Source organism: Alsobacter sp. R-9 (assembly GCF_054612375.1).
Window position 1 is genome coordinate 97,720 of record NZ_JBTSWJ010000005.1, and the last position, 56,137, is coordinate 153,856.

Genomic DNA, 56,137 nt, shown 5'->3' on the forward strand with positions numbered 1-56,137 from the left:
CTGTCGCAGCGATAGGTGCGGCCGGGGATGATGACGCGGATCGGCGGCTTCTGGCCGAGCATCGTGCGGATCTGCACCGGGCTCGTGTGGGTGCGCAGCACCTTCCGGTCGCCGTTCGCGTCCGGGTTGAAGAAGAACGTGTCGTGCATCTCGCGGGCGGGGTGGCCGACCGGGAAGTTCAGCGCCGTGAAGTTGTAGAAGTCGGTCTCGATGTCCGGCCCCTCGGCCACCGAGAACCCCATGTCGGCGAAGATGGCGGTCAGCTCGTCGACCACCTGGGAGATCGGGTGGATGCGCCCGCGCGCCGCCGGGCTCTCGGCCAGCGGCAGCGTGACGTCGACCGTCTCGGCCTTCAGCCGGGCCTCCAGCGCCGCGGCCTTCAGCGCGCCGCGCCGCTCGGCGATGGCGGCGGTGACGCGGTCGCGCAGGCCGTTGATCAGCGGCCCCTTCTCCTTGCGCTCCTCCGGCGTCATGCCGCCGAGCGTCTTCAGCAGGTCCGAGACGGACCCCTTCTTGCCGAGCGCGGCGACGCGCACGGCCTCGAGCGCCGCCTCGTCGCCGGCGGCGGCGATGGCGTCCGAGAGGGAGGATTCAAGCGAGGCGAGATCCGACATGACAAAACCCGTCTGGCGTCCGGGACGGGGCCCCGGAACGGACGGGGGCTTTTGCCATGCGAGGCAGGGTCTGTCGAGGGTGTCGGCGGGATTCCCCGGCGTTCCGGAGGATGCAGGAGGGGGCAGCGGTCCGCGCCCAAGCGGATGGGTGAGGGAAGCCCTTGCCGGCCCCTCCCCTCATCCGCCTCCGCTTCGCTCCGGCACCTTCTCCCCTAAGACGGGGAGAAGGGAAGGACGGCGCCGCTCCCTTCGCCCCCTCGGGAGAGAAGGTGGCGCGAAGCGCCGGATGAGGGGGTGCCGGGGAAGGGGCTCCGGGGCGCGGGGGCTGACGGCCGCTCCTGCATCCCGCTGGGCGCGGGCGGGCCCCTCATCCGCCCCTTCGGGGCACCTTCTCCCCGCCAGCGGGGAGAAGGGAAGGACGGCGCCGCTCGATCCTCGGGATCCCCTTCCCGGTCCGCTGCGCGGACCGCCGGGGATGACGGTGGAGGAGAGGCGGGCAGGCGGGGACGCGCCCTCTGGCACAAACGAAAAGCCCCGCGCGGAGCGCGGGGCTTGGGACTGCGTCGCGGACGGGCTCAGGCGGCTGCGGGCAGCGCGGCCTTGGCCTTCTCGACGAGGGCGGCGAAGGCCGCCGGCTCCTTGATCGCGATGTCGGAGAGGACCTTGCGGTCGACCTCGACGCCGGCCTTGTTGAGGCCGTCGATGAAGCGCGAATAGACGAGGCCGTGCTCGCGCACCGCCGCGTTGAGGCGCTGGATCCAGAGCGCGCGGATGGTGCGCTTCTTGTTCTTGCGGTCGCGCGTGGCGTACTGCATGGCACGATCGACGGCCGCCTTCGCGGCGCGGATCGTGTTCTTCCTGCGGCCGTAGAATCCCTTGGCGGCCTTCAGGGTCTTCTTGTGCTTGGCGTGGGCGGTGACGCCCCTTTTGACGCGGGCCATTGGCTGATCTCCTCGTGCTGGTCTTCGATCCCCGGGCGATCAGCCGTTGGGGAGGAAATACTTCTTCACGTTCGCAGCATCGCCCTCGAAGAGGACGTTGGTGCCGCGGTTGTTGCGGATCTGCTTGTTGGTCCGCTTGATCATGCCGTGGCGCTTGCCGGCCTGCGCGTACAGCACCTTTCCGGTGCCGGTCACCTTGAACCGCTTCTTGGCGGCCGATTTGGTCTTGATCTTGGGCATTTTGCTCGTCTCTCCGACGCGGGCGGCCGAAACCGCCCCGGGGTTGTCTTGTGCAGCCTCGCGGCCGTTCGTCTCGTCATGAGCGAAAAGAACCGCCACGGCAGCCCTGACAGCCGGGCGGTTCGAAGGCGCGGCTTATAGCAGAAGCGCCGCGGATGGCAAGGCACCTGGGCCTGCCGGCCTAGCCGCCGGGCGGGTCCGGCGCCTCGCGCGCGTATTCGATGGTCTCGAAACGCATCGAGCGCGCATCGACCATCAGCAGGCGGCCCACCAACCCCTCGCCGAAGCCGACGATCTCGCGGATCACCTCCATCGCCATCATGGCGCCGAGCACGCCGGCGAGCGCGCCGAGCACGCCGGCCTCGGCGCATGCCGGGATGCTGCCGGGCGCCGGAGGCTCCGGAAACAGGCAGCGGTAGGTGGGGTTGAAGCGACCGTCGGGGCCGCGCTCCCAGCCGCGGATCGTCGTCAGCGAACCGTCGAACGGCCCGAGCGCCGCGGTGACGAGAGGGCGCCGCACCGAAAGGCAGGCGTCGGCGACGGCGTAGCGGGTGGCGAAGTTGTCGCTGCCGTCCGCCACGATGTCGTAGTCCGCGACGAGGCCGGCGGCGTTGCCGGCGTCGAGCCGCAGGGCGCGCCGCTCCACGGCGACGTGCGGGTTGAGGCGGGCGATGGCATCGGCGGCGCTGTCGACCTTGGGGCGGCCGACGTCCGGCGTGCCGTGCAGGACCTGCCGCTGCAGGTTGGAGAGCGACACGGTATCGTCGTCGACGATCCCGAGCGTGCCGATCCCTGCGGCCGCGAGGTACTGGAGCAGCGGCGCGCCGAGGCCGCCCGCGCCGACGCACAGCACCCGGGCGCGGCGCAGCCTCTGCTGGCCGGGCCCTCCCACCTCGCGCAGCACGAGGTGTCGCGCATAGCGCTCGAGCTCCTCCGGGGCGAGGCTCATGGCTGGCGGCTCGCGAACGGCGACGTCATGGCCGTCAGCGCTTCCCGAGCGCCCAGTCGAGCGCCTCCTCGAGGCGGTCGTTGCCCCAGAAGAGCTCGCCGTCCGGCGTTACCAGTGTCGGCGCGCCGAAGAGGCCCAGCGCGGTGGCCACCTCGTTCTGCCGGCGCAGGGCGTGCTTGACGAGGTCGGTGGAGGCGGCCGCTAGCGCCGGCTCCAGTTCGACGTCCACCTCGCGCAGGGTCGCTGCCACCACGTCCGGGTCGGCGATGTCGACGCCCGCGCAGAAGGCCTGCCGGTAGATGGCGCGGGAGAACGCGGGCCGTGCCTCATCCGGCAGCGCCAGCGCGACGCGGGCGGCGTGGAGGCCGTTCAGCGGAAACTGCGCCGGCCGCACGAAGGGCAGGCCGAGGCGCTGCGTCCACCGCTCCATGTCGCGCCACATGTAGCGGCCCTTGGCCTCGTGCACGAGGAAGGGCGTGGTGGCGTAACCCTGGGCGCGGAAGATCGGGCCGAGCAGGAACGGACGCCAGCGCACCGCGACGCCGCGGGCCTGGGCGAGCGGCTCGATCCGCTCCGCCGCGAGGAACGAATAGGTCGAGGCGAACTCGTACCAGAAGTCGACGGTGTCGGGGCCGGGCGTGTCCTGCATGGCGGCGACCGTAGACCATGCCCCGGTTCCACGGAAGCGGAGCATGGTCTCGTTTTGTCGTTGTCGCTACCGTCAGCGCCGCACGCTTCCGGTGGTGTCCGTCCCGGCGCGCTTTTTCTTCACGGTGCGGGTCTTCGGGACCGCCAGCGGCGGGGCGCCCTCCCCGCTGCGGATCTCGCCCGAGCGGGGATTGCCGGCGCCGCCGCCGGACTGTTCGGCCGGCTGCGCGACGCTGCCGTCGCCGCCGCGCGGGAGGCGGATGCCCGACGTGCCGGCACCCCGCGCGGGCGCACCCTCGCGGCTGCGGATTTCACCGGACTGCGGGTTGCCCGCGCCGCCACCGGAGTGCTCGGCCGGCTCGCGCACGGTCTGGGACCAGCCCGGTGCCGGGGCGGCCAGCGAGGCCGCCGCGAGCACGAGGGCACCAGTCAGGAGGGGGAACTTCCACATGGCGGTCTCCGCTGATCGTCAGGCTTCGTGCCTGCAACGTCGCGGGGACGCGGAAGTTCATCAGGGCGTGGCGCCGTCCTCGATGGCCTCGGCCACGGGCTTGTGCGTGAGCGGCGGGTTACCCGCCAAGGGCGAGCCCAGAACACCCAGGCCAGCGGTGACGCCCGTCGCCACGGACAGCACGATCAGAAAGAAAGCAGCGGCGGCGACGGTCTCGCGCGCATGCTTAACGATTGTCTTCAGAATGGATTCACGGGACATTGCTTTGATCCGGTACGCATCATCACCGGGGCGGGAGATTCTTTCCCGCCGCTCGGTACCGCCTTTACGTGGGGATTGCGCGAGCGGATGCAGCGCCTTCTCACGAAAACATGAAGATGCCGCTCAGATTTTCGTGAACATTCGACCGATCGGGCGGCGTGGCCGGCACGGCTCAGGCCTCGGTCGCACCATCTTCCGCGTCGTGGTACGCTTGGCGTCCACGCTGTCGCGGAGGACACCCGATGACGGAGCCGATCATCCGGTTCGACGACGGTGCCGCCTACGAGCGGATGATGGGCGCCTGGAGCCGCCTCGTCGGCGAACAGTTCCTCGCCTGGCTCGAAGTGCCGAAGGGAGCCCGATGGATCGACGTCGGGTGCGGCAACGGAGCCTTCACCGAACTGATCGCGCAGCGGACCGCGCCGGCCTCCATCGAGGGAATCGATCCCTCCGAGGGGCAGATCGCTTTCGCCCGCGGCCGCGAGGCCACGCGGCCCGCCCGCTTCCGGCAGGGCAATGCGATGGCGCTGCCCTTCGGCGACGGCGAAGCGGACGTCGCGGCGATGGCGCTGGTCCTCTTCTTCGTCCCCGAGCCGGAGAAAGGCGTGGCGGAGATGGTGCGCGTCACGCGCCCGGGCGGGACCGTCGCCGCCTATGTCTGGGACATGGACGGGGGCGGGTTCCCCCTCTTTCCCGTCCAGAACGAGATGAGCGCCATGGGCGTGCCGACGGCCACGACGCCGCGGCCCGAGGTGGCGTCGCCCCCGGCACTGCAGCGGCTCTGGACGGACGCGGGCCTGCAGGACGTCGAGACGTGCACCATCACCGTGCACCGCGGCTTCGAGAGTTTCGACGACTACTGGCAGGCCTGCCTCGCCGGGCACCTCGGCATCGCCGCGCGCGGCATGCCCGAGGCCGACGTCGCGGAGCTGCGCCGGCGGGTCGCGGCGCGGTTTCCCGACGACGGCCCGGGCCCGATCACGCGCGACGCGCTCGCCTATGCCGTCAAGGGGCGCAAGGGCCCCTGACGAGGGCGTGCCTCTCGACGAACGGCTGTGTTTTCAGGCGAAGGAGAAAGTTGGTGGAGCTAAGCGGGATCGAACCGCTGACCTCTTGAATGCCATTCAAGCGCTCTCCCAGCTGAGCTATAGCCCCACACTCTGGCCGGGTCTGGGAACCCGGCGTGTGCCGCAGGCAGGTCTCCCCGTCGGCGGTGCCGCTCTATAGCCGCGTCGTTCCGCGGCTTCAAGAGCAAATGTCGAGGATCACGCCTCCTCGTCGTCCTCGATGTCGCCGTCGATGAGGTCGGAGACGTCGTCGTCGCCCTCCTCCTCCTCCTCCAGGAACGTGTCGTCCTCGGCGATGTCGTCCTCGATCTCGACGCCGTCGATCGGGATGTCCTTCTCCGCCTCCTCGGCCTCCACCTCGTCGAGGGAGACGAGCTCGGGGCCGGCGGCCGTGTCGGCCTCGGTGTCTTCCTCCTCGGCGCGGGCCGCCTCGGCGGCGCGACGGCTGGCGGCGGCCCCGACCGCCACCGCGGCGAGCGCGAACGCCGCGCCGCACTTGGGGCAGGTGATGGGGCTCTTGTTCAGGTCGTAGAATTTGGCGCCGCAGCTCTGGCATTGGCGCTTGGTGCCGAGTTCCGGTTTGGCCACGTGTCCGAGCCTCGTTGTGGGTCAAAACTGAAAGGCGGGGTTATTCATCCCGCGAGCCCCTGTCAAATGCCATTTGCCGGGACCGGCACCCACAGGGCCCGGCGCGGCGGATGACGCGACGGCGGGGCCGTGCTAGAGCGGCAGGCGATCCGGGCCAGCCGGATCGCCTGCCGCTCCATCTTTCCCATTTGTCGCATTTTCTTCACGCGAACCGGTGCCCACTTCGCTCGAAAATGCTCCAGGTGCGGCGGCGCCGTGACGCCACAGCGGGCCGGGACGCACCATGATCATCGCCATCGACGGCCCGGCCGCCTCCGGCAAGGGCACCATCGCCCGGCGCCTCGCCGCCCACTACGGCCTGCCGCACCTCGACACCGGCCTGCTCTACCGGGCGGTGGCGCGGGCGCTCCTCGACTTCGACCACCCGCTCACCGACGAGAAGGCGGCCGTGCGCGCCGCGCAGGCACTCGACCGCGCGCACCTCGACGAGGGGCGGCTGCGCGGCCGGGAGATGGGCGAGGCGGCGAGCGTCGTGGCGGCGATCCCCGCCGTGCGCGCGGCGCTGGTCGACTGGCAGCGCGCCTTCGCGCGGCGGCCGGAGGGCGCGGTGCTCGACGGCCGCGACATCGGCACGGTGATCTGCCCCGACGCGACGGTGAAGATCTTCGTCACGGCGACGCCCGAGGAACGCGCCCGCCGCCGCTTCCGCGAACTGGCCGGCCGCGGCGAGGCAGTGACCTACGACGACGTGCTCGCCGACATCCGCAAGCGCGACGCCCGCGATTCGGGCCGCTCGACGGCGCCGCTGGTCGCCGCGGCGGACGCGCGCTTGCTCGATACGACCACTTTGGATATAGAGCAGGCCTTCCGGGCGGCCGTCGCGATCATCGACGGGGCGGCGCGGACGACGGCCTGAGGCCCGTCCCCCGCACATCGAGCCAACGCCCCCGGCGAACTACGCAGACCCGAACCACGCTCCCGACCGTCGGCCCGCGCCGGCCCGCCGCAAGGCGGTGGCCCCTGAATCCATTCGACAGGGGCACCGTCGGAACGGAGCGCATCGCAACACGAACCGCCGGCGCCGGGCCCGAGAGGCCCCCCAGGAGATCCAATGTCTGCAGCTATCAGAACCCCCTCGCGCGAAGATTTCGCGGCGATGCTCGACGAGTCCTTCGGCAAGACCGAGGCGCTCGAGGGCTCCGTCGTCAAGGGTCGCGTCGTCGCCATCGAGAAGGACATGGCGGTCATCGACATCGGCCTGAAGACCGAGGGTCGCGTCGCGATCCGCGAGTTCTCCGGCCCCGGCCGTGAAGGCTCGATCAGCGTCGGCGACGAGGTCGAGGTCTATCTCGACCGCATCGAGAACGCGCTCGGCGAGGCCGTGATCTCGCGCGACAAGGCGCGCCGCGAGGAGAGCTGGGTGAAGCTCGAGGTCGCGTACGAGAAGAACGAGAAGGTGACGGGCGTCATCTTCAACCAGGTGAAGGGCGGCTACACCGTCGACCTCGACGGCGCCGTGGCCTTCCTGCCGCGCTCGCAGGTGGACATCCGCCCGATCCGCGACATCGGCCCGCTGATGGGCCAGCCGCAGCCGTTCCAGATCCTCAAGATGGACCGCCGCCGCGGCAACATCGTCGTCTCCCGCCGCACGGTGCTGGAGGAGACGCGCGCCGAGGCCCGTTCGGAGCTCGTGGCCAACCTCGAGGAAGGCCAGACCGTCGACGGCGTCGTGAAGAACATCACCGAGTACGGCGCCTTCGTCGACCTCGGCGGCATCGACGGCCTGCTGCACGTCACCGACATGGCGTGGCGCCGCGTCAACCATCCGTCCGAGGTGGTGACCATCGGCCAGCAGCTGAAGGTCAAGATCATCAAGATCAACCACGAGACCCACCGCATCTCGCTCGGCATCAAGCAGCTGCTCGCCGATCCGTGGGAGGGCATCGAGGCCAAGTATCCGGTCAACGCCCGCTTCTCGGGCCGCGTGACCAACATCACCGACTACGGCGCCTTCGTGGAGCTGGAGCCGGGGATCGAGGGCCTCATCCACGTCTCCGAGATGTCGTGGACGAAGAAGAACGTCCATCCCGGCAAGATCGTCTCCACCTCCCAGGAGGTCGAGGTGCAGATCCTCGAGGTGGATCCCGTCAAGCGGCGCATCTCGCTGGGCCTCAAGCAGACCCTGCAGAACCCGTGGGAGGCCTTCGCCGAGAAGTTCCCGACCGGGACCGTCGTCGAGGGCGAGGTCAAGAACAAGACCGAGTTCGGCCTGTTCATCGGCCTCGAGGGCGACGTAGACGGCATGGTGCACCTGTCGGACCTGGACTGGAACCGTCCGGGCGAGCAGGTCATCGAGGAGTTCAAGAAGGGCGACATCGTGAAGGCGGTCGTTCTCGACGTCGACGTCGAGAAGGAGCGCATCTCGCTGGGCATCAAGCAGCTCGGCGGCGATCCCTTCGCCGATGCGGCCGCCTCGGGCGACCTCAAGAAGAACGCCGTGGTGACCTGCGAGGTCGTCGAGGTGAAGGACGGCGGCATCGAGGTGAAGATCGTCGGCACCGACCTGACGACCTTCATCAAGCGCTCCGAGCTCGCCCGCGACCGCGGCGACCAGCGCCCCGAGCGCTTCGCCGCCGGCGAGAAGCTCGACGCCCGCGTCATCATGTTCGACCGCAAGTCGCGCAAGGTGCAGGTGTCGATCAAGGCGCTCGAGATGGCCGAGGAGAAGGAAGCCATCGCCCAGTACGGCTCGGCCGACGCCGGCGCCTCGCTCGGCGACATCCTGGGCGCCGCCCTCAAGCGCGCCAACAAGGCCGCCAAGGAAGGCAAGGGCGAGTAATCGCCCCCTGACGCCGGCCCACGCCGGCGTCTCCCGTACTTCCGAAACCCCCGCGGGCGACCGCGGGGGTTTTTCTTTTGGCTGCGGCGACGGAGGGAACGGCAGCCGCGACCCGCTGCGCAGGCTCCTCACCATGAGGAGTTTCAGCAGCTTGCTGGCGGGCCGAGCGGCACCCGTGGCGCCTCAGACGGCGCCCGCTGCCTGAGACGGCGCCACCCATAGCCCCTCATCCGCCCGCTGCGCGGGCACCTTCTCCCCGCCAGCGGGGCGAAATTGGCGCGCACGCGCCGGGCTTGCCCGGCTCGTGCCTGGAAGAATGCAGGAGCGGGCAACAGCCCGCGCCCGCAGCGCCGGATGGGGGGCATTGGGCGCAGGACCGGGGGAGCTGGGACGCAGGAAGGGGCGATGACGGGCGCAGGCAGGCCGGGGCGCCGGGAAGGTGGAAAGACAGGTCCCCGGAACCGTCGCCGGAGGTCCCTTTTGGCCCATCGAAGGCGTGCCGGCCCCATCGACGCGCAGAAACGTGACTTGCCGGACGGCGGGCGCGGCGTTTGGCTCGGCTTGACGTTGCCGGCCGGACGCCGATCTTCGGAGCGATCCGGCCGTGCCCGTGGAGACGACCATGCCGACCTTCCGCCCCGCCCCCATCCGTCCCTCCGAGATCACGCCGAAGGAGGTCTGGCTGAACCGGCGCGACGTCGTGCGCGGCGCGATGGCCGCCGCCGCGGCGGCCGGGGTGCCGTGGGCTGCGCAGGCGGCGGGCGAACCGGCGCTGCAGAAGCTCGATGCGCCGCGCAACCCGGCCTTCGCGGTGAAGGACGAGCTGACGCCGAAGAAGCTCGTCACCACCTACAACAACTTCTACGAGTTCGGGACCGGCAAGAGCGATCCGGCCGAGAACGCCGGCGCGCTGCGGGTGCGGCCCTGGACGGTGGAGATTGCCGGAGCGGTCGAGAAGCCGATGACGCTGGGGATCGAGGAGATCCTGAAGTTCCCGCTTGAGGAGCGCGTCTACCGCTTCCGTTGCGTCGAGGCGTGGTCGATGGTGGTGCCGTGGGTCGGCTTCGAGTTCAACAAGCTCGCCGCCCGCGTCAATCCGACGAGCAAGGCGAAGTTCGTCAAGTTCATCACGGCCGAGCAGAAGGACACGATGACGGGGCTGCGCTTCCCCTACATCGACTTCCCCTATGTCGAGGGCCTGCGCATCGACGAGGCGATGCACCCGCTGACGCTGATGACGGTGGGGCTCTACGGCGAGACGCTGCCCAACCAGAACGGCGCGCCGATCCGCCTCATCGCGCCGTGGAAGTACGGCTTCAAGAGCGGCAAGTCGATCGTGCGGATCGAGTTCGTCGAGCAGGAGCCCAAGACGACCTGGATGCTGGCCGGCCCCTCGGAGTACGGCTTCTATTCCAACGTCAACCCGGCGGTGGACCATCCGCGCTGGAGCCAGAAGCGCGAGCGGGTACTCCCCGGCCTCTTCGCCAGCCGGCAGACCGAGCCGTTCAACGGCTATGCCGAGCAGGTCGCCTCGCTCTATGCCGGGATGGACCTGAAGACCTACTTCTGACATGGCGAACGCGGGAGCCGCCGCCCCGGCGCGCCGCGCCGCCGCGCCGGCGTGGCGCGACCCCGTGCGCGTGGCGAAGCCGTTCGTCTTCGCCGCGGCGTGCTGGCCGATGGCGCGGCTCGCCTGGGCCATCGCCTACGACCCGGTGTCGCTCGGCGCCAACCCGGCCGAGCGGATCCTGCACGAGACGGGCGACTGGTGCCTGCAGTTCCTGCTGATCACGCTGGCCGTGACGCCGCTGCGGCGGATCACGGGCTGGAACGGGGCGATCAAGTTCCGCCGGATGCTGGGGCTCTTCGCCTTCGCCTACGGCGTGCTGCACCTCGCCGCCTACGTCGCCTTCGACCAGTACTTCGACGCCGCCGCGATCCTGAAGGACATCGTCAAGCGGCCCTTCATCACGGTGGGCTTCGCCGCGCTGGTGCTGATGACGCCGCTCGCCGTCACCTCGACGCGGGGCTGGGTGCTGCGGCTCGGCGGCGACCGCTGGAGCCGGTTGCACAAGGCCGTCTACGCGGTGACCATCCTGGGCGTCGTCCACTACTGGTGGCTGGTGAAGCGCGACATCACGTGGCCGGTGATCTATGCCCTCGTCCTCGCTGTCCTGCTCGGCTGGCGGCTCGCCCGCCGCGCCCGTCCCCGCCCCGCGCGGCAGCGCGCGTGACGTGCGAAATCGCACATCGGCACCCGTGACGATGAGGCATCGTCCCCGCGTCGGACCTCGGATCAACCGGGCCGCGGGAGGCAGTCATGATCGGCAGGACATTGGCGGATGGGCCGCTGCACTGGCGTGCGGTCCTCGTGGCAGGCGTGATCGCAGGTGGCACCGTGACCGGCATCGTGCTGGCGGCCGTTGCCGTGACCGCCGCGCGCTGGGTCTTCGCCTCGCAGCCGCTCGTCACCGTTCTCTGACGCCCGGGGTCCTGACGCAGACCCGCCGTTCCCCCGGAGGAGCGGCATGAGCCCCCCTCTCCTCGACATCCGCGTCCTCGGCCGGGCATCGGCCCTGCGCGCCGCCGCCTGTCTCGCCCTCACCGTCCTCGTCGCCGTCGCGGCGGTCCCGGCGCCCGCCGCCGCCCAGCGGAAGGGCGCGGCGCCGTCGCTGTCCGCCGCTGGCGCGGCCGAGGTGAACCGGCTGCGGGCGAGCGCGGGCCTGCGGCCCGTCGCCGCCGACCCGGCCCTGGCCAGGGCCGCGCAGGCGCAGGTCGAGGCGATGCGGCGCAGCGGGACCATGTCGCACGAGATCGGCGGCAGCTTCTCGTCCCGCATCGCGCAGGCCGGCATCAGGACGACGCAGGCCGCGGAGAACATCGCCATGGGCCAGCGCAGCCTCGCCGAGGTGATGGCCTCATGGACGGCGTCCTCGGGCCACCGCACCAACATGCTGATGGCGTCCGCGACCCGCATCGGCCTCGCCCGGGCCGACGGCCCCGGCGGGCCGTGGTGGGCGATGGTGCTGGCGGCGCCGGAGCCGCCGCCGCGGGCGGCGGGCCAGGGGCCGTTCGGCGGCGGGTCGGGCGTGATCCTGTTCGGGCTTCCGATCCCTGTGTCCCCGTAGGTGCGTCGGCGCCGGACAAGCCGGCGTCGCTCCTGCGCGGGGCGCGGCATCGTGGCGCGAAGACTGTCATGTGACGCTTGTGACAGTTGCGAGGCTGTCACTAAACTGACGACAAAACCGACCAGAGATCAGCGCGCAAACGCGTTGCGACACCCGGGTCCCGCCTCCTGCGGCGACCCAGACGGAGGGAGAGACCGAATGACCGAGATGTCCAGCATCAGCCGCCGCCGGCTGCTCAAGGCGGGCGCCGCCGCGGGCGCCGTGGCCGTCGCCTCGCCGTGGATCATGCGCTCGTCCATGGCCTCGTCTGGCACGCTCAACTTCATGGGGTGGTCCGGCTACGACGACCTGCCGAAGGTGTTCGCCGCCTTCGAGAAGAAGACCGGCGTGAAGGTGAACTTCACCGGCTTCGGCAACCAGGACGAGATGCTCGCTGCCGCGAAGGCCGGCGGCGCCTCCAACGGCCAGTTCGACATCGTCGAGCCGACGGCCGACCGCGTGCTGAACTGGGTGGAGAACGACTACCTGCAGCCGTGGGACGACAAGAAGGTGAACCTCGACGGCGTCGAGCCCGCCTTCCTGCAGGGCGGCGCGGCCGCGCAGGCGGTGATCAACGGCAAGCGCTACGGCCTGACCTCCGTGTGGGGCTCGGAGTCGCTGACGTTCAACACCAAGGAGGCGCCGCTCACCTACGGCAGCGCCAGCCTGATGGACCTCTTCGACGACAAGTACGCCGGCAAGCTGACGCTGCGCGGCCACTCCGGCCTCGTCGCCGCCGGCCGTGCGCTGGAGGCGGCGGGCAAGCTGCCGCACAAGTTCAACGACAGCTTCGTCGACGAGGCGAAGATGACGGCGAACTACGACGAGATCCTCAAGTTCGTGCTGTCCAAGCGCAAGAACGTGGCCCAGTTCTGGTCGAACGAGAACGAGGCGCAGGGCGCTTTCCGCACCAATGGCTGCGTCATCGGCATGTGCTGGGACACCTCGGCGTCGGCGCTGATGAAGGAGGGCTTCCCGATCGGCTACCTCGCGCCGAAGGAAGGCACCGTCTGCTGGCTGCAGAACTTCTCGCTGTTCAAGGGCGCCAAGAACATCGAGCAGGCCAATGCCTGGGTGTCGTGGATCAACTCGCCGGAGGGCGGCGCGGCCTACGGCAACGCCTTCGGCGCGTTCTCGACCTCGAAGGGCGCAGGCGCCGGCATGGACGCCAGCCAGCGCAAGCTGCTCGAGACGGCCTTCCCGGGCGACGCGCTGTCGAAGATCTGGTGGTGGCCGGTGCAGCCGTCCTGGTTCATCACCAAGCGCACCGAGTACGCCAAGAAGTTCATGTCCGCCTGACGGACGCGCCGGCCCGGATCCCCCGGGCCGGACACGGGTCTTCCGGCCGGCGCCTCCCGCGCCGGCCGTTCGCTTCGGTGGCGCCGCGCGCGCCGTTCCTCGCTCCAGACCGCGGGATGCCATGAGCCAGGACGTCGAGTTGTCCGGCGTGACGATGCGCTTCGGCACGGTGACGGCCGTCCGCGACGTCAACCTCGTCGTCAAGGCCGGCGAGTTCTTCAGCTTCCTCGGCCCCTCCGGCTGCGGCAAGACGACCATCCTGCGCATCCTCTCCGGCTTCACCGAGCCGACCGAGGGGACCGTGAGGATCGGCGGGCGCGACATGAAGGGCATCGGCCCGAACCGCCGGCCGACCGCCCTGATCTTCCAGAACCTCGCCCTCTTCCCGCTGATGAGCGTGTGGGAGAACATCGCCTTCGGGCTTGAGGTGCGCGGCGTGCCCAAGGCGCAGCGGCGCAAGCGCGCGCTCGAACTGCTCGACCTCATTGCCCTGCCCGACGCCGCGGACAAGCGCGTCGACGAGCTTTCCGGCGGCATGAAGCAGCGCGTCGCGATCGCCCGGGCGCTCGCCGTCGAGCCCCAGGTGATGCTGCTCGACGAGCCGCTGTCGGCGCTCGACCTCAAGCTGCGCCAGCACATGCGGGCGGAGCTGCGCGCCATCCAGAAGAAGACGGGCGTCACCTTCATCTACATCACCCACGACCAGGGCGAGGCCTTCACGATGTCGGACCGCGTCGCGGTGATGTCGCGCGGCGTGCTCGAGCAGGTGGGCCCGCCGCGGGAGATCTACGACGACCCGGCGACGCCCTTCGTCGCGACCTTCGTCGGCGAGAGCAATGCCTTCCCCGGCACCGTGGCCTCGCTCGCCGACGGGCTGGCGGCCGTGGAGACGGCCTCCGGGCGGATGATCGGCCGGGCCGGACGCGGGCTCGCCGCGGGGGGCACGGGGGTGCTCTTCGTGCGGCCCGAGCGGATGCACGCGGGCGCGGGCGCGGGCGCGACGGCCGCGAACCGGCTCGAGGGCCGCGTCACGACGGTCGAGTTCGAGGGCAGCTTCGCCAACGTCATGCTGCGCGACGCGCAGGGCCAGCGCATCCTGCTGCAGCAGGCCAACGACGGCTCCGCACCGGTGCCGCAGGAGGGGCAGGCGCTGAGCGTCGCCTTCGACCCGCCGGGGGCGGTGGTGCTGCCCGACGGGCCGCGGGCACGGAGCTGAGCCATGGCCGAGGTCTTCCGACGCTACGGCACACCGCTCGGCCTCCTGATCGTGCTGCTGACCGCCGTGTGGGTCATCGGCATGGTCGTTCTGCCGTACTTCGTCATGGTGGAGTACTCGTTCCACCCCAACCTCCCGGCGACGGAGATCGGCGGCCCGAAGGACCAGTACACGCTGCAGAACTACGCCTCGCTGTTTCGCGGAATCGACATCCTGTCGTGGGAGTTCCCCGACGACTTCCGCGTCTTCCTGCGGACGATCTGGGGCTCGGCGCTGGTCACGACGATCTGCCTCCTCGTCTGCTACCCGGTCGCCTACTACCTCGCGACGGTGGCGCCGCCGGAGCGCACGGCCTTCCTGCTGCTGCTCCTGGTGGTGCCGTTCTGGATCAACGAGATCCTGCGCACCTTCTCCTGGTACATCGTGCTCGCCTTCAACGGACCGCTGAACGCGGTGCTGCTGGCGCTCGGCATCCTCGACAAGCCCGTGCGGTGGCTGTCGGGCTCGGCGGGCGTGCTGATCGGCATGACCTACGCCTTCCTGCTGTTCATGATGTTCCCGCTCTACAACGCGCTGCAGACGCTCGACCGGAACCAGGTCGAGGCGGCGCGGGATCTGGGCGCGCCGTCCTGGCGGATCCACTGGCGGGTGATCGTGCCGCACGCCAAGCCGGGCATCGCGGTGGGCTGCATCATGGTCTTCGTGCTGGCGGCGTCGTCCTACATCGTGCCGGCGCTGCTCGGATCGCCCGGGACGCGGTGGTTCACGGAGACCATCTACCAGTGGTTCTTCGAGGGCCAGGACTGGCCGCGCGGCTCGGCCTACGCCTTCGTGCTGCTGGGCCTGTGCGTCGCCTTCATCCTCGCCATGATGCGGATCTTCCGCGTCGGTCTCACCGACATCGCGAAGTGAGCCGGCGATGGGGAACTCGCCACGCGCGTCGGACAGGCTGCTGCAGGGCTACCTGCTGCTGTTCCTCGCCTACCTGTTCCTGCCGCTCGCGATCATGGTGGCGGCGACGTTCAACACGAGCCGCTTTCCGACCATCACCCCGTGGCTGGGTACAACCACGCGTTGGTTCGACGTCCTGTGGAACGACAGCCAGATGTGGCTGGCGCTGCGCAACAGCCTGATCGTCGGCGCGGCGGTCATCGCCGTCTCGGTGCCCACCGGCGTCGGCGCAGCGATGCTGCTCAACAGCCTGCACAAGCGCGCCCGGACGATCCTCTACGCGGTGATGGTGTCGCCGCTGCTCACCCCCGGCGTCATCATCGGCATCTCCACCCTGATCTTCTGGGAACGCCTTGGAATCAAGGGCGGACTTCACCTCGCCGTGATCGGGCAGTCGAGCTTCATCACCGCCTACGTGATGCTCATGGTGCTGGCGCGGCTGCAGCGCTTCGACCCTTCGCTGGAGGAGGCCGCGCTCGACCTGGGTGCCAGCCACGCCCAGGCCTTCCGACGTGTGTTGTTTCCGCATCTCCGCCCGGCAATCGTCGCCGCGGGGGTGCTCGCGTTCTTCCAGTCCTTTGAAAATTACAACACCACGTTGTTTACTCGGGGGACGGATACGACGCTGACGATCTTCATTGCGTCGAAGGTCCGGACAGGACTGACGCCGGCGGTCAATGCGCTGGGTGTGATCCTGATCACTGTGACCGTGGCCGGTGCGATCGGCTACGAAGTCTTGCGGCGGCGGGAGGCCGCGCGCGCCAGGGAGGCCACCCGGCGCGCACAGGAGGACGCGGTTCGCGACCTCCGGACGGTCTGAGGAGAAGCCGGTGTTTGGCCGGCCGAGGTCCTTGAGGCCGGACCGCACGACGCAGACGCGTCGATGGCCCGGCCGAGCTCGTGATGTGCGATTGCGCACATCGGCACGCGTGGCCCTGCCCCAGAATGGGTGCAATGAAGAGACGGGCGAAGTCCCGGCCGCTTGGAGGCGGATTTCATGAGCGACGATGCGCGAATTGCTGTCGATACCGTGACGATCGCGGCGCTGATGCACACGGTCCATGCGCTGCACGGGGAATTGCTCCGGTGTCCCGAGACGCGCGCGCGTCTCGCGGCGATCGAGGCGGACACGCTCCGCTCGGTGAAGCAGATCGATGCCGGAGACTTCGACTACGCGGTCCAGGCCGAAGGGATCGGCGAGGCCCTCCGGCTCGTCAGGACCATGTTCCGCTACTCACACGCGACCGAGCAGCAGCAGAAGCTGGCGCAGTCGAGCGGGGTCACCGAAGGGACCCGCGCGGGCAGCGAGCTCCTGGGGCCCTGAGCGCCGCGGCTGCGCCCACGCGGCACCGGACCGGCCTTGCCGGTCCGTTCAATCCGACCGTTCCGATCAAGACCGCAGACACCACATCGTCACGCGGCGTCCCCGGCGCCGTGAAGACCCTTCGCCAGGCCCGTCGTCCGGACTCCCCGTGTCGGGGACATCCGGCTTGCCCCGTCGCCGCGTGAGCGCATAGGCGACGACGGCGCCGGGCATGATCGGGCCCGCCCGCGGTCGTCGTGACCCTGGGCGCCACGTCCCCGTTCTCCGTCGTCGCATCCGCCTCCACCCGCATTGGTCCGCGGCCCGGTCACCATGGCGACTGTGCGCCGGCAACAGCGTGACGCAAATCGCCCCTGCCGTCCTTGCACGGGCTGCGGCGATGTTGACTTACGCCCGCTTTCTGCGAATTTCCTCCGTTGCCGAAGCAAAGCCTGCCGCCGGCCGTGATGCCATGCGGGCACGGCCGCCGGGGGGACACCAGAGGAGAGTCGACCATTCGCAGACCCATGAGAGCCGCGCCGGTCCCCCAGAAGGACGGACCTCGCGCCAACCGGGACATTCGCGGCGTTCGCGAAGTCCAGCTGATCGATGAATCCGGCGCAAACCGCGGGGTGATGGCGTTCTTCGACGCCCTGAAGGCCGCCGAGGAGGCGGGGCTCGATCTCGTCGAGATCGCACCCAACGCGACGCCGCCCGTCTGCAAGATCCTCGACTACGGCAAGTTCAAGTTCAACGAGCAGAAGAAGGCCGCCGAGGCCCGCAAGAAGCAGAAGACGGTCGAGGTCAAGGAGATCAAGCTCCGACCCGGCATCGACGACCACGATTACGAGGTCAAGATGAAGGCCGTGCGCCGCTTCTTCGAGGAAGGCGACAAGGTCAAGATCACGCTGCGCTTCCGCGGCCGCGAGATGGCGCACCAGGACCTTGGCGTGAAGCTGCTCGAGAAGGTCAAGACCGAGATGGCCGACGTCTCCAAGGTGGAGTCCGAGCCGATGCTCGAAGGCCGCCAGATGATCATGGTGATGGCGCCGCGCTGAGCGCCGCGCCATGCCCCGCCCGGGCTCCCTCCCGCGCCGTCAGCGGCCCGGAATGCCCTTGGCCATGAACACCTCGACGTCCACCCGGCGCGGGAGCGGCGCGACCGCGCCGTAGCCCTGCGTCGAGAGCGCGGCCGCAGCGTTGGCGAAGGCTGCGGCCGCGAAGGCGTCGCCGCCATTGCGCAACCACTCCGCGAGGAAGGCGCCGTCGAAGGCATCGCCGGCGCCCGTGGCGTCGATCGCCTCCACGACCCTTGCCGGAATCATGCGCGTGGCCTCGGCAGTCGCGACCATGGTGCCGTCCTTGCCGAGCGTCAGCGCCACGATCCGGCAGCCGAGGCCGAGATAGAACGCGCAGATCGCGTCGGGCGCCTGCAAGCTCGTGAGTTGGCGGGCATCGTCGAGCCCCGGCAGGCAGATGTCGCTTTGCGCGACCGCCGCATGGATCACGGCCCGGGCCCGGTCCAGCGGCCAGAGCCTCAACCGCAGGTTTGTGTCGTAGCTGACGGTCGTCCCGGACGCCCTCGCGTGGGCGATGGCATGGAAGACGGCGTCGCAGGCCGTGGTCGAGATCGCCTGGCTGATGCCGGAGACGTGCAGCACGCGCGAGGCCGCGACGAGGCCCAGCGGGACGTCGGCCGGCGTCATCCGGCTCGCGGCCGAACCGGCCCGGTAGTAGCTGAAGGCGTGGCCTTCAGGCCCGTGCGTGATGAAGTAGATGCCCGTGGAGGCGTCGCCGCGGCGCTGGACACCGCTCACATCCACGCCCTCACGGCCCCACAGGTCGAGGAAGTCCCGCCCGAAGGCATCGTCGCCCACGGCGGTGACATAGGCCGTGCGGGCGCCCTGCCGGGCCGCCGCGATGGTCGCGTTGGAGGTGTCGCCGCCGTGGCCCGGCAGATAGAGCCACTCGCCGCCGCGCTGGACGTGGTTGAACTCCATGAGCGGCTCGCCGAGCCCGGTGATGTCGATCGTCTTCATGTCCTGCCGTGGCGTCCTGGCGCTTCCCCGCCCGACCAGCGACCGGGCGCGCCGACCATGGACGACCCCGCAGCCGCGGGCAAGCCGACCGGAACGGCCCACTTGAAGGGCGCCGGGGGCACGGCCATATTCCGGGTGTGGTTTCCTTCGGGAAACGGTTCCGCGAGGAACTCGGGGATGCTGCTTCGGCGGGCCCTGCACGAAGTGCCTCGGAACAGGGCTTCATCATGTCGCGCGTGCCATCGCTGTCTTCGCCGTTCCTCCTCGGCTTCGACGAGGTCGAACGGGCCCTCACCAGGGTCGCGAAGGCGGCTTCGGAAGGGTATCCGCCCTACAACATCGAGCGGGTTCCGCGTACGGCCAACGAGCCCGAGACGCTGCGGATCACCCTGGCGGTCGCCGGTTTCACCCGCGACCAGCTCGAGATCACCCTCGAGGAAAACCAGCTCGTGATCCGCGGGCGCCAGGTCGACGACCGGGAACGAGAGTTCCTGCATCGCGGCATCGCGGCGCGGCAGTTCCAGAGGGCTTTCCTGCTTGCGGACGGTCTCGAAGTCCGCGGCGCCGACCTGGCGAACGGCCTCCTGTCGATCGACCTGGTGCGGCCCGAGGCCGAGCGGATCATCCGCAAGATCGACATCCTGGCGCGGGAGTGACTGGCCCGCGTCTTGCCTCTCCCCCATCAGTCCGCTCCGCTCAAAGGAGGGTGCGATGAACGACGAGACCAAGACCGTTTCCACCGACGCCCGGTCGACCATCGATCCGGCCATCTCGCCGCAGGCGCTCGCGGCCATCGGCGGCGGAAAGATCGCGTATGTGCGCCCGATCCGCTCCGACGAGTTGAACCGCCTGTTCCCGCAGGCGCCGACGCTGCAGCCGGGCCTCGACCTGTTCGCCCTGCTGGGCGCCGACGGCACGCCCATCGTCGTGACCGACGACCGCAACACGGCGATCGCCAACGCCTGGGAAAACGACCTCGTGCCCGTCAGCGTGCACTGAAGGCAGCCGCCGAAGGCAGGGGACCGCTCAGGCGATCCCCTCCACCGCGGCGACCAAGCGCTCGATGTCCTCCGGCCGGGACAGCCGGTGATCACCGTCCCGGATCAGCGTCGTGACTACCGGGTCACCCGGAATGTGCTCCACCACCTGCATGGCATGACGCCACGGCACGTCGGGGTCCTCCATGCCCTGCAGCACGTGCACCGGGCAGCCGGTGACAATCGGCGGCCCGTCCAGCAGCAGGTGGCGACGCCCGTCCTCGATGAGGCCGCGCGTGATGGCGTAGGGCTCGTCGGCATAGGGCGTGGGGCGGTACCACACGCCGTCGTCCACGATCGTCCGGCGGATCTCCTCTGGAAAGGCCTGCCACATCAGCGCCTCGGTGAAATCCGCCGCCGGGGCGATCAGCACCAGCCCGCCGATCGGGCGGCCGGCCTTCGCGGCGGCCACGGCCGCGAGCAGCGCGATCCAGCCTCCCATGGACGAGCCGACGAGGACCGGAGCCACGCCGCCCTCGCGGGCAATCACGGCTTGCGCCTCCTCCAGCCAGCGCGAGATGGTGCCGTCCTCGAAGCGGCCGCCGGAGCGGCCGTGCCCGGAGTAGTCGAAGCGGACGACGCGGCGCCCGGTCCGCTCGCCCCAGGCGTCGAGGGCCATGGCCTTCGTGGAGTCCATGTCGGACCGGAAACCGCCCAGCCACACGACGGCCGGACCTGCCCCGTCGCGGACGCGCAGCGCGATGTCGCGTGCTTCCGCGCCGTTCCCGATCGCGAAAAATTGCAGATCGTCGTCTTGCACCGTAAACCTCGACCGATTCGCCGCGTCGCCCGAGTCGCTCCGGTCCCGTGCGCGGCCCGCGCCTTGATACACGTGCCCGGAGCCTGATGCGACCGCTGCAGTCCTCACCCTTCTCTCCGGGCGCGTCGCCCCTCGCCGGGCGCACGATCCTGCAGGTCGTGCCGACGCTCGACGCCGGCGGCGTGGAGAGGACGACGGTCGACATCGCCGCCGCGCTCGCCGCGGTCGGCGCGAGGCCCATGGTGGCCACGCAGGGCGGTCGGCTCGTCGGCGAGCTGCAGGCCAAGGGCGGACTGTTCCTGCCGTTCCCGGCGGCCACCAAGAACCCTCTCTCGATGCTCGCCAACGCGCGGCGCCTGCAGGCGATCTGCCGCGACGAGGGGGTCGACATCGTCCATGCCCGCTCCCGGGCGCCGGCGTGGAGCGCGCTGCTGGCAGCCCGCCGGCTGCGGCTGCCCTTCGTCACGACCTATGCGGGAGCCTATGGCGGGCGCTCCGCCGCCAAGGTGCTCTACAATTCCGTCATGGCGCGCGGCGACGTCGTCATCGCCAACTCGCACTACACCGCCGACCTGATCACCCGGATGCATCCCTTCGCGCGCGAACACGTGCGGGTCATCCACCGGGGCACCGACCTGAAGGCCTTCTCGCCGGCCGCGGTGGCGCCCGAGCGCGTCGAGCGGCTGCGCACCACCTGGGGCGTTGACCCGGACCGGCGGATCATCCTGCTCGCCGCCCGCCTCACGGGCTGGAAAGGCCAGACGGTGCTGGTGGAGGCGACCCGGAAGCTCCTCGACGGCGGGGTGCGGGACGTGACCGTGATCCTCGCGGGCGACCCGCAGGGCCGCGACGGGTTCGTGAAGGACCTCGACGCGCTGATCGCCCGGCACGCGCTGCAGGACGTGGTCAAGCGGGTCGGCCACTGCTCCGACATGCCGGCCGCTTTCCTCGCGGCCGCGCTGGTGACGGTGCCGTCCACCGAGCCGGAGGCGTTCGGGCGCTCGGCCGTGGAGGCGCAGGCCATGGGCGCGCCCGTGATCGTCTCCGACCACGGCGCTGTGCCCGAGACCGTGCTCGCTCCACCGCAGGTGCATGCGTCCGCCCGCACGGGCTGGCGGGTGCCGCCGGGCGACGCCGGCGCGCTAGCCGAGGCCATGGCCGCCGCTCTGGCCATGGGGGCCAGCGCCCGCGACGCCCTCGCCCAGCGGGCGCGGGCCCATGTGGAGGCGCATTTCTCGCTCGAAGGCATGATCGCCGACACGCTCGACGTGTACGCGGCCCTGCTCGGCGCACGGGACAACGCCTAGGCGGCCGTTCCGCTTGCGCCGCCCGGCGCCTCTCCTGTAGGGAACGCGCAGCAGAAAGACCGGGCCGCGGGCGGCCCCTCACCCATGAAGTGACCTCACATGGCCGACAAGCGCGTGAAGAAGGTCGTGCTCGCCTATTCGGGCGGCCTCGACACCTCCATCATCCTCAAGTGGCTGCAGACCACCTATGGCTGCGAGGTCGTGACCTTCACGGCGGACCTCGGCCAGGGCGAGGAGCTAGGCCCGGCGCGCGACAAGGCGCTGCTGCTCGGCATCAAGCCCGAGAACATCTTCATCGAGGACGTGCGCGAGGAGTTCGTGCGCGACTACGTGTTCCCGATGTTCCGCGCCAACGCACAGTACGAAGGGCTCTACCTGCTCGGAACGTCCATCGCCCGGCCGCTGATCGCCAAGAAGCAGATCGAGATCGCCGAGAAGGTCGGCGCTGACGCCGTCTCGCACGGCGCGACCGGCAAGGGCAACGACCAGGTGCGCTTCGAGCTCGGCTACTACGCGCTGAAGCCGGACATCACCATCATCGCGCCGTGGCGCGAGTGGGACCTGACCTCGCGCACCCGGCTGATAGAGTTCGCCGAGCAGCACCAGATCCCGATCGCCAAGGACAAGCGCGGCGAGGCGCCGTTCTCGGTGGACGCCAACCTCCTGCACGCCTCCTCGGAGGGCAAGGTGCTGGAGGACCCGTCCCTCGAGGTGCCGGACTACGTGTACTCGCGCACCATCGACCCCGAGGCGGCGCCGGACAAGCCGACGGTCATCACCGTCGACTTCGAGAAGGGCGACCCCGTCGCGATCGACGGCGTGAAGATGTCCCCGGCGACGCTGCTGGCGAAGTTGAACGAACTCGGCCGGGCCAACGGAATCGGCCGCCTCGACCTCGTCGAGAACCGGTTCGTCGGCATGAAGAGCCGCGGCATGTACGAGACGCCCGGCGGCACGATCCTGCTGCAGGCGCACCGCGGCATCGAGTCGATCACGCTCGACCGCGGCGCGGCGCACCTCAAGGACGAGCTCATGCCGAAGTACGCCGAGCTCATCTACAATGGCTTCTGGTTCTCGCCCGAGCGCGAGATGCTGCAGGCGCTGATCGACAAGTCGCAGGAGGCCGTCACCGGCCGGGTGACGCTGAAGCTCTACAAGGGCTCGGCGTGGGTGATCGGGCGCGAGAGCCCCTATTCGCTCTACGACCAGGAGCTGGTCACCTTCGAGGAAGGCGCCGTCGCCTACGACCACCGCGACGCCGCCGGCTTCATTCGCCTGAACGCGCTGCGGCTGCGCACGCTGGGCGCGCGCAAGCGCAAGTACGGGGCCTGAGGCTCCCGCCGCGGGCGGTCACGCTTGCGTGCTCCCCAACCCTGGCGGTTGCCGCCGGGGCCAATGCGCCCGACAATCCAACGAGCGGCACTCGGGGCCGCGCTGGAGGGCTGATCGCGTGCGCTGGCGCCTGTGGGCCATCGCCGTCGCCGCCGCGGCGGGCATCGCCGCGCTGACCGGCGCGGCATGGTATGCGGCGACGCGCCCGACGGTCCTTCGGGTCGCCGTCGCGGACCGCGGCGACGACGTGCGGCTGCTGTCGGCCGCGGCCCAGCTGCTGCGGCGCGACAAGGCCCCCATCCGGCTGAAGCTGGTCCCGGCCGCCGATCCGGCCGCCGCGGCCGAGGCCCTCGACTCCCGCCAGGCCGATCTCGCCGTGGTGCGCAGCGACGTCGCCGTCCCCGCCGCGGGCGAGACGGTCGCGATCCTGCAGCGCGGGGTGGCCCTGATCATCACCCCGGACACCGGGCTTGCCGATGTCGGCGGGCTTGCCGGCCGCAAGGTGGCGATCGTCGGGTCGTTCGCGGCGGACGAGAAGCTCCTCGACGCCATCCTCGCGCATTACGAGGTCCCCTCCCCGCGGGTCCGGCGGGAGACGGTACCCCCTGCCCAGCTTTCCGAGGCGCTCGCCCATCGCGGCTTCGACGCCGTCTTCATCGTCGGCGCTCCCACCGGGGCGGCCATCGCGGACGCCGTCCGGTCCGTCGCCGCCGCCGGCGGCCGGCCCGTGTTCCTGCCCGTCTCGGAGGCGGAGGCGATGGCGCTGCGCCGGCCTGACCTCGAGAGCACGGAGGTGGTGCGCGGCGCTTTCGGCGGCACGCCGCCGCGGCCGGCCGAACCGCTGACGACGCTGGCGGTGACGTGGCGTCTGATGGCCCACGCGACGCTCGACAGCGCAGCCGTGGCCGAACTGACGCGCCGGCTCTTCACCATGCGGGCGGACCTTGCCCGGAGCGTGCCGGCAGCCGATCGGCTGGAGGCGCCCGACCTCGACAAGGACGCGCCGCTGCCGGTGCACCCCGGCGCCGCCGACTACTTCCAGGACGAGGAACAGACGTTCATGGAGCGCTACGGCGACTGGATCTACGTCGCCGCGATGCTGCTCGGCTTCGGGGCGTCGGCCATCGCCGCCGTGGCGGCCCGCATGCGCTCGCGCACGCACCGGCACGCCCACCGCATCGAGCACCTGCTCGCACTGGTGAGCCGCGCGCGCGGCGCCGCTTCGCCGGAAGACCTCGCCGCCATCGAGGCAGAGGCGGACGCCGTCGTGGCCGAAACGCTGACCGCCGCCGCCGACCCGCCGGACGCCGCGCGGCTGGCGGCGCTGTCCTTCGCCCTCGACCAGGTGCGCCATGCCGTGGCGGACCGCCGCCGGCAGATCCATCCGGGCGAGCCGCCGGCCGACCTCGCCTGGCGGGTGGCCAAGTGAGCCGTCCGCGGGGGATGCGGCGATGATCTGGCGGCCGACGCGACGCGCGCTGCTCGCAGGCACGGGCGCCCTCGTCGCCGCGCCGGCGATCAGCCGTGCCGCGGACCGCCCGCAGGCGCCGCTCGGCGTGCAGTCGGGCGACACCTCCGCCGGCAGCGGCATGGCCTGGATCCGGTCGGATCGGCCGGCGCGCGCGATCGTCGAGGCGTCGACGACCGAGTCGTTCCGGGATGTCGCCGTCCGGGAAACGCTGGAGCTGCTGCCGGCGACGGACCTCACGGGCAAGCTCCGGCTGGACGGGTTGCCGGCGGGGCAGGAGGTGTTCTACCGCTTCACGCTCTTCGACCTGTACGAGCCCGCGCTGAAGGGCGCCACCGTTTCGGGCCGGTTCCGCACCGCGCCGTCCGATCCCGGTCGATCCGTCTCGTTCGTCTGGTCGGGCGACACGGCGGGGCAGGGATGGGGGATCGACCCGGCGCGCGGCGGCATGCGCACCTACGCGACGATGCTCGGCCACCGGCCGGACTTCTTCATCCACAGCGGCGACACGATCTACGCCGACAACCCGCTGGAGCCCGAGGTGCGGCTGGCGGACGGCAGCCTCTGGAAGAACCTGCTCGTGCCGGAGAAGCTCCGGGTGGCGCAGACGCTCGACGAGTTCCGGGGCAACTGGCGCTACAACCTGCTGGACGACAACCTGCGGTTGTTCAATGCCGAGGTGCCCACCTTCGCGCAGTGGGACGATCACGACGTCACCGACAACTGGTGGCCGGACCAGCCGCTCGATCGGCCCGTGCACGCAAAGCGCGGCTACACCGAGCGGTTCATGACCCCGCTGGCCGCCAACGCGCGCCGCGCCTTCCACGAGTACATGCCGGTGCGGCCGAACCTCGAGGCGCCGGGGCGCATCTACCGGAAGATATCGTGGGGGCCGCACTGCGACGTCTTCATGCTGGACATGCGCAGCGAGCGCGGGCCCAACGGCGACAACCGGCAGGACCGGGCGGGGCCCGACGCGGCCATCCTGGGCGCGGCGCAACTCGCCTGGCTGCAGCGGGAGCTCGCGGCCTCGACGGCGACGTGGAAGTTCATCGCGGCCGACCAGCCCCTCGGGCTGATCGTCTTCGACGACTTCGTCACCCGCACCGGCAGCGAAGCGGTGGGGCAGGGCGCGGGGCCGCCGCTGGGGCGGGAGCTGGAGATCGCCGCGCTGCTGCGCTTCATCCGCGACCGCCACATCCGCAACACGGTGTGGCTGACGGCCGACGTCCACTACACCGCCGCCCACCGCTACGACCCCGGCCGGGCCGTGTTCCAGGAGTTCGAGCCGTTCTGGGAGTTCGTCTCGGGCCCGATTCACGCCGGCACCTTCGGACCGAACGCCCTCGACCCCACCTTCGGCCCCGAGGCCGTCTTCGTGAAGGCGCCGCCGCCCGGGCAGTTCAACCTGCCGCCCTCGGCCGGCCTCCAGTTCTTCGGCCACTGCGCCATCGACGGCGGCACGGGCCGCCTCACGGTGACGCTGCGCGATGTCGCCGACATGGCGTTGTGGGCGGTCACGCTCGACCCGCAGCGGTAGTCCGCAATCGCCTCCTCAACCATCCGGGCAAATCCGCCATTGCCCTGACACGTTCTGTGGCTATATTGCGCCGCAACAGAAGAGACGACGTCCGCCCGGCGCTTGCTCCAAGCCGCCGGGTTTCCCGTGTTTGAACCCGAATTCTGACTCCGGCGGCCCCATGACCCTGCGCAACATCGCCATCATCGCCCACGTCGACCATGGCAAGACCACGCTGGTGGACAAGCTGCTGGCCCAGTCCGGCACGTTCCGCGAGAACCAGCGCGTCGCCGAACGGGCGATGGACTCCAACGACCTCGAGCGCGAGCGCGGCATTACCATCCTCGCCAAGTGCACCTCGGTGCAGTGGAAGGACGCGCGCATCAACATCGTCGACACGCCCGGCCACGCCGACTTCGGCGGCGAGGTGGAGCGCATCCTCAACATGGTCGACGGCGTCATCGTGCTGGTCGACGCCGCCGAGGGGCCGATGCCGCAGACGAAGTTCGTCGTCGGCAAGGCGCTGAAGCTCGGCCTGCGCCCGATCGTGGCGATCAACAAGATCGACAAGCCAGAGGCCCGGCCGACCGAGGTGATCAACGAGGTGTTCGACCTGTTCGCCGCGCTCGACGCGACCGACGAGCAGCTCGACTTCCCGATCCTCTACGGCTCGGCCAAGCAGGGCTGGATGGCCGAGAGCCCCGAGGGGCCGAAGGAGAACCTCGCGCCGCTGTTCGACCTCGTGCTCAAGCACGTGGCGCCGCCGGCCGTCGAGGAGGGCCCGTTCCGCCTGCTCGGCACCATCCTCGAGGCGAACCCCTATCTCGGGCGCATCGTCACCGGGCGCATCACGTCCGGCACGGTGAAGCCGAACCAGGCGTTCAAGGTGCTCGACGCGAAGGGCAACCTCGTCGAGCAGGGCCGGATCTCCAAGGTGCTGGGCTTCCGCGGACTGGAGCGCGTTCCGGTCGAGGAGGCGTCGGCCGGCGACATCGTCGCCATCGCCGGCATGGTGAAGGGCACGGTGGCCGACACGTTCTGCGACCCGCTGGTCGACGCGCCGCTCACGGCCCATCCGATCGACCCGCCGACCGTGACCATGCAGTTCCGCGTCAACGACTCGCCGCTCGCCGGCACCGAGGGCGACAAGGTGACGAGCCGCGTCATCCGTGACCGCCTGCTCAAGGAGGCGGAGGGCAACATCGCGCTGCGCATCACCGAGTCGGCCGAGAAGGACTCCTTCGAGGTGGCCGGGCGCGGCGAGCTGCAGCTCGCCATCCTGATCGAGACGATGCGCCGCGAAGGTTTCGAGCTCGCCGTGTCGCGGCCGAAGGTGGTGTTCTCGAAGGACGAGGCCACCGGCCAGCTGCTGGAGCCCATCGAGGAGGTCACCATCGACGTCGACGAGGAGCACTCGGGCGTCGTCGTGCAGAAGATGTCCGAGCGACGCGCCGACATAATCGAGATGCGCCCCTCCGGCGGCAACCGCCTGCGCCTCGTGTTCCACGCGCCGACGCGCGGGCTGATCGGCTATCTCGGCGAGCTGCTGACGGACACGCGCGGCACCGCGATCATGAACCGGCTGTTCCACGCCTACGCGCCCTGGAAGGGCGAGGTGGCGGGCCGGCGCAACGGCGTGCTGATCTCGAACGACCAGGGCGAGGCCGTGGCCTACGCCATGTGGAACCTCGAGGATCGCGGCCCGATGATGATCGAGCCCGGCTGGAAGGTCTACCAGGGCATGATCGTGGGCGAGCACACCCGCGACAACGACCTCGAGGTCAACGTCCTCAAGGGCAAGAAGCTCACCAACATCCGCGCCGCCGGCAAGGACGAGGCGGTGCGCCTCACCCCGCCGATCCGGATGACGCTGGAGAAGGCGCTCGCCTACATCCAGGACGACGAGCTCGTTGAGGTGACGCCGAAGGCGATCCGCCTGCGCAAGGTCTTCCTCGACCCCAACGACCGCAAGCGCGCCGAGCGCGCCCGCGAGGCGGCCGCCCTGGCGGGCTGAACCGCTCCGGAGCGGCCCTGGCCGCCGCTCCTGTCGATCCCGTGAAAAGGCCGGCGACGCCCCGGAGCGCGCCGGCCTTCTTCGTATCCGGTCAGGCCGGCAGGCCGGCCTTCACCTTGCCCGGCGTCAGCGGCAGGTCGCGGAAGCGTGCGCCACACGCGTCGAAGACGGCGTTGGCAAGCGCCGCCCCCGCGGGACCCTGCGAGGCCTCGCCGGTACCCAGGAAGGGCGCCCCCGGACGGTTGATCTGCACGACCTCGATGTGCGGCACCTCCTCGAAGGTGAGGATGGGATAGGCCTCCCAGTCGCTGCTCTTCACGCCCTCGCCGTCGAAGCGCACCGCCTCCTTCAGCGTCCAGGACAGGGACTGGATGAGCCCGCCCTCGATCTGGTTGGCGATGCCGTCGGGGCTGACGATCTCGCCGGAGTCGTTGGCCGCGACGGCGCGAATCACGCGGATCTCGCCCGTCTCGCGATCGACCTTCACCTCCATGGCGATGGCGGTGTAGGCGGCGAGGTTCTTGTAGCGGGCGAAGGCGAAGCCCTTGCCGTGGCCCTCCTTCTTCTGGAACGTCGACCAGCCGAAGGCCTCCGCCGCCTTCGCCACCACGTCGCGCGCGCGCTGGTCCTTGAGGAAGCGCAGCCGGTATTCGACCGGATCGGCCTTCGCCCGCGCGGCGAGCTCGTCCATGAAGCTCTCGATGGCGAAGATGTTGGCGTAGGCGCCGAGCCCGCGCGTCGACGACGAGCGCACCGGCATCTCGGCGACGAAGTGCGTCGTCACCTTGTGGCCGGGGAACTCGTAGAGCGCGATGGCATTGCGGTCCGCCGCATAGTTGGGCGGGCCGCCGTTGACCGGCGCCGGCTGGGCGAAGGGCTTCTCCAGGTACTGGGCCGCGAGGAGATTGCCCGGCTGCCCGCTGGGCCGCACGCCGTGCGAGCTCGACCAGAGCTCGAAGGTCCAGTCCAGCACGTTGCCGTCCGCGTCGACGTCCGCCTTCGCCTTCATCACCATGGCCGAGCCGTAGGGCTCGAACCGGTGCTCGTCGCGTCGCGACCACTGCAGGCGCACGGGCGTGCCCGGCATGGCACGGGCCAGCAGGGCGACGTCGGCGGCGACGTCGTCGGCGCCGTTGTGCCCGTAGCAGCCAGAGCCCTGCATGTGCTGGCAGCGCACCTTGTCGACCGGGAGCCCGAGCATCTTGGCGATGGCCTCGCCCGTCTCGAAGACCGACTGGCTGTGCGTCTGGATGACGACGCTGCCGCCGTCCGCCGCGAAGGTCGCCACGGCGCAGGACGGGCCGATGGAGCCATGCATCTGGTAGGGCCGGCGGTAGGTCTGCTCGACCGTCGCGGCCGCGGTCTTCCCGTCGGCGCGCTTCTGGTCCTTGATGAGGATGTCCTTGGCCGGGGCCTTCTGCAGCCAGTCGTAGATCGTCTCGTTGTTGGGGCCGCCGGACTGCACCTCCCACTTCGCACCCTGGCTGAGCGCGGAGGCCGCGGCGATGGCCTGCTCCTCGCGCTTCGCGATGACGCCAAGGAAGCTGCCGTCGCGCACGACCTTGATGACGCCGGGCATCTTCTCCGTGGCGGCGGTGTCGAGCGACACCAGCTTGGCGCGTGCGGTCGGCGGGCGCACGACCCTGGCGTGCACCATGCCCGGCGGCCGGTGGTCCTGCACGTAGATCGGCGCGCCGGTGACCTTGGCCGGGATGTCGATGCGGCCGACGGACGTGCCGATGTAGCGGCGCTGCGCTGCCGGCTTCATGGGCGCCGTGCCCTTGGCCTCGACCTCGAGCTCCTTGCCCGTGACGAGGTCCCAGTAGGTCGTGCTCTTGCCGCCCGGCGCCGTGACGACGCCGTCGGCCACGGTCAGGGCGGCTGCGTCGGCGCCGAGCTTCTGCGCGGCGAGGCCGAGCAGCAGGGCGCGGGCCTCGGCCGACACCTGCCGCACGGCCGTGCCGCAGTTGGGTATGGAGAAGGACCCCGCCGTCGTGCCCTCGTTGGGCACCAGCGCCGTGTCGCCGGAGACGATGGCGATCCGCTTGATGTCGACGTCGAGCTCGTCGGCGCAGAGCTGCGTGACCGCGGTGAGGATGCCCTGCCCGAGCTCGACCTTACCGACGAGCAGCGTGACGGACTTGTCGGCGTTGATCCGCAGCCAGGAGCTGATGCGCGGGAACTGCTTGAGGTCGCCCTGCAGGACGGGCGCGGTGGCCTGCGCGAAGGCGTCGGGGCCAAGGAGGCTGAAGCCGAGGGCCAGGAAGCCGCCGGCCTTGAGCACGTCGCGGCGGGATGCGTGCATCGGAGCGTTCATGGCTCAGGCCTCCTTCGAGGCGCGCAGAACGGCGCGCACGATGCGGTTGTGGGCCCCGCAGCGGCACAGGTTCTCGTTGAGGGCGCTGCGGACCTTCGCCTCGGTGGGCTTGGGGTCGAAGTTGAGCAGGGCCTGCGCCTTCATGATCATCCCCGACACGCAGTAGCCGCACTGGGCCGCCTGCTCGTCGATGAAGGCCTGCTGCAGCTTGCTGGGCTTCTCGAGGGTGCCGAGCCCCTCGACCGTGACGACCTCGCGGTCGCCCACCTCGCTCAGCTTCGTGACGCAGGAGCGGGTGGCGGAGCCGCCCACCAGCACCGTGCAGGCGCCGCACTGGTCCATGCCGCAGCCGAACTTCGGGCCGTTGAGCCCGATGTCGTTGCGCAGGACGTAGAGGAGCCACGTGTCGTCAGGGGCCTCCACCTCGTGGACGCGCCCGTTCACCTTGAGCCTTGCCATGTCGTTCCTCGCCCTTGCGTCTCTGGGGACGCTCGTTGTCGTTGGGCGGGCCGGAGACCGGCGACCGGATCAGGCCGGCTCGCTCGTGCCCACGGTAAGCGCAACCGGCCGGATGCCGCAACGCGGCGGGCGTTGCGGGACGCGCAACCCCTCGTGAGCCCGCACGCATGGCGCGGGCCCCCGCGCCGATTCGTGGCAGCCGTCGTCAGAACTTGCCGAAGCGGAGATAGGCCTCCTGCGGGTCGACGCCCGAGAGGATCGCGGTGCGGACCTTGTTCTCCGTGGCGATGGCGGTCTCGGCCTTCTCCACAACCTCCGCGGCGATGGCCTTCGGCACACGCACGAGACCATCGCGATCGCCGAGGAGGTAGTCGCCGGGAGCGACGATGACATCGCCGATGCGGATGTCGACGTCGACGGCCCGCGGCAGCCAGTAGCCGACGATGTCGCGCGGGGTATGGCCCCGCGACCAGGTCTGGAAGCCCATGGCGATGAGGAAGTTGACGTCGCGGACATAGCCGTCGGCGACGCAGCCCAGCACGCCCTTGTTCTTCAGCGTCTCGGCGGAAAGCTCGCCCATGTGGGCGACGACGCGGTCGTTGGGCTGCGACACCCAGATCGTGCCCGGCCTGGCCTTGCTCAGCAGGCCCGTCCACTGCAGCAGCGTCTCATGGGCGTCGGCGCGCGGATCGACGCGTCCGTCGATGGTGAAGGCGGGGCCGGCGAGGCTCTCCTCGGGGAAGAGGGGACGCAACTCGGCCGGGAAAGTGAAATCGCGCAACCCCATCGCGCGCATCACGTCGTGCACCACGCCCGTGTAGCAGGCCTTCAGGCGGCGGGTGATCTCGTCCGTCATGGGGTCTCCTCGGTCTGGTCGCGGCCTGTCCCGGCCCTATCTGAGCTTGGCACCAACTGGGGCGAAAAAGCAAAATGCCCCTGCTAAATCGAATAAAGCGGGCGCAAAGTCTCATCGGCAAGCCCACCTGGGCCGATTGCGCGCCGATTGGGCTGGACCGCGTGGAGGCATCCGCGTAGAGTGCGCCCGCCGAGACAAGGGCGAGACCGCGCGGACGGGCGACCAGCCTCACCGCGGGCCAGAAGACCACGGCACGAAGCGGTCACGCCAGACACGGATCGCAAGGGAGGAACCGCATGAAGAGACTGCTTGTCGGCGCCATTTCCGCCGTCGCCCTGATGGCGGCGAGCCAGGCCATGGCCCAGGAGAAACTCAACGTCCTGTGGGTCAAGGGCTTCTACAAGGCCGAGGACGACGCCCTCTTCGAGGCCATCAAGAAGTTCGAGGCCAAGACCGGCGTCAAGGTCGAGCTGTCTCAGTTCGCCATCCAGGACATGATCCCGAAGACCGTCGCCGCGCTCGACGCGGGGCAGGTGCCGGACGTCGCCTACGCGGACACCTATGACTTCCAGGTGACCGGCCGCTGGGCCTTCGACGGGCGTCTCGAGGACATCTCGGACATCATCAACCCGATCAAGGACCGCTTCGCGCCCAACACGATCGAGACCACGTACCTGTGGAACGACAAGGACAAGAAGAAGGCCTACTACGCCTACCCGATCAAGCAGCAGACGATGCACATCCAGTACTGGAAGGACATGCTGGAGGCGTCGGGCTTCAAGGAAAGCGACATCCCGAAGGACTGGAAGGGCTACTGGTCCTTCTGGTGCGAGAAGGTGCAGCCGGCCAACCGCCGCGCCACCGGTTCGCGCAACTTCGGCATCGGCCAGCCGATGGGCGTCGACGCCACTGACAGCTTCTACTCGTTCCTGACCTTCATGGACGCGTACAACGTCAAGCTCGTCGACGATAACGGCAAGCTGCTCGTCGACGATCCCAAGGTGAAGCAGGGTCTCGTCAGCGCCCTGACGGACTACACCGAGGTCTACACCAAGGGTTGCGTGCCGCCCTCCGCCACCAGCTGGAAGGATCCGGACAACAACGTCGCCTTCCACAACAAGACCACCGTCATGACCCACAACGCGACGATCTCGATCGCCGCCAAGTGGCTCGACGACTCCAACAACTCCGCCCTGACCGCAGAGCAGCGGGCCCAGGCGAAGAAGAACTACGAGGAGCTGATCGCGACGGCCGGCTTCCCGAACAAGCCGGACGGCACGACGTTCACCTACCGCGCTGCGGTCAAGACGGGCGTGATCTTCAACAACGCCCCGAACAAGAAGCGCGCCAAGGAGTTCGTGGCCTTCCTCCTCGAGGAGGAAAACCTGCGTCCCTACGTCGAGGGCTCGCTCGGCCGCTGGTTCCCGGTGACGAAGGCCGGCATGGAGAGCCCGTTCTGGCAGGCCGACCCGCATCGCCGGGCCGTCTACAACCAGTTCAAGGCCGGTACCGTGACCTTCGAGATCACCAAGAACTGGAAGTTCACGAACCTCAACAACGAGAACGTCTGGGCCAAGGCCATGAACCGCGTGGTCAACGAGAAGGTCCCGGTCGACAAGGCGGTCGACGAAATGATCGCCCGCATCAAGGAAGTCGCCGGCTCCTGAGCCGCGCGTTCCCCCGCTCGCGGCGGCCGCCTTCACGGGCGGCCGCCCTTTTCGACAGGAAGACGCCATGTCGAGCGTGACCCTCACGAGCCCGCCAGGCACGGCCGTCGGCCTGCAGGGCCAGCGCCGCCTCGTCGATTCGTGGCAGTTCTGGGGCGCCCTGATGGTGATCCCCTACCTGCTGGTGTTCTTCCTGCTCGTCGTCTACCCGGTCATCTACGCCTTCTGGCTGGCGCGGCACCCTGACGACTACGTCAAGCTCGTCGAGGACCCGATCTTCCGGCGGTCCGTCGTCAACACGCTGGTCTTCCTGTTCGTCGCCATCAACCTGAAGATGGCCGTGGCGCTGTTCCTGTCGGGTTTCTTCCTGGTCCAGCGCTGGTGGATCAAGGTCCTGACGGTCCTCTTCATCCTCCCGTGGGCCGTGCCCTCGATCCCGACGATCCTCTCGGTGCGGTTCATGCTGAACCCCGAGTGGGGCGTCATCAACCAGACGATCTTCAGGCTGACCTTCCAGGATGGTCCGAACTGGCTGAACGACCCGCAGCTCGGGCTGTTCTTCGCCATCCTGGTCCACATCTGGAAGTCGCTGCCGTTCTGGACCCTGATCCTTCTGTCCGGACGGCTCGCCATCTCCGCCGATCTCTACGAGGCCGCCTCCGTCGACGGCGCGTCGGGCTGGCAGAAGTTCCGCTTCGTCACCTGGCCCTCGGTGCGGCAGCTCTACCTGACCTGCGCGATCCTCTCGACGATCTGGTCGCTGGGCGACTTCAACAGCGTCTACCTGCTGACGGGCGGCGGTCCGGCCGACCTGACCCACGTGCTGGCGACGCTGGGCATCCGCTACCTGCGGCTCGCCGAGGTCAACATGTCCATGGCGACGATCGTGGCGGCGCTGCCGCTGATCCTGCCGCTGGTCTACTTCATGATGAAGAGGCTCTCGAAATGAGCGTCGCGGGCTCCCAGGCGGGCTTTTCCTGGCGCGCCGTCTCCACCGAGGCGAAGCTCCTCCTGATCGGCATCCCGTTGCTGATCTGGACGCTGCTGCCGATCTACCACCTCTGCCTGTTCGCGTTCTCGGACAAGCAGTCCGCGTTCTCGGGCAACCTGTTCCCGACGAACCCGACGCTGCGCAACTTCGAGATCGTGTTCGGCCAGAAGCACTACTTCCTGACGCATTTCTGGCGGCAGCTGTGGAACTCGGTCTTCATCGCGGGGATGACCGGGCTCCTGACCCTGTTCGTGGCGACCTTCGCGGCCTTCGCGATCAGCCGCCTGAAGGTGAAGGGCGGGCGGACGGTGCTCAACATGGCGCTGTTCACCTACTTCATCCCGGCGGCGTTCCTCGCGGTGCCGATGTACCGGACCATGGCGATCTACGACCTTCTGGGGTCGCAGTGGGCGCTGATCCTGGCCATGGTCGCCATCGCCTCGCCCTACGCGATCTGGGTGCTGAAGCAGGCCTCGGACAAGCTGCCGCTCGAGCTGGACGAGGCCGCCATCATGGACGGCGCCAGCGCTCCGCAGTTGTTTCGCCTCGTCTACCTGCCGCTCATGGGGCCGTCGCTCGTCGCGGTGGGCATCTACGCGATCCTGCTCGCCTGGAACGAGTATCTCTATGCGTTCCTGCTGCTGTCGCGCGACACGTCGCTGACCCTGCCGGTGGCGCTCGGCAACTTCATGGCGGCGGACGACTCGCCGTGGGAGCTGCTGATGACAACGGGGCTCATCTACGCCCTGCCGCCGGCGGCCGTGTACTACGTGTTCCGCCGCTACATGGTCTCCGGCCTCACCGCCGGCGCCGTGAAGAGCTGACGCGATGGCCCGCCGTCCGCTCGTGCTGGTGACCGGCGGAAGCCGCGGCATCGGCGCCGCGACCGCCGTGATGGCGGCCATGCGGGGATACGACGTCGCCGTGAACTACCGCGGCGACCGCGCCGCGGCCGAACGTGTCGTCGCCGCCTGCCGGCAGGCCGGGGCCCGCGCCGACCTCTTCCAGGGCGACATGGCCGTCGAGGCCGACGTCTCGCGCGTCTTTGCTGAGGTGGATGCGGCGCTCGGGCGCATCGACCACCTCGTCAACAATGCCGGGATCACAGGGCGCGCCAGCCGCCTCGACGAGGCGCCGGCGGACGAGATCCGCCGCACGATCGACCTCAACGTGACGGGAGCCATCCTCGCCGCCCGCGAGGCGATCCGCCGCCTCTCCCCGCGCCACGGCGGGTCGGGCGGCAGCATCGTCAACCTCTCTTCGGCGGCGGTGTGGCTGGGCGCGCCGAACGACTTCGTCTGGTACGCCGCCTCGAAGGGCGCCATCGACAGCCTGACGATCGGCCTGTCGAAGGAGCTCGGCCCGGAGGGCATCCGCGTCAACGCGGTGGCGCCGGGCCTCATCGAGACGGACATCCATGAGACGGCCGGGCTCGGTGGCCGGATCGGGCGGCTCGCGCACATGGTGCCCCTGCAGCGCGGCGGCACCGCCGACGAGGTGGCGGAGATCATCCTGTTCCTGATGTCGGACGCCGCCCGCTACGTTACCGGCGCAACCTACCGCGTCACCGGCGGACGCTGACGCTCAGCCTTCCAGCTCCTCGCGCAGCATCTCGAGCCGCAGCCACTCCTCCTCGGCCGCGGCAAGGTCGGCCTGCGCCTTCGCGGCGGCGGCCGTAAGGGCGGAAAAGCGCGCGGGATCCCTGGTGTAGAGCTGCGGATCGGCGAGCGCCGCGTCGATGCGGGCGATCTCGGCCGCGAGCTTCTCCATCGTCGCCGGCAGCGTCTCGAGCGCGTGCTTCTCCTTGAAGGAGAGCTTGCGCTTCGCCGCCGGCGCGGCGGGCTGCGGAGCGACGGCTGGTCCGGAAGCGGGTTTCTCGCGCGCCGCCGTCGCCGCGGGCGCGGCCTTCGCCGTCACGCCCTCGCCGCGCTGGGCGACCATGTCGCTGTAGCCGCCGGCATATTCCTGCCAGCGGCCCTTGCCCTCCGAGACGATGACCGAGGTGACGACGCGGTCGAGGAAGTCGCGGTCGTGGCTGACGAGGATCACTGTTCCCGGATAGTCCGCCAGCGTCTCCTGCAGCAGGTCGAGCGTCTCGAGGTCGAGGTCGTTGGTCGGCTCGTCGAGGACGAGCAGGTTGGAGGGCTGCGCCAGCGCCTTGGCCAGCACGAGACGCCCACGCTCACCGCCCGACAGCACGCCCACCGGCGTGCGCGCCTGCTCCGGCTGGAACAGGAAGTCCTTCATGTAGCTCATCACGTGCTTGCGCTGGCCGGCGACCTCGATCGTGTCGCCCCGCCCGCCGGTGAGCGTCTCGGCGAGGCCGACGTCCGGATCGAGGCTGTCGCGGCTCTGGTCGAGCGTCACCATCTGGAGGTTGGCGCCATGGCGCACCATCCCCGAATCGGGTGCCAGCTGGCTGGTGAGGAGCTTGACGAGTGTCGTCTTGCCCGCGCCGTTGGGGCCGACGAGCCCGACCCGGTCGCCGCGCAGGATGCGGATGGAGAAGTCGTCCACCACCGGCGTGTCGCCGTAGCGCTTGGCGATCCGCTCCGCCTCGACGACGAGCTTGCCGGAGACGTCGCCCTCGCTGACCGAGAGCCGGACACTGCCCTGCGCGCGGCGGCGGCCGGCCCGCTCCTGCCGCAGCGAGGCGAGCTCGGCCATGCGGCGCACGTTGCGCTTGCGGCGCGCGGTGACGCCGTAGCGCACCCAGTGTTCCTCGGCGACGATCTTCCGGTCGAGCTTGTGCGCCTCCAGCTCCTCCTGGGCGAGGACCTCGTCCCGCCACGCCTCGAACTGGGCGAAGCCCTGCTCCATCCGCCGCGTCCGGCCGCGGTCCAGCCAGACCGTGGCGCGCGACAGGGTCTCGAGGAAGCGCCGGTCGTGGCTGATCAGGACGAGCGCGGAGCGCAGGCCCCTGATCTCGTTCTCCAGCCATTCGATGGCGGGGAGGTCGAGGTGATTGGTCGGCTCGTCGAGCAGCAGGATGTCGGGCTCGGGGGCGAGCACGCGGGCCAGCGCCGCCCGCCGCGCCTCGCCGCCGGACAGCCGGGCCGGATTCTCGTCGCCGGTCAGGCCGAGCTCCTCCAGCAGGTAGCGGGCCCGGTAGGGATCGTCGCCCGGGCCGAGGCCGGCCTCGACATAGGCGAGCGTGGTGCTGGCTGCCCCGATGTCCGGCTCCTGCGGCAGGTAGCGCACGGTGGCGCCGGGCTGCAGGAAGCGGGTGCCGGCATCGGGCTCCACGAGCCCGGCGGCGATCCGCAGCAGCGTCGACTTGCCCGAGCCGTTGCGCCCGACGAGGCAGAGGCGCTCGCCGGGCGAGACGGACAGGTCCGCGCCCGTGATGAGCGGCGTGCCGCCGAAGGTGAGACGGACGTCCTGCAGGAGGAGAAGAGGAGGCGCGGCCATGGTGCGTCCGTGTCGCAGATCGACGCGCGGCGGGCAAGCCGCTCAGGGCGACGGGCGCTGCGGCAGGGCGAGCAAGGGCAGGAGCGCGAGGTTGGCGATGCCGAGCACGCCGAAGAGGGCGCCGGTGCCCCAGGCGTCCATGGCGAGCGAGGTTGCGAAAGGCCCGACGCTGGCGCCGAGCCCCCAGACGACGAGGAGGCTGCTCGACCACGTGACGCGCTGCTCGGGCCGGGCCACGTCATTCATCAGCGCGGCCGACAGAGAATAGAGGACGAAGGCGATGCCGCCCCAGGCACCAATCAGCGGCACGGCGAGGAGGGACGGCAGCGACGCCGCAGCGGGCGCGGCCAGCGACAGCGCGGCGACGGCCGCAGCGACGGAGGCCATGACAGGCTTGCGTCCCACGCGGTCGGAGAGGACGCCGAGCGGGATCTGGAAGGCGAGGCCGGTGAGCTGGATGGCGACGAGCATGGTCGCGATGCTGCCGACGGACAATCCGCGGTCGAGTCCCCACAGGGGCAGCAGCCCGACCGAGGTGACGGTCGTCGCGCCGTGCAGGGCGGCAGCGATGGCCGCGACGGGGACGCGAAGCGGCACGTCCGCGAGGCTCCCGAGGCGGCGGGCGCCCAGCGGTGGCGGGGGCTGGCCGACGGTCGAGGCCACGAGCGGCCCGGTGAGATAGGCGATCGCCGCGGCCGCGAAGAGCACCAGCCCCGCGGGGTCGCCGAAGGCGAGGGAGAGCTGGCCCGCCGCGAAGACCGTGCGGCTCATCGTCAGGTAGGCGGAGAAGGCGGCGCCGCGGTGCCGCGCGGGGGCCCGATCCGCCAGCCACGCCTCGGTGACGGTGAGGTAGCAGCCGGAGGCGAAGCCTGCGACGGCGCGCAGGCCGCCCCACGCCAGGCCCACCGGCGTCGCCCAAAGCGCGAGGGCCACCGCGGCAGAGACGAGGGCGGCGACGCCCAGCAGGGGACGGGCGCCCAGGCGGGCGACGAACAGCGGCGCCGCAAGGCACCCGGCCAGGAAGCCTACGGAATAGGCGCTGGAGACGAAGCCGGCCAGTGAGGCCGTCTCGGTCGCGCCGAGGCGGAACGGCACGACGGCGCCGAGGATGCCGGTTCCCAGCTGGAAGATCGCGATGGTGCCGATGACGCGCGCGACATCCGGCAGGGCGCGGGCAGTCGGCGGCCCCGGATCGCCGGAGGCGCTTGCGGAGGGCGGGGCCCTGTCCATGGGTCAGAGGGTGGCGGGGAGGGCGTCGGGCTCGAGGTGGCAGGCAATGGAGTGCCCGGGCGCAGTGGACCGAACGGGCGGAGGCGTCGTGTCGCACAACCCCTCGATGCGACGGGGACAGCGCGAGGCGAAGGGACAGCCGGGAATCTCGGCCAGCGGGCTCGGCATGGCACCGGACAGGATGATCGCCGGCTCCGGCGCGTCGGGGTCCGGCCGCGGCACGGCGGCCAGCAGCGCGGCGGTGTAGGGATGCCACGGCGGCGCGAACACCGCGTCGGCGGGGCCGTACTCGACGATGCGGCCGAGGTACATCACTGCGACCGTGTCGGCCATGTGGCGCACGAGCGCGAGGTCGTGAGAGATCAGCAGCAGGGCGATCCCGGACGAGGCCTGCAGGTCCGCCAGCAGGTTGACGATCGCCGCCTGCACCGAGACGTCGAGCGCCGACACCGGCTCGTCCGCGAGAACGAGCTCGGGATCCCCTGCGAAGGCGCGGGCCAGCGCGACGCGCTGCCGCTGGCCGCCGGACAGCTGGTGCGGCATCCGCTTCAGCATCTCGGCCGGGAGGCGGACCTTCTCCAGCAGCCGCGCCGCCTCCGTCTTCGCCTGCGCCTTGGTGAGACCGCGCAGCAGGCGCAGCGGGCGCATGACCGCGTGCTCGACGGAGTGGCTGGGATTCAGCGTCGAATCCGGGTTCTGGAAGACCATCTGGATGCGGCGCTTGAGGTCCTGCGGCCGGTCGTCGATGTCGGTTCCGCCGAGGTCGAAGGTACCGAGACGCGCCTCGCCGGAGGTGGCGCCTGTGAGCCCGGACAGCACCTTGGCCAGCGTGGACTTGCCGCTGCCGGACTCGCCGACGACCGCGAGGGTGCGCTGGCGACGCGCCTCCAGCGACACGTCGGTCAGGGCACGCACCTCGCCGCGGACCCCGCCGGACAATCCGCCGCCGACCGCGTAGCGCTTGCTCAGGTCCGTGACGCTCAGGATGACGGGCTCGTCCTCCTCCGCGCCGCGCCGGGCCGCCGGCGCAGCGGCCGGCTGGTGCCGCGCGGCCCGCACGACGTCCAGCCGTGTGCAGCGGGCGAGATGGTCACCGGAGGAAGCCGGCACGAGCCCGACGGGCGACGCCTCGCAGAGGGCCGGCACGGCAAAGGCGCAGCGCGGGGCGAAGGCGCAGCCGATGCGGCCGCGATCGGCCGCCTGCAGCGTGCCGGCGATGGGCCGCAGCGGCGCATGGTTCCGCCCGGCCTCGATGCGCGGCAGGGCCGCCAGTAACCCGTTCGTGTAGGGATGCGCAGGCTCGCGGAAGACGGAGCGGATCGAGCCGGTCTCCACCAGCCGCCCGGCATAGAGCACGCCGATCCGGTCGCAAATGCGCGCCACGGTGCCGAGGTTGTGGCTGATGAAGAGGATGGCCGTGCCGAAGCGGCGGCGCAGGTCGCGCACGAGGTCGAGGATGGCGGCCTCGATGGTCACGTCGAGGCCGGTCGTCGGCTCGTCCATGATCAGCAGCGCCGGCTCGGCCATCAGCGCCATGGCGATCACGACGCGCTGCTGCTGTCCGCCCGACAACTCGTGCGGGTAGCGCGTCATCATGCGCTCGGGATCCGGGAGGCGTACCTCGCCCAGCATCCGGATGGCACGGTCGCGGGCCCTCTCCGGGTCCGTCTCCCCGTGCAGCAGCGGTACCTCGACGAGCTGCCGTCCGATGGTGACGACGGGGTTCAGGCTCGACATCGGGTCCTGGTAGACCATCGCGACGCGATTGCCGCGGATCTGACGCAGGCCGGCGTCGTCGAGGGTCGCGAGGTCCTTGCCGTCGAACAGCACCCGCCCCTTGGAGACGCGCATGCCTCGCGGCAGGTAGCGCAGGGCTGCGAGCGCGAGCGTGGACTTGCCGCAGCCGGATTCGCCCACGAGCCCCAGCGCCTCTCCCGGTGCGATCGAGAACGACACGTCGTCGACGATCCGCGTCGTGCCCTTGCGGTTGGTGTACTCGATGGAGACGGACTCGAGACGCAGCACGTCAGTCATCGAGCGCGGCCTCCCGCAGGCCGGTGGCCAGGAAGTTGAAGCCGACCACGAGCGACGACACCGCCGCGGCCGGGATCAGCGTCATGTGCGGGTAGACGAAGATGAGCCCATAGCTCTCCTTGATCATCCCGCCCCAGTCCGGGTCGGGCGGCGGCAGGCCAATCCCCAGGAAGCCGAGCACGCCGATGGCGATGGTCGTGTAGCCGAGGCGCAGGAAGAAATCGACGATCAGCGGTCCCCGCGCGTTGGGCAGGATCTCCACCAGCATGATGTGCAGCGTGCTCTCGCCCCGCATCCGGGCGGCCGCCACGTAGTCGCGGTTCTTCACGTCGAGCGTCACGGCCCGCACGATGCGGGCGATGATCGGCGCCTTGGTGATCGTGATCACGAGGATGATGTTCAGCGCGCTGGCGCCGAACTTCGCGAGGATGATCAGGTAGAGGATGATCTGCGGGAACGCGAGGAGCACGTCGCCCACCCGCATCACCACCGTGTCGACGATGCCGCCGCGGTAGCCCGCCACGAGACCGAGCAGGGTGCCGACGATCGCGGCGCCGAGCACCGCGATCGGCGCGACGAGCAGCACCGTCCGCGCGCCCCACATGATCCGGGAGAGCATGTCGCGGCCGAGTTGGTCCGTGCCCAGCCAGTGCGTGGCCGAGGGATACGGGTTCACCAGCGCCATCGGGTCCATCTGGTTCGGCGGGTACGGCGCGAGGACCGGCGCCAGCACCGCCATGAGGGCCCAGAAGACGATGATCCCGCCGCCGAGCGTGGCGATGGGCGAGATGGTGAGGCCGTTCCAGAGCAGCCGCGCGACGGACGCCGACGGATCGGCGGCGCGCTCGCTGGCGGATGCGGTGACGGGTCCGGCCGTCTGCCCGGTCTCGCTCACAGCCGGATCCTCGGGTCGAGGGCGCGGTAGCCGAGGTCGCCGACGATCTGCGTCATCATGGTGACGAACACCGCGACGAGCGTGCCAGCCTCGATGACAGCGATATCCTTGGCCAGCGCCGCCTCCAGCATCATCCGGCCGAAGCCGGGATAAGCGAAGACCATCTCGACGACGACGAGTCCTGCCACGAGGTAGTTGATCTGCAGCAGGATCACCGTGAAGGGGGCGATGAGCGCGTTGCGCAGCGCGTGCTTCACCACCACCGAGCGAAAGTCCATGCCCTTGAGGATCGCCGTGCGGATGAAGGGCTGGCGCATCACCTCCACCATGGAGGTGCGGATCATGGCGATCAGGTATCCGGAGTCGTACAGCACGACGACGAGCGCCGGCAGCACGAGCTGCGTCCAGATGGGCCAGCCGTCGCCCGAGCGCAGCGGCGAGGCGCCCGGCAGCCATCCGAGGCCGACGACGAAGATCGCCAGCAGAAACACGCCCATCGCGAACTCCGGGATGGAGGCGCAGACGGACGAGAAGACGGAGATCGAGCGGTCGATCCAGCTGCGTTCCCGCATGCCGGCCAGCACGCCGAGCAGCACCGAGAACGGCACGATGACGACGAAGCAGACGGCGGCGAGAAGCAGCGTGTTGCCGAGCCGGTCCCACAGCACTTCGGCGACGGGCCGCTTGTAGATGAGCGACTGGCCGAAGTCGCCGCGCAGGGCGTTGCCCATCCACTCGAAGTAGCGGACCAGCACCGGGCGATCGAGCCCCATCTGCTGCGTCACGCGCTCGACCTGGTCCTGCGTGGCGTAGGGGCCCAGCAGCTTGCGCACGACGTCGCCGGGCGCGAACTCGTTCAGGGCGAAAACGAGGAAGGACACGGCGAACAGCGTGATCGCCATGTTGAGCAGCTGTTTCGCCCAGTAACGCGCCATGCACGCTCCATGTCCGCCCCGCCCGGACTGCCGTCATTCCTCGCGGCGACGGCCGCGCGGAATTGCCTTTGCCACCGCAACGACGAAAGGGCGGCGGGCCGGGCCCGCCGCCCCCGGGATCAGGCGTCCACCCAGAGCCGGCTGGCCTCGATGTAGACCGACGGATGCAGCTGGTAGCCCTTCACCTTCTTGTCCGTGAAGGTGAAGAGGGCGCGCCAGAGCGGGACGACCGCCGGGCCCTCGTCCAGCATGATGCGCTCGATCTTCGCCATCACGGCGCGACGCTTCTCGACGTCGAGATAGCCCTCGGCCTCGGTGATGAGCGCGTCAAACTGGGCGTTGGACCAGTTCGACTCGTTCCACGACGCGCCGGTGCGGTAGGCGAGGCCAAGCACCATGGTGCCGAGCGGACGGTGCGCCCAGGTGGTGAAGCCGAAGGGCACCTTCGTCCAGTTGTCCCAGTACTGGTTGGACGGCATCACGTTGATCTTGGTGCGGATGCCGGCGCCCTTCCACTGCTCGACCAGGGTCTGCACGGCCAGAAGTTCCCAGTCCGGAGTCGGCCGGCAGGCGATCTCGACGTCGATGCCGTTGGGGTAGCCAGCCTCGGCGAGCAGCGCCTTCGCCTTGGCCGGATCGTGCTTCATGCTGATCTCGGGCGCGTACTCCGGATGCACCGGCGCCACGTTGTGGTGGTCGCCGGGCTTGCCGAGACCGCGATGGGCCGCCTTCAGCACCGCCTCGGTGTCCGTCGCGTAGCGCAGGGCCTGGCGAACGCGCTTGTCGTCGAAGGGCTTGACCGGATGAACGCGGGCCACCGCCGTGTAGGCCGTGTCCACCGTGAGCATCTGCGCGTGCGGGATCTTCTCCATCGCCGGCAGCGTGCTGATCGAGCCCTGGTACTGCATGTCGATCTGCTTGGCGGCCATCGCGGCGACATAGGCGGCGGCATCCTCGCCGAGGTCGACGATCTCGAAGCGTTCCACCCAAGGGCCGCCGCCCCAGTAGGCGTCCTTGCGCGGCACGAAGACGGCGCGCCGTCCCACGTCGAGCTCGACGAGTTCGAACGCTCCGGTGCCGTTCGAGCCGACGCCGAACTTTCCGCCCTCCTCCGGATCCATGATCAGGAAGGGATAGTGGAAGAGCGCCTCGGGAATGGCGAGGTTTGGCGCCTGGCCGTTGATGCGGAAGGTGAAGTCGTTGACCTTCTCGATCGCGCTGGCGTCCCAGAGCTTGGTCGACTTCTTGGCGGCGCCCTTGTCGTCCTTCTGGCCAGTGTCGTACTCGGTCAGCATGAAGCCCTTGAGCAGGCCGACCACGGACGAGCCGGTGTTGGGGTCGAGCACCCGCTTGAAGTTCCAGATGGCGTCATCGGCCGTGAACTGGCGGCCCTTGCGCCACTTCACGTCCTGCCGGAGCGTGAAGGTCCAGGTCTTCAGGTCCGGGCTCGCATCCCATTTCGCGACGAGGTTCGGCCGCGTGATGTTGTCGGCGCCCGTGTAGGTCAGGTAGTCCATCACCTGGCGGCCGGCGTTGGCCGCCTCGATCCAGGAATAGGTGTGGGGGCTGGAGAGGTCCTGCACGCGCATGCCGAGGCGGACCACGCCGCCCTTCTTCGGCGTGCCCTGCGCCAGCGCGGGCGCCGGCAGGCCGACCATGCCATAGGCGCTGGCGGCGGAGACGCCGAGCAGCGTCGCGATGCGCAGGAAGTCGCGCCTGTCGAGCTTTCCTTCGGCGAACTCGCGGCCCGCATGCTGGATGACTGGATGTTCCCGATCGACCATGAAACCCCTCCCGGTTCCTGTTGTGACAGGGCCGCGCCCGGTCGTGGCGGGCCCATCTTCCGGCAGCCTAGCACCCTGTCACGGCTCGACAAGCCGTTCCGCGCGCACCTTGTCCGGGGCCGTTCGCCGCGTCCCGAACCGGCGACTGGGCGTCGCTTTTCCGATATTGAACGGCCGTCAGGACCCCTGCAGGCGGGCAGGAGCCGGCCACGGAAGGTCCATGTCCTCCGGCGGGACGGCGGCGACGAGTGCCTGCGTGTAGGGGTGGCGCGGCGCGCCGAGCACCTGCGCGACCGGCCCTTCCTCCACCACCTCGCCGCTGCGCATCACGAGGACCCGGCTGCAGAGGTAGCGCACGACCGCGAGGTCGTGGGAGATGAACAGGAGCCCGATGCCGAGGTCGTCGCGCAGATCGAAGAGCAGGTTGAGGATCTGCGCCTGCACCGAGACGTCGAGGCCCGAGACGATCTCGTCGGCCACCAGCAGGCGCGGCGTCACGCACAGCGCGCGGGCGATGTTGACGCGCTGCTTCTGCCCGCCGGAAAGCTGCGAGGGGAAACGATCGAGAAGGTCGGCGGGCAGGCCCGTCTCGCGCATGAGTTCGCGGGCGCGCTTCAGCCTCTCGTCAGGAGTCGAGGCGTGGTGCGGGGCCTCCATCGCCTGCGTTACCAGCCGTTCCACCGGCCGGCGCGGATTCAGCGCCGACTGCGGGTCCTGGAAGACCATCTGCAGCGCGCCGAGGCGGACGCTTCGCGCCGCCGCGTCGTTTGCCGTCACGTCGCGGCCGTCGACCGTGACACGGCCGTTGGTCGTCGCCTCGAGCCCCATCACGAGCCGGGCCAGCGTGCTCTTCCCCGACCCCGACTCGCCGACGATGCCGACGAACTCGCCCGCCCCAACGGAGAGCGTGACGTTCTTCACCGCGTCGAGACCGGGACGGCGCCGGCCGAGCCAGTCGCGCTTTCCCGCGTAGTGCTTCCACACGTCCTCGACGCGCAGGACCGGTCGGTCGCCGGTGACCGGCGGGACCACGATCGGGGCGCCGAACTCCCGCGCCTCGACCGGCGCGAGGCAGCCGCTCGTGCAGCGGACCCGGTGACGCGGTCCCACCTCCATCAATGCCGGGACGGCGGCGGCGCAGGCGCCGTCGCGCACCGGGCAGCGGGGGGCGAAGCGGCAGCCCGGCAGGTCGCGAAAGCTGCCGATGCCGGGCATCTGGTCGGGCAGGGTGACGAGCCGCCGGTCCGTCCCCGAGAGCGGCGGGTTCGAGGCCTGCAATGCCCGCGTGTAGGGATGGCGGGGACGCTCGGACACCTCCCGGGCGGGTCCCTGCTCGACGATGTCGCCCGCGTACAGCACGAGGATGTCGTCGCAGACCCGGCTCGCGAGCCTCAGGTCGTGTGTGATGAACAGCAGCGCCGTGCGATGGTCGCGCTGCATCGCGCGCATGATCTGCACTATGTGCGCCTGCGTGCTGACGTCGAGCGCCGTGGTCGGCTCGTCAGCGACGATGAGGGCGGGCTCACTCGCGAAGGCCATGGCGATGAGGACGCGCTGGCACATCCCGCCCGAGAGCTGGAACGGATAGAGGTCGAGCAGGGCCTCGGGGTCGCGCAGGCGCACGTCGGCGAGTGCCTTCGATGCCCGCGCCCGGCGCTCGGCCCGCGGGACGCCGATGCGCTCGAGGTGCTCGCCGAACTGCTGCCCGATGGTGAGGACGGGGTTCAGCGCCGTCAGCGGCTCCTGGGGGATGAAGGCGATGCGGTCGCCCAGCAGGCCGCGCAGCCCGGAATCCGGAAGGGTGACGAGGTCGGCCCCCGCGAAGCGCAGGCTTCCGCCCGTCACGGCGAAGCCCTTGGGCAGCGTGCGGCCGATGACACGGCCGATCATGCTCTTTCCGGCGCCCGATTCCCCCACGAGTCCCAGCACCTCGCCCGGCGCGACCGTGAAGCTCAGGTCGCGGAGGACCTGGATGCCGCCGAAGGAAACGGTCAGGCCACGGGCGTCCAGCGCGGGCTCCGTCATGCCTCCCCCCGCGACGTGACGAGGCGCGCGTCGAGCGCCCGGCGCAATCCGTCGCCGAGCAGGTTGAAGGCGAGCACCGTGACGAAGATCGCCGCGACCGGCACCACCACGCCCCACGGGGCCTGGTTCATCGTGGTGCGCGCGTCGGCGATCATGACGCCCCAGGCGGCGACGTCCGGCTCCACCGACAGGCCGACGAAGGACATGATCGCCTCGACGATGACGGCGATGCCCATCTCGAGGCTGAACAGGGTGATGATTAGCGGCAGGACGGCCGGAAGCACCTCTTTGAGGATGGTCTGCACGTGCGTGAAGCCCGCCAGCCGCGCCGCCGCCACGTAGTCGCGCCGCCGCACCACAAGCACCTCCGAGCGGATGACGCGGCAGAAGCGGGTCCAGTCGATGAGAACGATCGCGAGAATGACCTTGTTCACGCCGGCGCCCATGCCGACGAGCAGGATCAGCGCAAGGATGACCGGCGGGAACGCCATCCAGACGTCGACGAGGCGACCGATGGCCCAGTCGATCCAGCCGCCGAAGTAACCCGCCACCAGGGCGAGCACGGTGCCGAGCAGCATCGCGCCGGATGCGGCGACGACGGCGACGTAGAGAGCCACGCGCCCGCCGTAGAGCACGCGCGAGAGGATGCAGCGGCCGAGCGTGTCGGTGCCGAGGGGGAAGGCCCGGTCGCCTCCGACGGCCCACATCGGAGGGAGGAGCACGTTGAGGAGGTCCTGCTCCTGCGGGTCGTGCGGGGCGAAGAGCGGAGCGCCGAGCGCGAGCACCGCCACGACGAGCGCCAGCACGGCGCCGGCCAGCACCCGGGGGTCGCGCCCGCAGCGGCGCAGCGCGGCGCGGGTGCGCGGGCTCATGCCACCCTCAGCTTCGGGTTGGCGGCGAGATAGACCACGTCGACGATGGCGTTGATGCCGAGCACCAGCACGCAGTAGACGAGGCCGACCACCTGGATGACGGGGAGGTCGTGGTTGCGCACGGCATCGACCATGAGATTGCCGAGGCCGGGATAGGCGAAGATCATCTCGACGAGCACGGTGCCGCCGAACATGAAGCCGCCCTGCACGCCTATGAGGCTGATCGTCGGCAGCGCCGCGTTCTTCAGGGCGTGGCGGACGAGGATGGTCCGCTCCGGGATGCCGCGCAGGCGCGCCTGCGTGACGTAGTCCTCCTGGATGACGTCGAGCAGAGAGGACCGCAGCACCCGCATGACGAGCGGGGCGACGCCGATGGCCAGCGCGAACGCCGGTAGCACCATGTGGCGCATGGCGCTGGCGAACACGGCGAAGTTGCCCGTGAGCAGACTGTCCACCAGCAGGAACCCGGTGACCGACGGTGGCAGCGCGAGGTCCGGGCTGAGGCGCCCGATGAACGGCAGGACCGGGATCGCCACGCCGAACAGGAGGATGAGCAGGATCGCCCAGAGGAACTCGGGGATCGCCATGAGCCCTGTCGTGCCGAGGTCGAGCACCTGCTCGCCCGCGCGGCCTCGCCACGCGAACATCGCGAGCCCCCCGACGATGCCGAGCGCCACGCCGAGGAGCAGGCCCAGCGCCACGAGCTCGATGGTCGCCGGCAGCGCCTTGGCGACGAGTTCACCCACGGGCCGGCGGAAGAAGATGGAGGAGCCGAAGTCGCCGGTCAGCAGCCGGCCGAGCCAGATCGCGTACTGCTCGGGAATGGAGCGGTCGAGACCGAAGGCGGCCCGCAGCTTCTCGAAGTCCGCGGCCGTGGCGCCGGGCGGCAGCGACATCGCGATGGGATCGGCGGGCAGCAGACGCAGGATGCCGAACACGAGCGCGGAGACGCACAGCAGGATCGGGATCGCGAGCAGCGTGCGCCGGAACAGGAGTTGGAGGGCGATGCGGCTCATGGGCGGGAGGTTCGCAACATATCATCCGGGTGGCGGGACAGGCGTCCTCCGTCGGCGCGGATCACCCGTTCTCGGTCGCGGGTGACGTGGCGGTGTCGCGCGGACGCGGCACCGCCGGGAGCGGGGGCGGCCGGACCGGAGCCCGGCCGCTGGTGCGTCAGCCCTTGAACGACCAGCCCTGCGGGAGGGTGAGGCCGTTGGCGAACTTGGTCGTGTTCAGCGTATTGACGTGAACGATCGTCTTCACGGTCTGGTACAGCGGGATCGTGTAGCCCTTCTCCGCCGCGTAGCGGTGGGCGTCCTTGTAGCCCTGGATGCGCTTCTTCTCGTCCATCTCGACGAGGAGAGGCTGGATCTTCGGGGCTAGGTCCTCGGTCTTGAAGGCCGAGAAGATCGACTTCGGGTCGAGCAGGTAGCCGCCGTACATCTCGGGGTCGCCGGCAGCATTGCCCCACGAGAAGTAGGTCGCCTCCGGCAGCGTCCCGGCGCGCAGGCGCTCCTGGTAGGTGGAGAGCTCGACGGTCTCCAGCTCCGCGTCGATGCCGACCTTCTTCCACATCTGGACAATGGCGCGGGCCGCGTCGAAGTCGTTCGGGAAGGCGCCGTTCGGCGTCGCGAACTTGATCTTGATCGGGTTCTGCGGCCCGTAGCCGACCTCCTTGAGCAGGGCAACGGCCTTCTCCTCGGAGAAGGGGAAGACGTAGCCCTCGGGATAGCCGGGCGTGCCGTTGGCGGCCGGGACGGAGATCGGCTTCGCCGCGCCGCCGAACAGCGCGCGCGAGATCGCCTCCTTGTTGATCGCGTGGTGCGCGGCGAGGCGGACGCGGTCGTCGGCGAAGCCCCCGTTCTTCGTGATCTGCAGGAGGGTGATGTCGGAGATGGCGTCGATGCTGGTCGTCAGGCCCGGCACCGTGGCGAGACGCTGGGCCTCGCGGATCGGCACGTCGATGGCGCAGTCGACGCGCCGCGACTCGATGGCGGCCACGCGCGCGGTCGGGTCGCGGACGAGCTCGATGGTGATGCGGCCGATGGCCGGCTTACCGTCCCAGTACTTGTCGTTCGCCTCCAGCACGGCGCGGGCGCCCTGCTGGTACTCGACGAGCTTGTAAGGGCCGGATCCGACCGGGGCCTTCTGGAAGCCGTCGAGGCCGACGCGCTCGACATAGGCCTTCGGCACGACGTAGCTCGTCAGGAAGTACATCCACGCGATCGCCGAAGGCATCGGGTCGGTGAAGTGGACGATGGCGCGGGTCGGCGAGACGACCTCGACGTCCTTGATCTTGCGCCAGATGAAGCTCGTGTCGAGCTTGCGGCCGCCCTCGGGAACCGGCGCGCGCGGGCGGTCGAAGAAGGAGTAGCGGAAGTCGGCCGCCGTCATGGGGGAGCCGTCGTGGAACACGACGTCGGAGCGGAAGTCGAGGCCGAGCGAAAGGCTCTTGTCGTCGACGTAGCCCCACTTGGTGATCAGCGCCGGACGCACGCTGATGTCCGGGTTCTGGGTGAGGGGCTGGTCGAAGACGCACTTGTAGAGCGACTGGACGGCGGCCAGCGACCGGGCGTTGGGATCCCACGTCGGCACGTCGGCCGGGAAGGCGATGGTGAGCTGGCCCTTCGCGGCGCCCTGCGCGAGGACGGACGCGGGAACGCCCATGGTGGCGAGGGCGCCGGCCCCGGCTCCCAGCTTCAGGATCGTGCGGCGGTCGAATGCGGTGGTCATGGCTCCCTCCTGCCAGTCTCGGTTGATTGTTTCAGGCCAGTCCCAGTCGGCCGACCGTCTCGGCCAGCTTGCCGCCGCTCTCGTCGGCGAGAGCCGCGCCCCTCAGTTCCGCCAAGGCACGGGCCGGCTGCGGCTGCGCCGCCACGGACCCGAGCAAAGTCACGATGCGCTCGTAGTTGGCCTTCCCCCGGGCGTGGGTGTCGCCGTAGCCCTTCACGAGGTTGCGGCACTCCGCGAACTCGACCGCCAGCGCGTAGTCGCGCGCCGCAATCTCTTCCAGATGCCCGAGCCACGCGTCGAGGTGCCGCTGCTCCGCCTCGTAGCGCAGCGACTTTCGCCGCCACGGCTTGAGGCTCGCAACCGCGTAGAGCTGCAGGAAGCCGCGGATGCTCGTCGTCTTCACGATGCGACCCGACGCGGTCATGCGCTCGATGAGGCGGCGCAGGGGACCCGGCCTCAGCATCATGCGGCCGAGCGAGGCGGGCACCGTCTCCGCGATCTCCTGGAGGCGCGGATGGAGGAACTCGGCGATCTCGAGGATCTGCCCGTCCTTGAGTTGCACCTCCTTGGCGACGCGCTCGAAGCGCGAGGCGCGGATCTTCAGCTCGGCGACACGGATCGTATCCTCGTAGGCCATCCCGAGCGCGAGGTGGCGGGCGGTCTCGGAAAGCAGCGTCCATTGCCCGCCGTCGCGGCCGCCGTCGGCCGTGGCCACGGGTGCGAGCCGCGACAGATAGAGCCGGGCATAGGCCTCGTCCTGGTAGTCCACGAGCCGCGCCACGCCCTGACGGATGATCTCCATCGCCGCGGCCGGGAACGTCTTCTCCGCCTCGGCGACGAGCGCAGGCACGCCGGGAGGCACGGGCGGTTCGGCCCGCCGGCGGGGCGGCTCCTTGACGGGAGCGGGCTCGCGGCCCTGGGAGACGTCGAAGCCCAGCGCGAAGGCCTTCTTCGAGGCCGCGACGCCGACGCCGCCGCGTTCGATGGTCGCCTCGAAAGAGTCGCGGTCGAAGGGCAGCGCGCCGGACCCGGCCAGCGCGCCGAACATGACGGCGCTGATCACGCTGCCCGCCCGGTCCGCGAGCGCGGCCATGTCGAAGGCGACGTAGCGCTGCGCCGCCGTGCGGCACGCGTCGCGAAGCGCGGTCTCGTCGACGCGGCCGTCGCCGAGCGCGAGCTTCTCCGTCATGGCGAAGACGCGATGGGTCGAGGCGATGAGGGTCGTCCGGTCGGGCGTGACGATGCCGCGCTGCACGGCTCGGCCCGCCTCCATGAGCTCGGAGGCGATGACGATGTCGACGTCGCCGGGGACCGGCATCATGGCCAGCACCGGCTGGCGGCCGGCCGCCTCGGCCGCCGCCCGCGGGAACATCTCCAGGTAGTAGATCGTCGCGCCGGTGCGCTGTGCGACGCCGGGCACGGAGGTGGTCTGGGCGATGTAGCCGCCGTGCTCGGCGAGGTTGACGATCCAGTCCGCGAGCACGCCGCCGCCCTCCCCGCCCATGGCGAGGATGGCGATGCGGATGGCGCGCGGCGTGTCGGCGTGGGTCATGCTCGTCTCAGGCGTAGACGTGGGAGCGCCGGGCGAGGCGGCGCTGGAAGAAGCCGATCACCGCGCTGCGGATGCGGTGCCAGCGAAGGTCCTTCTTCGTCGGGTTGTTGACGATGGAGGCGCGGTAGAAGGACGGGCACAGAACCGCGGCGTGGCTCACCTCGCCGCACAGGCCGCAGCCGACGCAGGAGTTGATCACCTGCGTGACAGGATCCTTGCGCAGCGGGTCCGGGTTCGGCGCGATCGTCAACGACGGGCAGCCCGAAAGGCGGATGCAGGAGTGGTCGCCCGTGCAGGTGTCGGCGTCGACGCCGAAGCGCTCGCGCACCACGCGCTTGCCGTCCCTGATGGCCTGGTTCACCTGCGGGCGGACGCGGCGCTGCTTGTTCAGCATGCACTCCGACTGGGCCACGATGACCTTCGGCCCCTTCTCCTCCGTCGTCAGCGCCTCCTTGAGCGTGTCCTTCATCGTCTTGAGGTCGTAGGTGTGCGTGATCGTGCGCGCCCACTCGACGCCGACGCCCCTCACCGCTTTCTCGATCGCGTTCTGGGTCGAGCGCGTCTGGTTCGGGTGGTGCGAGGAGAGGATGTCCTGCCCGCCCGTGGCGGCCGAGTAGCCGTTGTCGACGATGAGGATGACGTTGTCGCTCTTGTTGAAGACGGCATTGCCGACCGACGAGGCGAGGCCGTTGTGCCAGAAGCCGCCGTCGCCCATCACCGAGATGACGCGCTTGTCGGACACCGTGTTGAACGCGGCCGCGCCGGCCCCGCCGAGCCCGTAGCCCATCGTCGTCGCGCCGATGTTGAAGGGCGGCAGGATCGAGAACAGGTGGCAGCCGATGTCGCAGCTGACATGGTGCGGGCCGAGCTCGCGCTCCACCAGCTTCAGCGCCGTGAAGATGGGTCGCTCCGGGCAGCCGGTGCAGAAGGACGGCGGGCGCCCGTGCACCTTGCCGTCGAGGGCGGCGATGGCCGCCTTCCGGCGGTTGTCGCCCTCCGGCGGCGGACCCGACGCCGCGGTCGAGGCGGGCTCGTAGAGGGCCACGAACCTGCCGAAGCCCTCGCGCATCACCGCGCCGGTGTATTCGCCGGCCATCGGCAGGATGTCCTTGCCGTGCACCTTCGTCTGGATGTCGGCGCGCCGCAGGATCGTGTTGACCGCCTGCTCGATGAACTCGGGCTGCCCCTCCTCGACGATGAGGATCGCCTTCTTGCCCGTGCAGAACCGGATGAACTCCGCGTCGACGAGCGGATAGCAGACGTTGAGCACGTAGAGCGGCACGCGGGAGTTGCCGAAGGCGTCGGCGAGGCCGTTGAGCTCCAGGGCCCGCATGGCGGTGTTGTACATGCCGCCCTGCATGACGATGCCGATGGAGGACAGGTCCCCGTCGGTCATGTCGTTCAGCTTGTGGTCCTGGATGAACTTCACCGCGGCCGGCCAGCGCTTCTCGATCTTCTCCTTCTCGTGGAGGTAGCTCGCCGGCGGCAGCACGATGCGGTTCACGTCGCGCGTCGGGTTCTCCATCGCGTCGCGCAGCGTGAAGGAGGGGCGGACGTTGTCCTTCGTCCTGAAGCGGCCGTAGACGTGGCAGGCGCGGATGCGCACCTGCAGCATCACCGGCGTGTTGGAGACCTCGGAGAGCTGGAAACCCTTCTCGACGAGGTCGACGATGGTGGGCAGGTTTGGCTTCGGGTCGAGGAGCCAGATCTGCGACTTCATCGCGAAGGCGTGGCTGCGCTCCTGCATGATGGAGGAGCCCTCGCCGTAGTCCTCGCCGACGATGACCATCGCCCCGCCGCGCACGCCGCCCGAGGCGAGGTTGGCGAGCGCGTCCGACGCGACGTTCGTGCCGACGGTCGACTTGAACGTCACCGCGCCCCGCAGCGGGTAGTTGACCGAGGCCGCGAGCATGGCCGCCGCCGTCGCCTCGCTGGCGCTCGACTCGAAGTGCACCCCGAGGCTCTCGAGGATGTCGTTGGCGTCCGAGAGCACGTCCATCAGGTGCGAGATGGGCGCGCCCTGATAGCCGCCGACATAGGATACGCCGGACTGCAGCAGGGCCTTGGTGATGGCGAGGATTCCCTCGCCGGCGAACTCGTCGCCGTCGCCGAGCCGGAGGCTCTTCACCTCTTCCTTGAAGGAGCGTTCGGCCATGGTGGGGGCTCCATGTCTCTCGTTACGGGCGTCAGCCGCGGCGTCGCGAGCGGAGGGCGCGGCGGCAAGGCCGCGCCCGGTCCCGGTCAGTCGTCCTCGTGCACCAGCGCGATGACGCGCAGCGGGCTGCCCGAGCCGTGCTCGATCTTCAGCGGCGCCGCGACGATGATCGCGCCGGTCGGCGGCAGCTTGTCGAGGTTGCAGAGGCTGGCGAGGCCGAACTTGTTCGACCCGTGCATCAGCGCGTGGGCCGGGAAGGCCGGCTCGAACGAGAAGGCCTGGCCGGCGTCCGTGCCGACCGCCTCGACGCCCCAGCCGTTGACGTCGCGCTCCACCAGCAGCCGCACCGCGTCGGCGTTGGGGCCCGGCACGTGCGGGCCATCGGCCTGCATGTTGAGGAACTTCGCCGGGTCGGTGCGCTTCGACCAGTCCGTGCGCATGAGGACCCAGGCGCCCTTCGGGATCGTGCCGTGCTTCTTCTCCCAGGCGAGGATGTGCTTGGGCGTGAGCAGGAACTTCTCGTCCTTCTTCGCCTCCTTCGAGCAGTCGATCACCACCGCGGGGGCGACGAAGCGCTGCACGGGGACGGTGTCGGTCGCGCCGTCCTTGTAGTCCTTGCCGGTGATCCAGTGGATCGGCGCGTCGAAGTGCGTGCCGGTGTGCTCGCCGAGCGCGATGTTGTTCCAGTACCAGGCGGGGCCCTTGTCGTCGTAGCGGGAGATCTCCTCGATCTCGAACGGCTTCGTCGGCGCGAAGGGCGGCGGCAGCTGGATCACCGGCGTCGACGGACGCAGGGTCTGCGTCAGGTCGATGACCTTGATCTTCTGCTTGGCGATCGCCTTCGCCAGTTTCGTCAGCAGGTCGCTCATGGGTGCCCTCTCCCTCCCAAACCTTGCAGGTTCCGCGCCATCGGGCGCGCGTTCTTCATGGCGTCACAGGACGCGCCCGGGATTGAGGATCCCGGCCGGGTCGAGCGCGTTCTTGATCGTCGCCATCAGCGCCAGCTCGGGCGGCGTGCGCGTCAGCCCGAGATAGGGCTTCTTGGCGCGGCCGATGCCGTGCTCGGCCGAGACGGAGCCGCCGAGCGAGGAGGTGAGGTCATAGACGACCTTCTCGATGGCGAGCTTGATCTGCGGCGAATAGACGGGCGGCATGGCGTTGATGTGCAGGTTGGAGTCGGCCACGTGGCCGAACACCACCCAGATGATCCCGTCGACGATCCTCGGCATGTCGCGGCGCAGCGCCGCCACCGCTTCCGCCATGCGGTTCAGCGGGATCGAGACGTCGAAGCCGACCGCCTTCGGCAGGACCTTGCCGTACTCGTAGACGCTCTCGCGCAGCATCCAGAGCTTGTCGCGCTCGGCCTTCGACTTGGCGATGACGGCGTCCTTCACGAGCCCCTGCTCGTAGAGTTCGGCGAGGAACTGCTCGAAGACCTCCGGCCCGGCCTCGCCGGTGGGTGCCTCGACGAGCAGATAGAGGTCGTGGCCCTGCGGGATCGGGGCGGGGACGCCGATGGTGGTGACGGCGATGCCGTAGAACTCGCTCCACATCGCCTCGAAGACGAGCAGGCCGCCGGGCAGCCTGCGCTCCGCGGCCCGCAGCACCTTCAGGCCGTCCTCGATCGAGTCGACGGCAAGGACGGCCGTCTGCACGCCCTGCGGACGGGCGTGCAGGCCGAGCACCACCCGGGTCACGACGCCGAGCGTTCCCTCGGAGCCGATGAACATCTGCGTCCAGTCGTAGCCGGCGTTGTTCTTCATCATCTTGTTGAGCGAGCGGACCACCTCGCCGTTGGCGAGCACCACCTCCAGGCCGAGCACGTTCTTGCGCGCCATGCCGTAGCGCAACACCTGGTTGCCGCCGGCATTGGTCGAGATGTTGCCGCCGATCGAGCAGGACCCGCGGGCACCGAGGTCGATGCCGCACATCAGGCCGGCCTCCTCGGCCGCCTGCTGAACCATGTAGAGCGGCGTTCCCGCCAGCGCCGTGAGCGTGCTGGAGGCCGTGTCGACCTCCTCGATGCCGACCATGCGCTCGAGCGACAGCGCCACCTCGCCCTCGCCCGGATGGGCGCCGCCGGCGAGGCCGGTCATGCCGCCCTGCGTCACGACCGGCTGGCGGTGGCGGTGGCAGATGGCGAGCGCCTTCGAGACGTCCTGCGTCGAGCGCGGCAGGACCAGCGCGAGGGGGCGCGTGGGGGTGAGGCCG

At 70.0% G+C, this 56,137-nt stretch carries 51 protein-coding genes and 1 tRNA gene (1 of these 52 cut by a window edge); 24 read left to right on the forward strand and 28 right to left on the reverse strand.

Annotation, left to right across the window (positions count from 1 at the left end):
• The 7 genes from ACX9GQ_RS10055 to ACX9GQ_RS10085 form a co-directional block, all read right to left on the reverse strand.
• Positions 1-614: tRNA ligase subunit PheS family protein (locus ACX9GQ_RS10055; RefSeq protein ID WP_459629394.1), on the reverse strand; the 614-nt coding region annotated here is incomplete at its 3' end.
• Between the two features lie 575 nt (positions 615-1,189).
• A complete protein-coding gene (gene rplT / locus ACX9GQ_RS10060) occupies positions 1,190-1,555 on the reverse strand; it encodes a 50S ribosomal protein L20 (protein WP_459629395.1) in 366 nt (121 codons plus the stop codon).
• Positions 1,556-1,594: 39 nt separating this feature from the next.
• A complete protein-coding gene (rpmI, locus tag ACX9GQ_RS10065; RefSeq protein ID WP_459629396.1) occupies positions 1,595-1,795 on the reverse strand; it encodes a 50S ribosomal protein L35 in 201 nt (66 codons plus the stop codon).
• A gap of 181 nt (positions 1,796-1,976) precedes the next feature.
• The gene (locus tag ACX9GQ_RS10070) at positions 1,977-2,744 is read right to left on the reverse strand and encodes a HesA/MoeB/ThiF family protein (RefSeq protein ID WP_459629397.1); all 768 of its coding nucleotides are present in this window, start codon (positions 2,742-2,744) and stop codon (positions 1,977-1,979) included.
• Between the two features lie 34 nt (positions 2,745-2,778).
• Entirely contained in the window at positions 2,779-3,438 is a 660-nt protein-coding gene (locus ACX9GQ_RS10075; RefSeq protein WP_459629398.1) for a DsbA family protein, read from the reverse strand.
• Positions 3,439-3,465: 27 nt separating this feature from the next.
• Positions 3,466-3,843, reverse strand: a complete 378-nt coding sequence (locus ACX9GQ_RS10080) for a hypothetical protein (protein WP_459629399.1) — start codon at positions 3,841-3,843, stop codon at positions 3,466-3,468.
• Between the two features lie 60 nt (positions 3,844-3,903).
• Positions 3,904-4,104 carry a hypothetical protein gene (locus ACX9GQ_RS10085; protein ID WP_459629400.1) on the reverse strand — a complete coding sequence of 67 codons (201 nt, stop codon included), beginning with the start codon at positions 4,102-4,104 and terminating at the stop codon, positions 3,904-3,906.
• A gap of 242 nt (positions 4,105-4,346) precedes the next feature.
• On the opposite strand from ACX9GQ_RS10085, the gene ACX9GQ_RS10090 reads away from it, so the two are divergent.
• On the forward strand, positions 4,347-5,132 hold the full coding sequence (locus tag ACX9GQ_RS10090; RefSeq protein ID WP_459629401.1) for a class I SAM-dependent methyltransferase: 786 nt from the start codon (positions 4,347-4,349) through the stop codon (positions 5,130-5,132).
• Between the two features lie 51 nt (positions 5,133-5,183).
• Here ACX9GQ_RS10090 and ACX9GQ_RS10095 read toward each other — a convergent pair.
• Together ACX9GQ_RS10095 and ACX9GQ_RS10100 are read right to left on the reverse strand one after the other, a co-directional pair.
• Positions 5,184-5,259, reverse strand: a tRNA-Ala gene (locus ACX9GQ_RS10095).
• 110 nt (positions 5,260-5,369) lie between these two features.
• Positions 5,370-5,759: a TIGR02300 family protein gene (locus tag ACX9GQ_RS10100; RefSeq protein ID WP_459629402.1), complete on the reverse strand. Its 390-nt coding sequence runs from the start codon at positions 5,757-5,759 to the stop codon at positions 5,370-5,372.
• A 283-nt stretch (positions 5,760-6,042) separates the two neighbouring features.
• On the opposite strand from ACX9GQ_RS10100, the gene cmk reads away from it, so the two are divergent.
• The 12 genes from cmk (at position 6,043) to infC (ending at position 17,592) form a co-directional block, all read left to right on the forward strand.
• Positions 6,043-6,675 (forward strand): (d)CMP kinase, encoded by a 633-nt coding sequence (gene cmk, locus ACX9GQ_RS10105; RefSeq protein ID WP_459629403.1) that lies wholly within the window; start codon positions 6,043-6,045, stop codon positions 6,673-6,675.
• A gap of 195 nt (positions 6,676-6,870) precedes the next feature.
• The gene (rpsA, locus tag ACX9GQ_RS10110) at positions 6,871-8,598 is read left to right on the forward strand and encodes a 30S ribosomal protein S1 (RefSeq protein ID WP_459629404.1); all 1,728 of its coding nucleotides are present in this window, start codon (positions 6,871-6,873) and stop codon (positions 8,596-8,598) included.
• 622 nt (positions 8,599-9,220) lie between these two features.
• Complete coding sequence (msrP, locus tag ACX9GQ_RS10115; protein ID WP_459629405.1) at positions 9,221-10,168, forward strand: protein-methionine-sulfoxide reductase catalytic subunit MsrP; 948 nt, start codon at positions 9,221-9,223, stop codon at positions 10,166-10,168.
• Position 10,169: 1 nt separating this feature from the next.
• Positions 10,170-10,832, forward strand: a complete 663-nt coding sequence (locus ACX9GQ_RS10120) for a protein-methionine-sulfoxide reductase heme-binding subunit MsrQ (protein ID WP_459629406.1) — start codon at positions 10,170-10,172, stop codon at positions 10,830-10,832.
• Positions 10,833-10,918: 86 nt separating this feature from the next.
• Positions 10,919-11,080, forward strand: coding sequence for a hypothetical protein (locus ACX9GQ_RS10125; RefSeq protein ID WP_459629407.1), 162 nt, complete (start codon positions 10,919-10,921; stop codon positions 11,078-11,080).
• 46 nt (positions 11,081-11,126) lie between these two features.
• Positions 11,127-11,726, forward strand: a complete 600-nt coding sequence (locus ACX9GQ_RS10130) for a CAP domain-containing protein (protein ID WP_459629408.1) — start codon at positions 11,127-11,129, stop codon at positions 11,724-11,726.
• Between the two features lie 198 nt (positions 11,727-11,924).
• Positions 11,925-13,064, forward strand: coding sequence for an extracellular solute-binding protein (locus ACX9GQ_RS10135; protein WP_459629409.1), 1,140 nt, complete (start codon positions 11,925-11,927; stop codon positions 13,062-13,064).
• A gap of 121 nt (positions 13,065-13,185) precedes the next feature.
• Entirely contained in the window at positions 13,186-14,280 is a 1,095-nt protein-coding gene (locus tag ACX9GQ_RS10140; RefSeq protein ID WP_459629410.1) for an ABC transporter ATP-binding protein, read from the forward strand.
• Between the two features lie 3 nt (positions 14,281-14,283).
• Complete coding sequence (locus ACX9GQ_RS10145) at positions 14,284-15,192, forward strand: ABC transporter permease (protein ID WP_459629411.1); 909 nt, start codon at positions 14,284-14,286, stop codon at positions 15,190-15,192.
• Between the two features lie 7 nt (positions 15,193-15,199).
• On the forward strand, positions 15,200-16,051 hold the full coding sequence (locus ACX9GQ_RS10150; protein WP_459629412.1) for an ABC transporter permease: 852 nt from the start codon (positions 15,200-15,202) through the stop codon (positions 16,049-16,051).
• 177 nt (positions 16,052-16,228) lie between these two features.
• Positions 16,229-16,555 carry a hypothetical protein gene (locus ACX9GQ_RS10155; RefSeq protein WP_459629413.1) on the forward strand — a complete coding sequence of 109 codons (327 nt, stop codon included), beginning with the start codon at positions 16,229-16,231 and terminating at the stop codon, positions 16,553-16,555.
• A 506-nt stretch (positions 16,556-17,061) separates the two neighbouring features.
• Positions 17,062-17,592: a translation initiation factor IF-3 gene (infC, locus tag ACX9GQ_RS10160; protein ID WP_459629414.1), complete on the forward strand. Its 531-nt coding sequence runs from the start codon at positions 17,062-17,064 to the stop codon at positions 17,590-17,592.
• A 39-nt stretch (positions 17,593-17,631) separates the two neighbouring features.
• Here the strand turns inward: infC and ACX9GQ_RS10165 are convergent, their stop codons facing one another.
• On the reverse strand, positions 17,632-18,573 hold the full coding sequence (locus ACX9GQ_RS10165; RefSeq protein WP_459629415.1) for a sugar kinase: 942 nt from the start codon (positions 18,571-18,573) through the stop codon (positions 17,632-17,634).
• A gap of 227 nt (positions 18,574-18,800) precedes the next feature.
• Between ACX9GQ_RS10165 and ACX9GQ_RS10170 the strand changes: the two genes are divergently transcribed.
• Positions 18,801-19,229 (forward strand): Hsp20 family protein, encoded by a 429-nt coding sequence (locus ACX9GQ_RS10170; protein WP_459629416.1) that lies wholly within the window; start codon positions 18,801-18,803, stop codon positions 19,227-19,229.
• A gap of 55 nt (positions 19,230-19,284) precedes the next feature.
• Entirely contained in the window at positions 19,285-19,572 is a 288-nt protein-coding gene (locus ACX9GQ_RS10175) for a BQ00720 family protein (protein ID WP_459629417.1), read from the forward strand.
• A gap of 27 nt (positions 19,573-19,599) precedes the next feature.
• Here ACX9GQ_RS10175 and ACX9GQ_RS10180 read toward each other — a convergent pair whose 3' ends face one another.
• Positions 19,600-20,370, reverse strand: a complete 771-nt coding sequence (locus ACX9GQ_RS10180; protein WP_459629418.1) for an alpha/beta hydrolase — start codon at positions 20,368-20,370, stop codon at positions 19,600-19,602.
• A gap of 86 nt (positions 20,371-20,456) precedes the next feature.
• Here ACX9GQ_RS10180 and ACX9GQ_RS10185 point away from each other — a divergent pair, with 86 nt between their 5' ends.
• From ACX9GQ_RS10185 to typA, 5 genes are all read left to right on the forward strand, one after another.
• The gene (locus ACX9GQ_RS10185; protein WP_459629419.1) at positions 20,457-21,677 is read left to right on the forward strand and encodes a glycosyltransferase family 4 protein; all 1,221 of its coding nucleotides are present in this window, start codon (positions 20,457-20,459) and stop codon (positions 21,675-21,677) included.
• 99 nt (positions 21,678-21,776) lie between these two features.
• Positions 21,777-23,009 (forward strand): argininosuccinate synthase, encoded by a 1,233-nt coding sequence (locus tag ACX9GQ_RS10190; RefSeq protein ID WP_459629420.1) that lies wholly within the window; start codon positions 21,777-21,779, stop codon positions 23,007-23,009.
• A 118-nt stretch (positions 23,010-23,127) separates the two neighbouring features.
• Positions 23,128-24,438: a TAXI family TRAP transporter solute-binding subunit gene (locus ACX9GQ_RS10195; RefSeq protein ID WP_459629421.1), complete on the forward strand. Its 1,311-nt coding sequence runs from the start codon at positions 23,128-23,130 to the stop codon at positions 24,436-24,438.
• Between the two features lie 22 nt (positions 24,439-24,460).
• Complete coding sequence (locus ACX9GQ_RS10200) at positions 24,461-26,017, forward strand: alkaline phosphatase D family protein (RefSeq protein WP_459629422.1); 1,557 nt, start codon at positions 24,461-24,463, stop codon at positions 26,015-26,017.
• Between the two features lie 160 nt (positions 26,018-26,177).
• Positions 26,178-28,010 carry a translational GTPase TypA gene (gene typA, locus ACX9GQ_RS10205; RefSeq protein ID WP_459629423.1) on the forward strand — a complete coding sequence of 611 codons (1,833 nt, stop codon included), beginning with the start codon at positions 26,178-26,180 and terminating at the stop codon, positions 28,008-28,010.
• Positions 28,011-28,101: 91 nt separating this feature from the next.
• Here typA and ACX9GQ_RS10210 read toward each other — a convergent pair whose 3' ends face one another.
• The 3 genes from ACX9GQ_RS10210 to ACX9GQ_RS10220 all read right to left on the reverse strand — a co-directional run bounded on the left by ACX9GQ_RS10210 (position 28,102) and on the right by ACX9GQ_RS10220 (position 31,642).
• On the reverse strand, positions 28,102-30,327 hold the full coding sequence (locus tag ACX9GQ_RS10210) for a xanthine dehydrogenase family protein molybdopterin-binding subunit (protein ID WP_459629424.1): 2,226 nt from the start codon (positions 30,325-30,327) through the stop codon (positions 28,102-28,104).
• A 3-nt stretch (positions 30,328-30,330) separates the two neighbouring features.
• Positions 30,331-30,786, reverse strand: coding sequence for a (2Fe-2S)-binding protein (locus ACX9GQ_RS10215; RefSeq protein ID WP_459629425.1), 456 nt, complete (start codon positions 30,784-30,786; stop codon positions 30,331-30,333).
• 205 nt (positions 30,787-30,991) lie between these two features.
• Entirely contained in the window at positions 30,992-31,642 is a 651-nt protein-coding gene (locus ACX9GQ_RS10220; protein ID WP_459629426.1) for an RraA family protein, read from the reverse strand.
• 296 nt (positions 31,643-31,938) lie between these two features.
• Here ACX9GQ_RS10220 and ACX9GQ_RS10225 point away from each other — a divergent pair, with 296 nt between their 5' ends.
• The 4 genes from ACX9GQ_RS10225 (at position 31,939) to ACX9GQ_RS10240 (ending at position 35,881) form a co-directional block, all read left to right on the forward strand.
• Positions 31,939-33,309: an ABC transporter substrate-binding protein gene (locus tag ACX9GQ_RS10225; protein ID WP_459629427.1), complete on the forward strand. Its 1,371-nt coding sequence runs from the start codon at positions 31,939-31,941 to the stop codon at positions 33,307-33,309.
• Between the two features lie 163 nt (positions 33,310-33,472).
• The gene (locus ACX9GQ_RS10230; RefSeq protein WP_459629592.1) at positions 33,473-34,258 is read left to right on the forward strand and encodes a carbohydrate ABC transporter permease; all 786 of its coding nucleotides are present in this window, start codon (positions 33,473-33,475) and stop codon (positions 34,256-34,258) included.
• Positions 34,255-35,124, forward strand: coding sequence for a carbohydrate ABC transporter permease (locus tag ACX9GQ_RS10235; RefSeq protein WP_459629428.1), 870 nt, complete (start codon positions 34,255-34,257; stop codon positions 35,122-35,124). Before ACX9GQ_RS10230 ends, ACX9GQ_RS10235 begins: the two co-directional genes overlap by 4 nt.
• A gap of 4 nt (positions 35,125-35,128) precedes the next feature.
• The gene (locus tag ACX9GQ_RS10240; protein ID WP_459629429.1) at positions 35,129-35,881 is read left to right on the forward strand and encodes an SDR family oxidoreductase; all 753 of its coding nucleotides are present in this window, start codon (positions 35,129-35,131) and stop codon (positions 35,879-35,881) included.
• A 3-nt stretch (positions 35,882-35,884) separates the two neighbouring features.
• Here the strand turns inward: ACX9GQ_RS10240 and ACX9GQ_RS10245 are convergent, their stop codons facing one another.
• The 14 genes from ACX9GQ_RS10245 to ACX9GQ_RS10310 all read right to left on the reverse strand — a co-directional run.
• The gene (locus ACX9GQ_RS10245; protein WP_459629430.1) at positions 35,885-37,711 is read right to left on the reverse strand and encodes an ABC-F family ATP-binding cassette domain-containing protein; all 1,827 of its coding nucleotides are present in this window, start codon (positions 37,709-37,711) and stop codon (positions 35,885-35,887) included.
• A 42-nt stretch (positions 37,712-37,753) separates the two neighbouring features.
• A complete protein-coding gene (locus ACX9GQ_RS10250) occupies positions 37,754-38,941 on the reverse strand; it encodes an MFS transporter (protein WP_459629431.1) in 1,188 nt (395 codons plus the stop codon).
• Between the two features lie 3 nt (positions 38,942-38,944).
• Positions 38,945-40,975 (reverse strand): dipeptide ABC transporter ATP-binding protein, encoded by a 2,031-nt coding sequence (locus ACX9GQ_RS10255; protein ID WP_459629432.1) that lies wholly within the window; start codon positions 40,973-40,975, stop codon positions 38,945-38,947.
• A complete protein-coding gene (locus ACX9GQ_RS10260; RefSeq protein ID WP_459629433.1) occupies positions 40,968-41,870 on the reverse strand; it encodes an ABC transporter permease in 903 nt (300 codons plus the stop codon). The genes ACX9GQ_RS10255 and ACX9GQ_RS10260 overlap by 8 nt, the downstream gene beginning before the upstream one ends.
• Complete coding sequence (locus ACX9GQ_RS10265; protein ID WP_459629434.1) at positions 41,867-42,805, reverse strand: ABC transporter permease; 939 nt, start codon at positions 42,803-42,805, stop codon at positions 41,867-41,869. The genes ACX9GQ_RS10260 and ACX9GQ_RS10265 overlap by 4 nt, the downstream gene beginning before the upstream one ends.
• A 119-nt stretch (positions 42,806-42,924) precedes the next feature.
• Positions 42,925-44,589 (reverse strand): ABC transporter substrate-binding protein, encoded by a 1,665-nt coding sequence (locus ACX9GQ_RS10270; RefSeq protein ID WP_459629435.1) that lies wholly within the window; start codon positions 44,587-44,589, stop codon positions 42,925-42,927.
• A 177-nt stretch (positions 44,590-44,766) separates the two neighbouring features.
• Positions 44,767-46,614, reverse strand: a complete 1,848-nt coding sequence (locus tag ACX9GQ_RS10275) for a dipeptide ABC transporter ATP-binding protein (RefSeq protein ID WP_459629436.1) — start codon at positions 46,612-46,614, stop codon at positions 44,767-44,769.
• On the reverse strand, positions 46,611-47,486 hold the full coding sequence (locus ACX9GQ_RS10280) for an ABC transporter permease (RefSeq protein ID WP_459629437.1): 876 nt from the start codon (positions 47,484-47,486) through the stop codon (positions 46,611-46,613). The genes ACX9GQ_RS10275 and ACX9GQ_RS10280 overlap by 4 nt, the downstream gene beginning before the upstream one ends.
• Positions 47,483-48,502 (reverse strand): ABC transporter permease, encoded by a 1,020-nt coding sequence (locus tag ACX9GQ_RS10285; RefSeq protein WP_459629438.1) that lies wholly within the window; start codon positions 48,500-48,502, stop codon positions 47,483-47,485. The genes ACX9GQ_RS10280 and ACX9GQ_RS10285 overlap by 4 nt, the downstream gene beginning before the upstream one ends.
• Positions 48,503-48,659: 157 nt before the next feature.
• Positions 48,660-50,219 carry an ABC transporter substrate-binding protein gene (locus ACX9GQ_RS10290; protein WP_459629439.1) on the reverse strand — a complete coding sequence of 520 codons (1,560 nt, stop codon included), beginning with the start codon at positions 50,217-50,219 and terminating at the stop codon, positions 48,660-48,662.
• Between the two features lie 31 nt (positions 50,220-50,250).
• Positions 50,251-51,771 (reverse strand): indolepyruvate oxidoreductase subunit beta family protein, encoded by a 1,521-nt coding sequence (locus ACX9GQ_RS10295; RefSeq protein WP_459629440.1) that lies wholly within the window; start codon positions 51,769-51,771, stop codon positions 50,251-50,253.
• Positions 51,772-51,778: 7 nt separating this feature from the next.
• Complete coding sequence (locus ACX9GQ_RS10300; protein WP_459629441.1) at positions 51,779-53,926, reverse strand: thiamine pyrophosphate-dependent enzyme; 2,148 nt, start codon at positions 53,924-53,926, stop codon at positions 51,779-51,781.
• Positions 53,927-54,012: 86 nt separating this feature from the next.
• Entirely contained in the window at positions 54,013-54,795 is a 783-nt protein-coding gene (locus ACX9GQ_RS10305; RefSeq protein WP_459629442.1) for a cyclase family protein, read from the reverse strand.
• A gap of 63 nt (positions 54,796-54,858) precedes the next feature.
• Positions 54,859-56,137: the 3' portion of an FAD-binding oxidoreductase gene (locus ACX9GQ_RS10310; protein ID WP_459629443.1), read on the reverse strand. 95 nt of this gene lie beyond the right edge of the window; the window shows 1,279 of its 1,374 coding nt (coding positions 96-1,374); its start codon lies off the right edge, out of view — the gene reads right to left on this strand; it ends in the stop codon at positions 54,859-54,861.

Coding starts and splice junctions, on each gene's coding strand:
- ACX9GQ_RS10075 (WP_459629398.1), bottom strand. CDS start 3,438: ATGCTCCGCTTCCGTGGAACCGGGGCATGGTCTACGGTCGCCGCCATG.
- ACX9GQ_RS10165 (WP_459629415.1), bottom strand. CDS start 18,573: ATGAAGACGATCGACATCACCGGGCTCGGCGAGCCGCTCATGGAGTTC.
- ACX9GQ_RS10285 (WP_459629438.1), bottom strand. CDS start 48,502: ATGAGCCGCATCGCCCTCCAACTCCTGTTCCGGCGCACGCTGCTCGCG.
- ACX9GQ_RS10280 (WP_459629437.1), bottom strand. CDS start 47,486: ATGAGCCCGCGCACCCGCGCCGCGCTGCGCCGCTGCGGGCGCGACCCC.
- ACX9GQ_RS10130 (WP_459629408.1), top strand. CDS start 11,127: ATGAGCCCCCCTCTCCTCGACATCCGCGTCCTCGGCCGGGCATCGGCC.
- ACX9GQ_RS10300 (WP_459629441.1), bottom strand. CDS start 53,926: ATGGCCGAACGCTCCTTCAAGGAAGAGGTGAAGAGCCTCCGGCTCGGC.
- ACX9GQ_RS10215 (WP_459629425.1), bottom strand. CDS start 30,786: ATGGCAAGGCTCAAGGTGAACGGGCGCGTCCACGAGGTGGAGGCCCCT.
- ACX9GQ_RS10265 (WP_459629434.1), bottom strand. CDS start 42,805: ATGGCGCGTTACTGGGCGAAACAGCTGCTCAACATGGCGATCACGCTG.
- ACX9GQ_RS10155 (WP_459629413.1), top strand. CDS start 16,229: ATGAGCGACGATGCGCGAATTGCTGTCGATACCGTGACGATCGCGGCG.
- ACX9GQ_RS10125 (WP_459629407.1), top strand. CDS start 10,919: ATGATCGGCAGGACATTGGCGGATGGGCCGCTGCACTGGCGTGCGGTC.
- msrP (WP_459629405.1), top strand. CDS start 9,221: ATGCCGACCTTCCGCCCCGCCCCCATCCGTCCCTCCGAGATCACGCCG.
- ACX9GQ_RS10145 (WP_459629411.1), top strand. CDS start 14,284: ATGGCCGAGGTCTTCCGACGCTACGGCACACCGCTCGGCCTCCTGATC.
- rpmI (WP_459629396.1), bottom strand. CDS start 1,795: ATGCCCAAGATCAAGACCAAATCGGCCGCCAAGAAGCGGTTCAAGGTG.
- ACX9GQ_RS10250 (WP_459629431.1), bottom strand. CDS start 38,941: ATGGACAGGGCCCCGCCCTCCGCAAGCGCCTCCGGCGATCCGGGGCCG.
- ACX9GQ_RS10140 (WP_459629410.1), top strand. CDS start 13,186: ATGAGCCAGGACGTCGAGTTGTCCGGCGTGACGATGCGCTTCGGCACG.
- ACX9GQ_RS10070 (WP_459629397.1), bottom strand. CDS start 2,744: ATGAGCCTCGCCCCGGAGGAGCTCGAGCGCTATGCGCGACACCTCGTG.
- ACX9GQ_RS10225 (WP_459629427.1), top strand. CDS start 31,939: ATGAAGAGACTGCTTGTCGGCGCCATTTCCGCCGTCGCCCTGATGGCG.
- ACX9GQ_RS10220 (WP_459629426.1), bottom strand. CDS start 31,642: ATGACGGACGAGATCACCCGCCGCCTGAAGGCCTGCTACACGGGCGTG.
- cmk (WP_459629403.1), top strand. CDS start 6,043: ATGATCATCGCCATCGACGGCCCGGCCGCCTCCGGCAAGGGCACCATC.
- ACX9GQ_RS10090 (WP_459629401.1), top strand. CDS start 4,347: ATGACGGAGCCGATCATCCGGTTCGACGACGGTGCCGCCTACGAGCGG.
- ACX9GQ_RS10295 (WP_459629440.1), bottom strand. CDS start 51,771: ATGACCCACGCCGACACGCCGCGCGCCATCCGCATCGCCATCCTCGCC.
- ACX9GQ_RS10290 (WP_459629439.1), bottom strand. CDS start 50,219: ATGACCACCGCATTCGACCGCCGCACGATCCTGAAGCTGGGAGCCGGG.
- infC (WP_459629414.1), top strand. CDS start 17,062: ATGAGAGCCGCGCCGGTCCCCCAGAAGGACGGACCTCGCGCCAACCGG.
- ACX9GQ_RS10185 (WP_459629419.1), top strand. CDS start 20,457: ATGCGACCGCTGCAGTCCTCACCCTTCTCTCCGGGCGCGTCGCCCCTC.
- ACX9GQ_RS10200 (WP_459629422.1), top strand. CDS start 24,461: ATGATCTGGCGGCCGACGCGACGCGCGCTGCTCGCAGGCACGGGCGCC.
- ACX9GQ_RS10170 (WP_459629416.1), top strand. CDS start 18,801: ATGTCGCGCGTGCCATCGCTGTCTTCGCCGTTCCTCCTCGGCTTCGAC.
- ACX9GQ_RS10255 (WP_459629432.1), bottom strand. CDS start 40,975: ATGACTGACGTGCTGCGTCTCGAGTCCGTCTCCATCGAGTACACCAAC.
- ACX9GQ_RS10190 (WP_459629420.1), top strand. CDS start 21,777: ATGGCCGACAAGCGCGTGAAGAAGGTCGTGCTCGCCTATTCGGGCGGC.
- ACX9GQ_RS10210 (WP_459629424.1), bottom strand. CDS start 30,327: ATGAACGCTCCGATGCACGCATCCCGCCGCGACGTGCTCAAGGCCGGC.
- rpsA (WP_459629404.1), top strand. CDS start 6,871: ATGTCTGCAGCTATCAGAACCCCCTCGCGCGAAGATTTCGCGGCGATG.
- ACX9GQ_RS10245 (WP_459629430.1), bottom strand. CDS start 37,711: ATGGCCGCGCCTCCTCTTCTCCTCCTGCAGGACGTCCGTCTCACCTTC.
- ACX9GQ_RS10240 (WP_459629429.1), top strand. CDS start 35,129: ATGGCCCGCCGTCCGCTCGTGCTGGTGACCGGCGGAAGCCGCGGCATC.
- ACX9GQ_RS10230 (WP_459629592.1), top strand. CDS start 33,473: ATGGTGATCCCCTACCTGCTGGTGTTCTTCCTGCTCGTCGTCTACCCG.
- ACX9GQ_RS10270 (WP_459629435.1), bottom strand. CDS start 44,589: ATGGTCGATCGGGAACATCCAGTCATCCAGCATGCGGGCCGCGAGTTC.
- ACX9GQ_RS10305 (WP_459629442.1), bottom strand. CDS start 54,795: ATGAGCGACCTGCTGACGAAACTGGCGAAGGCGATCGCCAAGCAGAAG.
- ACX9GQ_RS10275 (WP_459629436.1), bottom strand. CDS start 46,614: ATGACGGAGCCCGCGCTGGACGCCCGTGGCCTGACCGTTTCCTTCGGC.
- typA (WP_459629423.1), top strand. CDS start 26,178: ATGACCCTGCGCAACATCGCCATCATCGCCCACGTCGACCATGGCAAG.
- ACX9GQ_RS10235 (WP_459629428.1), top strand. CDS start 34,255: ATGAGCGTCGCGGGCTCCCAGGCGGGCTTTTCCTGGCGCGCCGTCTCC.
- rplT (WP_459629395.1), bottom strand. CDS start 1,555: ATGGCCCGCGTCAAAAGGGGCGTCACCGCCCACGCCAAGCACAAGAAG.
- ACX9GQ_RS10120 (WP_459629406.1), top strand. CDS start 10,170: ATGGCGAACGCGGGAGCCGCCGCCCCGGCGCGCCGCGCCGCCGCGCCG.
- ACX9GQ_RS10085 (WP_459629400.1), bottom strand. CDS start 4,104: ATGTCCCGTGAATCCATTCTGAAGACAATCGTTAAGCATGCGCGCGAG.
- ACX9GQ_RS10175 (WP_459629417.1), top strand. CDS start 19,285: ATGAACGACGAGACCAAGACCGTTTCCACCGACGCCCGGTCGACCATC.
- ACX9GQ_RS10135 (WP_459629409.1), top strand. CDS start 11,925: ATGACCGAGATGTCCAGCATCAGCCGCCGCCGGCTGCTCAAGGCGGGC.
- ACX9GQ_RS10150 (WP_459629412.1), top strand. CDS start 15,200: ATGGGGAACTCGCCACGCGCGTCGGACAGGCTGCTGCAGGGCTACCTG.
- ACX9GQ_RS10080 (WP_459629399.1), bottom strand. CDS start 3,843: ATGTGGAAGTTCCCCCTCCTGACTGGTGCCCTCGTGCTCGCGGCGGCC.